This is a genomic window from Gilliamella sp. B14384G12 (genome assembly GCF_016101825.1).
Classification (GTDB): Bacteria; Pseudomonadota; Gammaproteobacteria; order Enterobacterales; family Orbaceae; genus Gilliamella; species Gilliamella apicola_N.
This window is the reverse complement of the sequence record NZ_JACFPU010000002.1, coordinates 346,029-403,699: the sequence shown is the minus strand read 5'-3', so window position 1 is coordinate 403,699 and position 57,671 is coordinate 346,029. Positions and strand designations below refer to the sequence as shown.

The 57,671-nt window shown below is 34.1% G+C and carries 48 protein-coding genes and 2 tRNA genes (1 of these 50 only partly in view); 37 read left to right on the top strand and 13 right to left on the bottom strand.

The features are described from left to right. Positions 1–36: 36 nt before the first annotated feature. Together znuB and znuC are read right to left on the bottom strand one after the other, a co-directional pair. Positions 37–837, bottom strand: coding sequence for a zinc ABC transporter permease subunit ZnuB (gene znuB / locus H3S73_RS04380; protein ID WP_198235682.1), 801 nt, complete (start codon positions 835–837; stop codon positions 37–39). A gap of 31 nt (positions 838–868) precedes the next feature. Then, complete coding sequence (gene znuC / locus H3S73_RS04375; RefSeq protein ID WP_198235681.1) at positions 869–1,615, bottom strand: zinc ABC transporter ATP-binding protein ZnuC; 747 nt, start codon at positions 1,613–1,615, stop codon at positions 869–871. Positions 1,616–1,708: 93 nt separating this feature from the next. Between znuC and znuA the strand changes: the two genes are divergently transcribed. From znuA to H3S73_RS04330, 9 genes are all read left to right on the top strand, one after another. Then, on the top strand, positions 1,709–2,668 hold the full coding sequence (gene znuA / locus H3S73_RS04370) for a zinc ABC transporter substrate-binding protein ZnuA (protein ID WP_198235680.1): 960 nt from the start codon (positions 1,709–1,711) through the stop codon (positions 2,666–2,668). Positions 2,669–2,696: 28 nt separating this feature from the next. Beyond that, the gene (gene mepM, locus H3S73_RS04365) at positions 2,697–4,058 is read left to right on the top strand and encodes a murein DD-endopeptidase MepM (RefSeq protein WP_198235679.1); all 1,362 of its coding nucleotides are present in this window, start codon (positions 2,697–2,699) and stop codon (positions 4,056–4,058) included. A gap of 135 nt (positions 4,059–4,193) precedes the next feature. Beyond that, on the top strand, positions 4,194–6,527 hold the full coding sequence (gene mrcB / locus H3S73_RS04360; protein WP_198228901.1) for a bifunctional glycosyl transferase/transpeptidase: 2,334 nt from the start codon (positions 4,194–4,196) through the stop codon (positions 6,525–6,527). Positions 6,528–6,537: 10 nt separating this feature from the next. Beyond that, on the top strand, positions 6,538–7,347 hold the full coding sequence (gene mutM / locus H3S73_RS04355) for a bifunctional DNA-formamidopyrimidine glycosylase/DNA-(apurinic or apyrimidinic site) lyase (protein WP_198235678.1): 810 nt from the start codon (positions 6,538–6,540) through the stop codon (positions 7,345–7,347). Positions 7,348–7,774: 427 nt separating this feature from the next. Continuing rightward, complete coding sequence (gene tolB, locus H3S73_RS04350; RefSeq protein ID WP_370528607.1) at positions 7,775–9,070, top strand: Tol-Pal system beta propeller repeat protein TolB; 1,296 nt, start codon at positions 7,775–7,777, stop codon at positions 9,068–9,070. Between the two features lie 170 nt (positions 9,071–9,240). Continuing rightward, positions 9,241–9,726 carry a peptidoglycan-associated lipoprotein Pal gene (gene pal, locus H3S73_RS04345; RefSeq protein WP_198228898.1) on the top strand — a complete coding sequence of 162 codons (486 nt, stop codon included), beginning with the start codon at positions 9,241–9,243 and terminating at the stop codon, positions 9,724–9,726. A gap of 22 nt (positions 9,727–9,748) precedes the next feature. Beyond that, positions 9,749–10,522: a tol-pal system protein YbgF gene (gene ybgF, locus H3S73_RS04340; RefSeq protein ID WP_198228897.1), complete on the top strand. Its 774-nt coding sequence runs from the start codon at positions 9,749–9,751 to the stop codon at positions 10,520–10,522. A 131-nt stretch (positions 10,523–10,653) separates the two neighbouring features. Further along, positions 10,654–10,729 (top strand) — tRNA-Lys (locus H3S73_RS04335). A 380-nt stretch (positions 10,730–11,109) separates the two neighbouring features. Then, a complete protein-coding gene (locus H3S73_RS04330) occupies positions 11,110–13,227 on the top strand; it encodes a TonB-dependent siderophore receptor (RefSeq protein ID WP_198235677.1) in 2,118 nt (705 codons plus the stop codon). A gap of 126 nt (positions 13,228–13,353) precedes the next feature. Here H3S73_RS04330 and pepT read toward each other — a convergent pair whose 3' ends face one another. After that, positions 13,354–14,583 carry a peptidase T gene (pepT, locus tag H3S73_RS04325; protein ID WP_198235676.1) on the bottom strand — a complete coding sequence of 410 codons (1,230 nt, stop codon included), beginning with the start codon at positions 14,581–14,583 and terminating at the stop codon, positions 13,354–13,356. 24 nt (positions 14,584–14,607) lie between these two features. Further along, the gene (locus H3S73_RS04320) at positions 14,608–16,167 is read right to left on the bottom strand and encodes an AbgT family transporter (protein ID WP_198235675.1); all 1,560 of its coding nucleotides are present in this window, start codon (positions 16,165–16,167) and stop codon (positions 14,608–14,610) included. A gap of 377 nt (positions 16,168–16,544) precedes the next feature. Here H3S73_RS04320 and H3S73_RS04315 point away from each other — a divergent pair, with 377 nt between their 5' ends. From H3S73_RS04315 to murJ, 4 genes are all read left to right on the top strand, one after another. After that, entirely contained in the window at positions 16,545–18,821 is a 2,277-nt protein-coding gene (locus H3S73_RS04315; protein ID WP_198235674.1) for an aconitate hydratase, read from the top strand. Between the two features lie 12 nt (positions 18,822–18,833). Continuing rightward, the gene (gene icd / locus H3S73_RS04310) at positions 18,834–20,096 is read left to right on the top strand and encodes an NADP-dependent isocitrate dehydrogenase (protein ID WP_198235673.1); all 1,263 of its coding nucleotides are present in this window, start codon (positions 18,834–18,836) and stop codon (positions 20,094–20,096) included. Positions 20,097–20,115: 19 nt separating this feature from the next. Beyond that, positions 20,116–21,471, top strand: coding sequence for a citrate/2-methylcitrate synthase (locus H3S73_RS04305; protein ID WP_198235672.1), 1,356 nt, complete (start codon positions 20,116–20,118; stop codon positions 21,469–21,471). A gap of 129 nt (positions 21,472–21,600) precedes the next feature. Beyond that, a complete protein-coding gene (gene murJ / locus H3S73_RS04300) occupies positions 21,601–23,139 on the top strand; it encodes a murein biosynthesis integral membrane protein MurJ (RefSeq protein WP_039128069.1) in 1,539 nt (512 codons plus the stop codon). A 296-nt stretch (positions 23,140–23,435) separates the two neighbouring features. Here murJ and ulaG read toward each other — a convergent pair whose 3' ends face one another. After that, positions 23,436–24,503: an L-ascorbate 6-phosphate lactonase gene (gene ulaG / locus H3S73_RS04295; RefSeq protein WP_039128071.1), complete on the bottom strand. Its 1,068-nt coding sequence runs from the start codon at positions 24,501–24,503 to the stop codon at positions 23,436–23,438. Positions 24,504–24,529: 26 nt separating this feature from the next. Further along, complete coding sequence (gene ulaR, locus H3S73_RS04290; RefSeq protein ID WP_198228889.1) at positions 24,530–25,291, bottom strand: HTH-type transcriptional regulator UlaR; 762 nt, start codon at positions 25,289–25,291, stop codon at positions 24,530–24,532. A gap of 444 nt (positions 25,292–25,735) precedes the next feature. Here ulaR and H3S73_RS04285 point away from each other — a divergent pair, with 444 nt between their 5' ends. The 6 genes from H3S73_RS04285 to H3S73_RS04260 all read left to right on the top strand — a co-directional run bounded on the left by H3S73_RS04285 (position 25,736) and on the right by H3S73_RS04260 (position 31,622). Next, a complete protein-coding gene (locus H3S73_RS04285; protein ID WP_198235671.1) occupies positions 25,736–27,502 on the top strand; it encodes a PTS ascorbate-specific subunit IIBC in 1,767 nt (588 codons plus the stop codon). 27 nt (positions 27,503–27,529) lie between these two features. Continuing rightward, the gene (locus tag H3S73_RS04280) at positions 27,530–28,003 is read left to right on the top strand and encodes a PTS sugar transporter subunit IIA (RefSeq protein WP_039128080.1); all 474 of its coding nucleotides are present in this window, start codon (positions 27,530–27,532) and stop codon (positions 28,001–28,003) included. A gap of 4 nt (positions 28,004–28,007) precedes the next feature. Then, entirely contained in the window at positions 28,008–28,700 is a 693-nt protein-coding gene (locus tag H3S73_RS04275) for an L-ribulose-5-phosphate 4-epimerase (protein ID WP_086308816.1), read from the top strand. A 21-nt stretch (positions 28,701–28,721) separates the two neighbouring features. Next, entirely contained in the window at positions 28,722–29,366 is a 645-nt protein-coding gene (locus H3S73_RS04270; protein WP_198235670.1) for a 3-keto-L-gulonate-6-phosphate decarboxylase UlaD, read from the top strand. Positions 29,367–29,433: 67 nt separating this feature from the next. Continuing rightward, positions 29,434–30,327: an L-ribulose-5-phosphate 3-epimerase gene (locus H3S73_RS04265; protein WP_198235669.1), complete on the top strand. Its 894-nt coding sequence runs from the start codon at positions 29,434–29,436 to the stop codon at positions 30,325–30,327. Between the two features lie 332 nt (positions 30,328–30,659). Then, positions 30,660–31,622: a hypothetical protein gene (locus H3S73_RS04260; protein WP_198235668.1), complete on the top strand. Its 963-nt coding sequence runs from the start codon at positions 30,660–30,662 to the stop codon at positions 31,620–31,622. Here the strand turns inward: H3S73_RS04260 and dusC are convergent. The 6 genes from dusC to H3S73_RS04230 form a co-directional block, all read right to left on the bottom strand. After that, the gene (gene dusC / locus H3S73_RS04255) at positions 31,617–32,582 is read right to left on the bottom strand and encodes a tRNA dihydrouridine(16) synthase DusC (protein WP_086308819.1); all 966 of its coding nucleotides are present in this window, start codon (positions 32,580–32,582) and stop codon (positions 31,617–31,619) included. The genes H3S73_RS04260 and dusC overlap by 6 nt on opposite strands. Before the next feature lie 5 nt (positions 32,583–32,587). Next, positions 32,588–33,352: a molybdopterin-synthase adenylyltransferase MoeB gene (locus H3S73_RS04250; RefSeq protein WP_039128088.1), complete on the bottom strand. Its 765-nt coding sequence runs from the start codon at positions 33,350–33,352 to the stop codon at positions 32,588–32,590. A gap of 79 nt (positions 33,353–33,431) precedes the next feature. Then, complete coding sequence (locus H3S73_RS04245; RefSeq protein ID WP_198235667.1) at positions 33,432–34,751, bottom strand: amidohydrolase; 1,320 nt, start codon at positions 34,749–34,751, stop codon at positions 33,432–33,434. Positions 34,752–34,771: 20 nt separating this feature from the next. After that, complete coding sequence (locus H3S73_RS04240) at positions 34,772–35,221, bottom strand: hypothetical protein (protein WP_198228883.1); 450 nt, start codon at positions 35,219–35,221, stop codon at positions 34,772–34,774. Positions 35,222–35,231: 10 nt separating this feature from the next. Further along, on the bottom strand, positions 35,232–36,008 hold the full coding sequence (locus tag H3S73_RS04235) for a DUF3100 domain-containing protein (RefSeq protein ID WP_198235666.1): 777 nt from the start codon (positions 36,006–36,008) through the stop codon (positions 35,232–35,234). A gap of 29 nt (positions 36,009–36,037) precedes the next feature. Then, entirely contained in the window at positions 36,038–36,583 is a 546-nt protein-coding gene (locus tag H3S73_RS04230) for a cysteine hydrolase family protein (protein ID WP_198235665.1), read from the bottom strand. Positions 36,584–36,868: 285 nt separating this feature from the next. On the opposite strand from H3S73_RS04230, the gene aspS reads away from it, so the two are divergent. The 5 genes from aspS (at position 36,869) to H3S73_RS04205 (ending at position 42,264) form a co-directional block, all read left to right on the top strand. Then, positions 36,869–38,626 (top strand): aspartate--tRNA ligase, encoded by a 1,758-nt coding sequence (gene aspS / locus H3S73_RS04225; protein WP_198235664.1) that lies wholly within the window; start codon positions 36,869–36,871, stop codon positions 38,624–38,626. A 10-nt stretch (positions 38,627–38,636) separates the two neighbouring features. After that, positions 38,637–39,089 (top strand): dihydroneopterin triphosphate diphosphatase, encoded by a 453-nt coding sequence (nudB, locus tag H3S73_RS04220; protein ID WP_198235663.1) that lies wholly within the window; start codon positions 38,637–38,639, stop codon positions 39,087–39,089. Positions 39,090–39,099: 10 nt separating this feature from the next. Further along, positions 39,100–39,516, top strand: a complete 417-nt coding sequence (locus H3S73_RS04215) for a hypothetical protein (protein ID WP_144091733.1) — start codon at positions 39,100–39,102, stop codon at positions 39,514–39,516. 90 nt (positions 39,517–39,606) lie between these two features. Further along, positions 39,607–41,073: a 4-hydroxy-3-polyprenylbenzoate decarboxylase gene (ubiD, locus tag H3S73_RS04210; protein WP_232352925.1), complete on the top strand. Its 1,467-nt coding sequence runs from the start codon at positions 39,607–39,609 to the stop codon at positions 41,071–41,073. Between the two features lie 132 nt (positions 41,074–41,205). Then, positions 41,206–42,264: an SEL1-like repeat protein gene (locus H3S73_RS04205; protein WP_198228876.1), complete on the top strand. Its 1,059-nt coding sequence runs from the start codon at positions 41,206–41,208 to the stop codon at positions 42,262–42,264. Positions 42,265–42,302: 38 nt separating this feature from the next. On the opposite strand, the gene ppc is transcribed toward H3S73_RS04205, so the two are convergent. After that, positions 42,303–44,948, bottom strand: a complete 2,646-nt coding sequence (gene ppc / locus H3S73_RS04200; RefSeq protein WP_198235661.1) for a phosphoenolpyruvate carboxylase — start codon at positions 44,946–44,948, stop codon at positions 42,303–42,305. A 351-nt stretch (positions 44,949–45,299) separates the two neighbouring features. On the opposite strand from ppc, the gene H3S73_RS04195 reads away from it, so the two are divergent. From H3S73_RS04195 to H3S73_RS04135, 13 genes are all read left to right on the top strand, one after another. Then, a complete protein-coding gene (locus H3S73_RS04195; protein WP_065737829.1) occupies positions 45,300–45,791 on the top strand; it encodes an NADH-quinone oxidoreductase subunit J in 492 nt (163 codons plus the stop codon). A 1-nt stretch (position 45,792) separates the two neighbouring features. Then, a complete protein-coding gene (gene nuoK / locus H3S73_RS04190; RefSeq protein ID WP_065737828.1) occupies positions 45,793–46,095 on the top strand; it encodes an NADH-quinone oxidoreductase subunit NuoK in 303 nt (100 codons plus the stop codon). Positions 46,096–46,268: 173 nt separating this feature from the next. Next, positions 46,269–47,939 (top strand): NADH-quinone oxidoreductase subunit L, encoded by a 1,671-nt coding sequence (locus H3S73_RS04185; RefSeq protein WP_198235660.1) that lies wholly within the window; start codon positions 46,269–46,271, stop codon positions 47,937–47,939. A gap of 17 nt (positions 47,940–47,956) precedes the next feature. Then, the gene (locus H3S73_RS04180; RefSeq protein WP_198228872.1) at positions 47,957–49,501 is read left to right on the top strand and encodes a NuoM family protein; all 1,545 of its coding nucleotides are present in this window, start codon (positions 47,957–47,959) and stop codon (positions 49,499–49,501) included. A gap of 6 nt (positions 49,502–49,507) precedes the next feature. Beyond that, positions 49,508–51,499, top strand: a complete 1,992-nt coding sequence (gene nuoN, locus H3S73_RS04175; protein WP_198235659.1) for an NADH-quinone oxidoreductase subunit N — start codon at positions 49,508–49,510, stop codon at positions 51,497–51,499. 189 nt (positions 51,500–51,688) lie between these two features. Continuing rightward, positions 51,689–52,021, top strand: a complete 333-nt coding sequence (gene yajC, locus H3S73_RS04170) for a preprotein translocase subunit YajC (RefSeq protein ID WP_065737824.1) — start codon at positions 51,689–51,691, stop codon at positions 52,019–52,021. A 60-nt stretch (positions 52,022–52,081) separates the two neighbouring features. Then, a complete protein-coding gene (secD, locus tag H3S73_RS04165; protein ID WP_198228870.1) occupies positions 52,082–53,938 on the top strand; it encodes a protein translocase subunit SecD in 1,857 nt (618 codons plus the stop codon). Between the two features lie 12 nt (positions 53,939–53,950). Then, a complete protein-coding gene (gene secF, locus H3S73_RS04160; RefSeq protein ID WP_198228906.1) occupies positions 53,951–54,949 on the top strand; it encodes a protein translocase subunit SecF in 999 nt (332 codons plus the stop codon). Positions 54,950–55,074: 125 nt separating this feature from the next. Beyond that, positions 55,075–55,150 (top strand) — tRNA-Ala (locus H3S73_RS04155). A 547-nt stretch (positions 55,151–55,697) separates the two neighbouring features. Further along, on the top strand, positions 55,698–56,012 hold the full coding sequence (locus tag H3S73_RS04150) for a chorismate mutase (protein ID WP_198235658.1): 315 nt from the start codon (positions 55,698–55,700) through the stop codon (positions 56,010–56,012). A 13-nt stretch (positions 56,013–56,025) separates the two neighbouring features. After that, complete coding sequence (locus H3S73_RS04145; RefSeq protein WP_198235657.1) at positions 56,026–56,541, top strand: ClbS/DfsB family four-helix bundle protein; 516 nt, start codon at positions 56,026–56,028, stop codon at positions 56,539–56,541. A gap of 46 nt (positions 56,542–56,587) precedes the next feature. Further along, positions 56,588–56,824: a hypothetical protein gene (locus H3S73_RS04140; RefSeq protein WP_198235656.1), complete on the top strand. Its 237-nt coding sequence runs from the start codon at positions 56,588–56,590 to the stop codon at positions 56,822–56,824. Positions 56,825–56,883: 59 nt separating this feature from the next. After that, positions 56,884–57,671 carry the 5' portion of a hypothetical protein gene (locus H3S73_RS04135; RefSeq protein WP_198235655.1) on the top strand. It continues 289 nt past the right edge of the window, so 788 of the gene's 1,077 nt are visible here — the first part of the coding sequence; it begins with the start codon at positions 56,884–56,886; its stop codon lies beyond the right edge, outside the window.

Genomic DNA, 57,671 nt, shown 5'->3' with positions numbered 1-57,671 from the left:
TTTTGTTCGCAATAAATATGATATTTTTTCTGTTATTTACTCTTTTTCACTAATCAAGTATCTCGAAATAAATAATGATATAAAAAATAGACACGTGTTACTTAATACAACGGATGGACCTGTCGGGGTATCGTAAATGAATGAAAATAATAATCCTCCAATAATAGATAACATACCGATAATTATTGCTATTAATGCCATAGATTCAGGTGTTTTTGAATAATATTTGGCTGTTGCAGCAGGAATAATAAGTAGCGATGTGATAATCAGTGCGCCTACAAATTTCATTGCTATTCCTATTGTAAACGCTAATAATAGAGTTAAAAGCAATTTTGTGAATTGTATATTAATACCGTTACTAAATGCTAATTCTTCACTAACAGTAATGAATAAAAAATTATTCCATTGCCAAAGTAGTAAAGTGCCAATAAGCATTACACAAATAATAATTTGAAAAAGATCAGAATATGTTACAGATAGAAGATCGCCAAATAAGTATCCCATCAAGTCAATACGTATATTCTTCATTAAGCTAATAACTACTAGGCCTAGTGATAATGCACTGTGAGCCAAAATACCAAGTAAGGTATCAATTGGCAATTGCTTTTGAGATTCCAGCCAAAGTAATCCTATAGCAAGTAAAAGTGTTATAAAAATAACAGCATAAAACAAATTTATGTTGAGTAGAAAACCAAATGCAATACCGAGTAAAGCTGCATGTGATAAAGTATCACCAAAATATGACATCCTTCTCCATACAACAAATGTACCTAACGGACCTGTTACTGTAGTTAAAAATAAACCCGCTAATAAAGATGGTAATAGTAACTCAATCATTATCTTTTTTTCCAATTTTAGGTAAGATTATTTAATTATTTTTCTGTTCATTAGTGTGTTTACATAAATCATGTTGATGATTGTGATGATGTTTATAAACAGCGATTTGAGATGCACCTTGTTGACCAAAAAGAGAAATAAATTCTGGATCATTTGAGACACTAGCTGGCGTTCCTGAACAACAAATATGATGATTTAAGCAGATGACTTCATCTGTTTTAGCCATTACCAAATGTAGATCATGTGAAACCATTAAAACACCACAATTAAACTGTGTTTTCGCATTACTAATTAAATCATATAATAAAACCTGTCCATTAACATCTACCCCCTGCGTCGGTTCATCTAGGATTAATAATTGGGGGCGTTTAGCTAAAGCCTGAGCAAGTAGCACTCTTTGCAGTTCACCGCCAGATAGTTGATGCATTGATTTGTCAATTAAATATTCTGCTTTTACCAAAGATAGGATGTTTAGAACATTTTTACTATTTAATTGTTTATTCAAACACATAAAACGCTTTACAGTAATGGGTAAGGTCGGATTAAGTTTGATGGATTGTGGAACATAACCAATTGTTAAGTTAGCTAAACGAGTGATCTTTCCTGATGTATAAGTCATTAATCCCAAAATAACTTTAACTAATGTTGATTTACCAGCACCATTTGGACCAAGTAACGTTACAATTTGATTTGTGCTAATTGATAACGAAACATTATGTATTATTTTTTGATGTTTTATTTCAACCGAAACATTATTTAGCGAAATTAGCTGAGTCATATTAACGTAAGTCCTTGCTCACCTATATGTTATGTTATACTATAACAATAATGTGATCTATTCTACCATATTTTATAAACATAGGATAATAATGTGAAAAAAAATGCACGAATTAAATCTAATCGATTATTGCGATTCTTAAAAATGCTAAGTCCATTGCTCATTATTAGTGGGTTTATTTTAGATGCTAATGCAAACATTATTTCCTCTGTAAAACCTATTGCTTTTATAACTCAAGCGATTTCTGATGGTGTAACAAATACTGATATTTTATTGCCTGATGGAACTTCTCCGCACACATATTCTTTAAAACCATCGGATTTAGCTAAAATAAAAACCGCAGAATTGATTATTTGGGTTGGTGAGGACTTGGAAACATTCATGCCTACCATTTTAAAAAATATTGATAAGGACAAACAAATAGAATTAATGGATATACCTACCATTAAAAGTTTACTACGAACCAGTACAAATAATCATGATCAACATGAAACCCATACTCATAATAATGATTCTGATCATGATCATCATGGTGAATTCGATGAGCATATTTGGCTTTCCCCAAAAATAGCCAAAGAGATTGCTCAAGCAGTACATGATAAACTTATTAGTATATATCCCAACAAAAAAGATATTATTGATGAAAATTTAAACGAATTCACCGTTAAACTAGCTGAAACAGAACAAAACATTGCAAAAAAACTGATTAACGTACAAAATAGCGGATATTTTGTTTTTCATGATGCCTATGGGTATTTTGAATCACAGTTCGGATTAAAAAATCTAGGTAGTTTTACCATAAATCCAGCAGTACAGCCAGGTGTTCAAACTGTTTATGCTATCAAACGAGAATTAAAAGAACATCAAGCAGTATGTGTATTTAGAGAGCCACAGTTTAGCCCTGCAGTTATTGAAAAAATAGTGAATGGAACAGATGTTCGTATTGGCGAATTGAATCCCTTGGGTACAGATATCACTTTATCCAAAAATGCCTATTCACAATTTTTATTAAGATTAACACAGCAACTGTTGGATTGTTTAGATAAAAAGTAATGTAGATAATAAATAGTTAAGGTTAATTTTGGCAAGTAAGATTAAATCCCCTAATATTGAAAAGAATAAATCTAATTTTCCCTATTTTTCACTATTAGGTGTTCTTCTTGTGGTTATCTCATTTACCGTATTATGGCGACCACTTAATTTGGATCGCACGGTATATGTTCCTTTGACTCCTCAAGTTGAAACGACAGTAATAGATAATATTAATTCTCCAGTTATTGTTGGAGATGGTCGAATTGAAGTTGTTGGCGGTAAGTCAAAAACAGATCAAGTTACTGAATCATCAGATGTTCCTGAGGATGAAATAGTTAAAGATGAGCTAGATGACATTATTGAAGATAAGGGTAATACTGTGCAATATACTGTTGCACGTGGTGATACTCTACATGATATTTTACTAAGGTATAACGTCAATAGAAGGGATGTTTACCAATTAACAACTAACTTTAAACAGCTAGCCAATTTAAGAATTGGTCAACAAGTTAGTTGGACGACTGATGATTCCAATAATTTACAAAGTTTTAGTTGGATAATATCCAGTAACAATATCAGAATTTACGAAAAATCAGGCAATAAATTTATCGAAAGCTCTGAAACTGTAGAAGTGATACCACAGGAAGTAGTTATAAAGGGGGATATAAAAAACAGTTTCATTGCTGATGCGCGTAAAAGTGGATTAACGAGTAGTGAAATTGGTGTTATCACTCGAGCCTTACAATGGCGCTTAGATTTTCGTCGTTTAAAAGTTGGTGACAAATTCTCGGTAATTTTATCGCGTGAAGTACATGGTAAGCGCTTGTCTAATAGTCAATTAATCGGTGTTCGCATTAGAAATGGTAGCAAAGATTATTATGCTATTTTAGCTGATGATGGTCAATACTATGATATTAACGGCGGCAGCTTATCACAAAGTTTTTTTCGATATCCTCTTGAAAAACAGGCTCGTGTATCGTCAGGATTTAACCCACGTCGTTTAAATCCTGTTACTGGTGTTGTTACACCTCATAATGGAGTTGACTTTGCCGTATCCCGAGGAACACCTGTTTTATCAGTAGGTAATGGTGAAGTGGTTATTGCCAAGTATAGTGGTTCTGCGGGTAACTATATTGCTATTCGTCATGGTCGTCAGTATATGACAACATATATGCATCTGGATAAAATATTGGTAAAACCTGGTCAGCAAGTTAAGCAAGGTGATAAGATTGGCCTATCAGGCAATACAGGGCGATCGACAGGCCCTCATCTACACTTTGAGTTACATATTAATAATAAACCTGTTAATCCTTTAACGGCAAGTTTACCTATTTCAGAAGGGTTAACTGGTAAATCAAAAAAAGCATTTTTGTCAAAAGTTAAAGATATTCGCCCGCAGCTAAATTTTTAAAAAATTAAAGGTTAATTTTATACTAAAACGTACCCATTTCCTGAAACTTTTTAACGAAAAGAAGGTTAAGGTATCCTTAAGAAATTATGTTATTATAAGGTTAATTTTGATTGAATAATAAATGTTAGGTGTAGCTTGAATAAATCAACAAAAACAACCAAAACAAATAAAAAACGATCCGCTAAAAAGGTTAAGAAAAAGACTTTATGGCGACGGCTTTGGTCGTTTCTGTTTAAAGTCTTTCTAGTTTTTGCTGCTGTAGCTATAATTTATGGTATCTATCTTGACCAGCAAATCAAAGAACGTATTGATGGTAATGTTTGGGAACTGCCAGCTGCAGTTTATGGTCAAATTATTGATCTTGAACCAGATAGTGAATACAGTTTAAGTGATGTAGTCACTATGTTAGTTGGGGCTCAATATCGACAGCAAGACACCAAAGCAACGCGCCCTGGCGAATTTATTGTTACTAACGATACAGTACAAATTTATCGTCGACCTTTTACTTTCCCTGATGGTGAAGAAAAAGCGTTTCGTGTCAAAATTTCATTTTATGAAAATCATATTGATCGTATCACTAATTTAGATACCGGTCGTGATTTTGGATTACTACGCATTGATCCTAAATTAATTACTATGCTGCATTCTCCTAATGGCGAGCAGCGATTATTTGTGCCGTTAAAAGAATTTCCTGATTCACTCATACAAACATTAATAGCCACCGAAGATAAACGTTTTTATAATCATTATGGAGTGAGTTTATACTCTATTGGACGTGCGATTTTTGTTAATTTAACGACTGGTCGTACGGAAGGTGGTAGTACCTTAACGCAACAAACAGTAAAAAATCTTTTTTTGACTAATGAACGTAGCTTAAGTAGAAAGATCCGCGAAGCTTATATGGCATTGATTTTAGATGCCCGATATAGCAAAGAAAGAATCTTAGAATTATATCTAAATGAAGTCTATTTTGGACAAGCAGGTAGTGAAGAGATTCATGGTTTTCCGCTGGCTAGCCTGTATTATTTTGGACGTCCTGTTAATGAGCTTACATTAGATCAGCAAGCTGTTTTAGTTGGAATGGTAAAAGGCGCATCACTTTATAATCCTTGGACACAACCAAAACAAGTTCTTGAGCGTCGTAATATTGTTTTAAAACTTACTCAACAACAAGGTATTATTGATGAAGAGTTATATAACTTATTAAGTCAGCGCCCACTCTCTGTATTACCTAAAGGAGGCGTCATTTCTCCTCAACCTGCATTTATGCAAGTTGTACGCAGTGAACTGAGAAAGCAGTTAGGAGATAAAGCTGATCATCTGTCAGGAATGAAGATCTTCACTACTTTTGATCCAGTTGCTCAGGCAGCTGCCGAACAAGCAGTAACCAATCAAATAGAATCATTACGTAAATCTACGAACAAAGATTTACAAACTGCAATGGTCATTGTTAGTCGGGAAACGGGTGAAATACGGTCAATTATAGGTAGTGCTGAACCACGTTATCCTGGTTACAATCGAGCATGGTTAACAAGACGATCAATTGGGTCTTTAGCTAAACCTTCAACCTATTTGACTGCGTTAGGGCAACCAGATAATTATCAACTAAATAGTTGGCTTAATGATAATCCACTGTCAATTAAAGTCGATAATGGAAGCTATTGGCAACCGAAAAATTTTGATCGGAAATATCGTGATCGTGTTATGTTGGTGGATGCTTTAGCGCTCTCACTTAATGTACCGACTGTTAATCTAGGAATGGAATTAGGACTTGATGCGAGTAAAAATACTTTAGAAGCATTAGGTGTACCAGCAGATCGCATACCTAATTTACCATCAAGATTACTTGGAGCTTTAGAATTAACGCCATTAGAAACAGCACAAATGTTTCAAACTATTACTAATAATGGCCAACGTTCGCCATTAACTATTCTCCGATATGTATTAACGGATAAAGGAAAGTTGGTTTATCAAAGTTATCCACAGCAACTACAAGCTGTGTCAGCACAGTCCGCTTATTTAACAACTTATGCAATGCAGCAGGTTGTTGAATCAGGTACATCGCGTTCATTAAAATCCAAATATGGACCATTTAAACTCGCTGCTAAAACTGGGACAAGTAACGATTCACGAGATAGTTGGTTTACAGGAATTGATGGTAAAAATGTTGCTGTCATCTGGATTGGGCTTGATGACCATTCTCCTATGAAATTAACAGGAGCAACGGGAGCGCTAAAAATTTATAGTGAATATTTACAGAATAATCCACCTAAGAAATTAGTACTGCCTATGCCACAAAATATTTTTATGATGCCAATTGATAGCAATGGTCAGTGGCAATGTGGTGGAAGTGGTGTTCGTACTTTGCCTGTATGGACCGCTAATCCCCAAGGTTTGTGTTCTGGCGGTAACCAATCGGTGTCAGATAAATCGGCACCGTCTTGGGTATCTGAAATGTTAAATAACTAAGTAGGACTCTATGCCTGAATTACCAGAAGTCGAAACAAGTCGTCGTGGTATTTTACCTTATTTAAAAGGTCAGACTATTAAACAAATAATTGTTCGACAGCCTAAATTGCGTTGGCCAGTTGATGATGCAATTAAGAATGCTCAAGGACAAGTTATTTTAGATATTCAAAGACGTGCGAAATATCTGTTGTTACAATTGTCTTATAACTGGATAGTAATTCATTTAGGAATGTCAGGTAGTTTACGCATTTTAAAAAATCATCAAGAAGCTGAAAAACATGACCATATTGATTTGGTTTTAGAAAATGGTGTGATATTACGTTACACAGACCCAAGACGTTTTGGATCTTGGCTTTGGGCTAATTCACTCGATGATGTATTCCAATTGCAACATTTGGGACCAGAACCTTTGAGTGATGAGTTTTCAGCAAACTATTTATTTGAAAAAGCAAAAAATCGACAAATACCCATTAAAAGTTGGATTATGGATAATCATATTGTGGTTGGCGTTGGCAATATTTATGCTTCAGAATCATTGTTCATGGCAAAAATTAATCCCAATCGAAAAGTCAATTCTATACAATTAGTGGAATTTGAGAGATTAGTTAATGCTATTAAGCAAGTACTTACTAAATCAATTACACAAGGTGGTACCACGCTTAAAGATTTTCTGCAATCAGATGGAAAACCAGGCTATTTCGCTCAAGAACTTCAAGTTTATGGTAGAGGCGGTGAAAAATGCTATATTTGTAATGCAGAAATAAAATCACAAAGAATAGGACAACGTAATACGTTTTATTGTGAACAATGTCAAAAATAATGAATTGTTTATTTTTATGTGAGTAATTACCTAAAATAGTCGATGTAAGTTAACATAATATTGAAAGCTCAATTAAGTTAAAATTTGTATAAATAACATCTATTTTCTTTCTTTAAACCATCATCAACTCAGATAAATGTACATACCAATTTTTCAATTAATTAGTGTTTACCAACTGAAAAGCTAATTATTGGAATGTAGCAAAAAGTAAATTGAAATATTTTGCTTTGAAGTGACTAGACTTGTTACGCGATATCGGATATCTTTTTGGGGGGGATAAAAGTATTTATCTTTTATAAAGTTTAATATGTGGCGCTAATTAATTAGTGATAAAATATTAAACTCCAAAGATATTTCAATCGCGTTGTTTGTAATTTGCATTGATTTTAATGTAATTTATTTCGCTTTTATTAAGGAATTTAAGATGATCAAATTTGCTTGTCGCTTTTTGATAACTTTATCTGTTTTATTTCATACAATGATTGCTAATGCAGATGTTCGCATTATTATCACCGATGGCGTTAGTTCTGCCAAACCGATAGCAGTTGTACCTTTTAAGTGGACAGGATCGGGTGAGCCTCCACAAAATATTGAGGATATAGTTGCTTCAGATTTACGCAATAGTGGTAAATTTAATCCTATTGATGTTAATAATATGCCACAAAAGCCAACCACTGCTTCAGAAGTTACTCCTGCTGTTTGGGATCAACTTGGTGTTTCAGCTGTGGTTGTTGGTTCCATTCAACCTGATGCTTCCGGGAAATATTTAATTAATTATCAATTAATTGATACCGTTACTCGTCCAGGTGCAGTTTTAGCACAAAATCAATATTCGATTGATAAACGTTGGATTCGTTATGCAGCGCATACTGCAAGTGATGAAATTTTTGAGTCACTAACAGGCATAAAAGGTGCTTTTAGAACACGTATTGCTTATGTGGTTAAAACTACTAGGGGACCTTTTACACACGAATTAAGGGTGTCTGATTACGATGGGTATGATCAAATGACTGTCCACCGTTCTAAAGAACCATTAATGTCGCCTACATGGTCACCGGATGGCAAAAAACTTGCTTATGTAACTTTTGAAGGTGGTCGTTCATCATTAGTTGTAAAATCATTAGAAACCGGCGCTGTTCAAACAATTGCTGCTTTCCCAAAACATAATGGTGCCCCTGCTTTTTCTCCTGATGGCAGTAAATTAGCTTTTGCATTATCCAAAGATGGAAGTTTAAATTTATATATGATGGATTTAAACTCAAAGAAATTAACTCAAATTACATCAGGTCGTAGCAATGATACTGAGCCATCATGGATGCCAGATAGCCAAACAATTGTTTATACTTCTGACCAAGCTGGTCGCCCTCAACTTTATACTATTAATATAAATGATGGAAGCACCCAACGTTTAACATGGGATAATACACAAAATCAAAATGCCCGTGTTGCTCCTGATGGTTCTTTTATTGCAATGATTTCGACAAATAACGGTGAACAGCATATTACACGTTATGATACAGAAACAAATACTTATCAACGATTGACGGATTCATTTTTGGATGAAACACCAAGCATAGCACCTAATGGAACTATGATTATTTATAGTTCAACACAAGGATTAGGCACAATTTTGAATCTTGTTTCAACCGATGGTAATTTTAAAGCTAGACTACCTGCTACTGATGGGCAAGTAAAATTTCCTGCTTGGTCACCATATTTATAAATAAAGGATTGAAATTTATTCTATATTCTGAATATTAAAATTGTACAAAAGGTAATAGCGTTATAATATATAACGCTATAATTTCTAATTGATAAATTGTGTTATTTTTATAATTAGTAAGAGATATAATATATAAGTAATATTTTTTAAAACACAAAGGAGTTAATACAATGCAATTTTCTAATTTTCTTAAAGTAGCTGCGGTTGCTTTACCACTAATGGCAGTTACTGCATGTTCATCAAACAATACCACTACTGACCAAGGTGGGACTACAACCGTTAATGCATCCCAAAGAGTTTTAGAGCAAATTCGTAAATTACAACAAATCAACATCGTATATTTTGATTTTGATAGATATAATGTTAAACAAGAGTTTGCAACATTATTAGATGATCATGCAGTTTTCATGCGTGCAAATCCAGATATTAAAGTCGTAATTGAAGGTCATGCTGATGAACGTGGTACGCCAGAATACAATATTGCATTAGGTGAACGTCGTGCGAGCGCAGTTAAATCATATCTACAAGGTAATGGTGTTCCTGGCGGACAAATGGACATCGTATCTTATGGTAAAGAAAAACCAGCTGTATTAGGACATGACGAAGAAGCTTATTCTAGAAACCGTCGTGCAGTAATAACATACTCTGGTTTCTAATTAGTTTATTTAACGGCTGTTTATGCAGCCGTTTATTTATCAAGTTCACGCTGAGTATAATAATATGTATAAAAAAGCACTGATATTGTTCTTATTTCTTCTATTTAACAGTTATGGTTGTGCTGCAAGAAGTTCAGATTTAGAAAGAACGATTCAAGCACAAGGTCAATTATTAGTTGAAAGTCAACAGAAAATTACTGAATTACAAGCTGATGTCGATACACTTCGTGGTCAACTAGAAGAAACTCAATACCAGCTTAATCAGACCATAGAACGTCAAAAAATGATTCTTCAGCAATTGGTTAATGGTTCAGGACTCTCTTCTAATACTAATTCATCCAGAGAGGGTATATCTTTACCACCTTCTGCTACTGATGACCAACCACCATCAGATTTACAAAGTTGGACAAATTCTGGTAATGATAAAATTGATTATGATTTCATTGTACAATTTATTAATGATGATAAACAAAATGCTGATACAATAGCTGCCTTTCAAAAGTTTATAAAGAATTACCCAAAATCATCTTATTTAGCCAATGCTAATTATTGGTTGGGTCAACTTTATTATAAGGAAGGAAAGAACGATGAGGCTTCATTTTATTATGCTACTGTTGTAAAAAATTATCCATCTTCTTCCAAAGCAGCAGATAGCCTTTATAAAGTAGGAGCTATCTTATTGGATAAAGGTGATAAAAAGAATGCTAAAACTGTTTTTCAACAAGTTATAAGTAAATATGCTAAAGATAAACAGGTTGTTGATCTTGCGAAGCAAAAATTAGCATCGCTTAAATAAAATGTATAAATAACCAGCTATTGAATTAAAATACTAATAAAAGGGTTGCGCTGCTTAGCAATTATAAGTATTATAGCAACCCGAAATCGCTTGTAGCGCTAGTTATTAAGCATAAAGATTTCGTTCAATATGGGTTGTTAGCTCAGTCGGTAGAGCAGCGGACTTTTAATCCGTTTGTCGAGCGTTCGAATCGCTCACGACCCACCACCTTCTCTCTTCATTTTGAAATCATAAAAGCTGTCTCAACTTAATACACTTAACTTGATAAAAAACATTAATGTTAGTCAAAATTTATTTTTAATAAATTTGAATAACACATATTTTTAATTCCACAGAGATTAATTAAGTACAAAAAGTATCGAATAATCAAAATTAGTTCCTATCATCTTCATTCATCCTTTCTTAATTTAACAAAATAGCCTTACTTATATTTAATAATATTAATATATTTCAAAAAAATATAATTAAAAACCTATTTTACAGAGCTGAAAAACATAAAATAAGTTGTGTGTGCGAATAATAATCATTATCATTATTGATGTTGTTTTAGCATTTATCAAATAACACAACAAATAATAGGAAAAATAATGAAATTAGTTAATCAAGTATTCTTACCTTGCTTATTAAGCTCTACCGCTTTTATCGCTTATGCTCAAGAAAAAGTTAATGATGATCATGATATTGAAACTATGAAAGTTGTCGCAACAATTAAGGATAATAATGATCAGCGAATAAAAAAATCATCAACAGCAACTAAATCATCCTTTTATATAAAGGATATTCCTCAAACTATTAATTCGGTTGATCTTCAACAAGAGAAAATTTATGGGCAAAATGATTTTAGTGTCATTGTAAATAAATTACCTGGGGTAGATGCAACTTATGATATGCGAGACGAAGGTATCAAAATCCGAGGTTTTTCCGCCAGCTCTGGTGATATTTATCGTGATGGTGTTCGCGCGAGTGGACAAGTTAGACAAAGCACCGCTAATATTGAGCGAATTGAAGTGTTAAAAGGACCCGCCTCAGTACTTTATGGCAGAGGCTCAGGTGGCGGAATGATAAATATGATTAGTAAACAAGCAAACTTTGATTCACCCACTACGTTAAGTTTGAGAGGGGGATCTTGGGATAAATACGGCGGAATGGTAGATATAAATCATGTTTTACATGATAATATTGCTATACGCATGACAATTGATCATCAATCAGAAAAGAGTTTTCGTAAAGGAATAAAACAACGCGATACAATGGTTTCACCAAGTATATTGTATGATAATTTGGCTGGATTTAATTGGTTAGTACAATATACTCATGATAAATTATGGCGTAAGCCAGATAGGGCGCCAGCCTATTATAACCTACCTAAAGGTGTCTCAATTAAAACAGCTTATGCTCACCCTGATGACTATGTAAAAGATAATTTTAATTCATTACGTTCAGTTATGGGATATGAATTTAATCATGACTGGTCTATCAAGCTAACTAATCTATATCGTAAAGCTGATCAGAATTTCGATCATCTTTATGCAGGTAATTATTGTGATTTAAGTGGTAAACTTAGTAATCGCGCACCTTGCGACTACAAAGGTAAATTAAAATTCCGTCGAGCTTGGCAAGAAACATCGAATAAAACTTATAGTAATACCCTTGATTTAGTGGGTAAGTTTAATACGGCGAGTATTTCTCATGATATGTTAATAGGGTTTGAATATAATATTGAAAAACGAGAACCTAGATTAGCTTTAACTAGCCAATATCCGGAAGCAGTTGATCCATATCATCCTCATTGGAACTCAAAAAAACCTCGATATAACAAATTAAGTACTAAGACTAATCATAAAGCTACATCCAAAGGGGTATATTGGCAAGACCTAATCAGTTTTACAGAGCAGTGGAAATTACTTGCAGGATTACGTTATGATAATTATGAGTTTGCATCGGATAATAAATTGAATCATCAAAATCGGTCATATGATGGACACTCTCTAAGTCCTCGGTTCGGATTAATTTGGCAGCCGATAGAATCCCAAAGTTTTTATGCTTCGTATAGTAAAAATTTTGCGCCATATGGGGGACGTGGTTTAATCACACTTGCGACAGACTCTAAGACTGTTTACGATGACAAACCTCAATATTCTCGTCAATATGAAGTTGGTGTCAAAAGCGATTGGCTTAATGACAAGCTTTCCTCTCAAATCGCGCTTTACGACCTTGAGCTTTATAATATTCGTTATCAACCCGATGCAGTTAACGATCCTTATAATTGGCAAGTTAGAGGCAGTGATAGAAGCCAAGGTATAGAATTAAGCGTAATAGGAAAATTGAGCAATAATTGGTACATCAATAGCGGTATTGGCTATCAGCAAGCAAAAGTTCATAAAGATAAAAAAACACCTGCTAACAAAGGCAAATATTTATCCAATACAGCCAAACATAGTGGTTATTTAAACGTACGTTATTTGCCTTATGAAAATTGGTTTACTGAACTGGAAGTTAATTATAAGGGCTCAATGTATAACGATGATAACAATCAGATTAAACGTCCTGGTTATGCATCATGGAATGCGGCAATTGGTTATCAAACTCAATCCGTTGATGTGACTTTAGCGATAACTAATTTATTCGGTAAAGAGTATTGGCGTTCAAGTAGTATGCCTGGTACACCTCGAGCCTTTTTATTAACTGCAAGTTATAAATTATGATACTTAATTAATGTTTTTAGGATTTAAAGATAATCGGTTAACTACTTATGTATTCGTAAAAAGTAAGCATAAATAATAAGTTGCTACAGTAAAGAGGGAATAGCATTCCCTCTTTTTTTATGATGTTTAAACTTTAGCTGCTAATTCAATAATTTTCATTGTTACTTCAAATGATTTTACAAATGATGATAACGGTAAAAATTCGAAACATGAATGAAAGTTATGTGCACCAGTAAAGTAGTTTGGTGTAGTCAGGCCTCTTGCCGATAGTGCTGAACCATCTGTTCCGCCACGCATAGCAATTGTATTTGCCTTAATATTTAATTGCTCAAATGATTGATAAATTAAATCAATTGAACGCTTATCTTCACCTAAATAATTAGCAATATTACTATAAGTATCGGTTATTTGACATTCGATTTTAGCTCTTGGATATTTACGGCTTATAAAACTTATCACTTCTTGAATATAAGTTTTACGTGCTTCATATTTAGCTAAATCAAAATCTCGGATACTCATTTTTAACGTTGTCGTACTTTGGTTACCAATAATATCGTTAAACCAGAAATAGCCTTCTTTATTTTCAGTATGTTCAGGCGTTTCGAAACTATCAAAACAGTTAATAATATCGTTAGCAATACCAATAGGGTTGATTAAAACATTTTTAGCTGACATTGGGTGTGCAGTTACACCTTCAATTTCAATAATTGCTGAACCTGCATTAAACGTTTCATAAACGACTTCACCTAATTCGCAACAGTCAATTGTGTAAGCAAAATCGGGTTTAAAACGATTCAAGTCAAGTTTTTTCGCGCCGTTTAAACCGACCTCTTCATCAGGTACGAAAGCAACATAAATATCACCATAGGTACAATTTTGCTTTTGTAATTGATCTAACATTGTCATAACAACAGCTATTGCAGCTTTATTATCGGCACCCAGCACACTTGTACCATCAGTAACAATTAATTCTTCATTGATGTATTTATTCAATTCAGGATGCTCAGCAACTTTAAACCAGATATTTTTATCTTTATTTAATAAAATATCTTCACCCGTAAAAGTGACTCGTTGTGGGTTAATTTTATCCGATAAGGCGACATCAACTGTATCAAGATGAGCGACGTAACCAATTTTAGGCGCATTTGGATTATTTCCAGGTAACTTAGCAGTGACAATACTGTGTTCATCAAGATGAACTTCTTGAAGATTAAGATCAATTAACTCTTGTTTGAGTAAATTGGCTAATTGTGTTTGTCCTGATGTAGAGGGAACATGTGCACACCCCATCGCACTTTGACTTGGTATACTAACGTAACGTAAGAAACGTTCAACTAATTGTTCGGTAATATTCATATTATTTTGACTCCTTATTGATGACTAATGATTCACGGGTGGATAAACATAACCACTATCAAAGCCGATAGGCAGTCCTAGGAACCAAAATAGCAGTAAATTAATTGTTAAAGCAATAAGTAAGCCCGCAGTATATGGGATCATCATAGAGCTTAAAGTACCCACTCCAGTATTTTTACAATACTGCTGACAATAGGCAATGATTAAAGGATAGAAAGCAAACATTGGTGTACTAACATTGACTGCTGAGCTAATACGATAGGCCGCTTGTGTTAGTTCTGGTGAAATACCAACAGACATGAGCATAGGAACAAAGATCGGTGCTAAAATAGCCCATTTTGACGAAGCAGAAGTAATTAATACATTTAACATGCTAGTTAAAATGATCACACCAAATATAGTGACAACCGATGGTAAATGTAAGGCTTTTAAAAATTCAGCACCACCAATAGCAATCAATGTCCCTATTTGGGAGTGTGAAAAGACATATAAAAACTGTGCACAAAAGAATGCAAAAACAATAAAAGGAATAAGAGATTGAGTAATCTTTTCCATTGATTTGACAATATCACGTGATGATTTAAATGCGCCAGTGATTACGCCATGGATTAAACCAGGAATAGCAAAAAAAACAAATAATAAAGGTACAATGATTTGCATAATTGGTGCTTGATTGCTGGTTAAACTACCATCAGGTGCACGCAGTAAAGAATTTTCAGGTAACAGTAACAATACTAATCCAATAGCAATAATCAAAAATACACAAGAAGCGATTTTAAAAGCGCGATTTTCTAAAGGTGTAATAGCTGGTGAATTAGCCAAATTATTAAGTTCAAGATCGTTATTTAGTGGCATCGTTGCTTTTAAGCGAGGTTCAACAATTTTATCTGTTATAAACCAACAAGCAATTAACACAAAGAATGTACCGCCAAAACTTAAAAAATAGTTACATAAAACATTAACTTGATAAGATGGATCGATAATTTGTGCCGCACTTTGAGTAAAACCTTGCATGATCGGATCGATGATTGATGGCGTATAACTTGAACTAAAACCACCTGCTAATCCTGCAAATGAGGCCGCTATACCTGCAAGAGGATGACGACCTGTTGCATAAAACATCATTGCCGAAACTGGCATTAAAATAACATAAGCAGAGTCAGCCGCAATATGACAAACCATACTGACAAAGATAACTGACGGAGTAACTAATTTTTGGGGAGTTACAGCCAATAATTTTTTAAGTAATACATGAATATAGCCACTACTTTCGGCAATTCCTATACCTAATGTGGCAACAATAGTAATGCCTAGTGGTGGAAAACTAACAAAATTGGGTACCATTTTAGTAAAAAATGTTACTAAATGATCAGGCGCTAGCATATTAATGACCACCAGTTTTTCTTTAGTTACTGGATTTATAAAATCGAAGCTTACAAAGGAAAGTAATAATGAAGCAACAAAACAGATAATTAAAGCGAAGAAAAAAAGTGTAGTGACATCGGGGATTTTGTTTCCAATTCGTTCTATAGTATTTAAAAAGCCGCCGGTTCTGATCGGTGACGAATTTGTAGTTTGATTCATAAAAAAATAAGTATATATGTTGTTCGGACCGACAATTTAGCACATATCAATACGGTAGGTAAACCAAGTGTTAGTTAAGTTTTATTCTGTTTCATTAAGTTAATTTGAACGCTCTCATCATTACTATAATTTATATAACTTGTTATTTTTAAAATATCTTTGATATGCATCTTAATTCATATTTCGTTAGTATAGCCTATATCAGCGCTCATCTTTCATGCAAATTATGCTCAATTATTATTAACAACAATGTAATTGCATAAAAATTTTTTAGTGATATATTAATTGAATATTTAGTCACTAAAATAGCATAAATATTCAATTGAGTTAAACGTAACACTTTAGGAAATATTATAATACACGCAGTGGGGGTTATCATGGTTTTCGATATTGATTTAATTAAATATATCTATCAGCACTATCCACAAAAAATTGACCTCATTCGGCAAAGAATCGGAAAACCATTAACCTTAACAGAAAAAATTCTTTATGCACATCTAGCACCAGGAGAAGAGCTTAAAAATTATAAACGTGGTGAAGATTATGTTAATTTTGCGCCAGACCGAGTGGCTATGCAAGATGCAACGGCCCAAATGGCGCTCTTACAATTGATGAATTCTGGGAGAAATAGAGTTGCTGTACCATCAACAGTTCATTGCGATCACTTAATTCAAGCGTATAAAAATGCTCATGATGACTTAATTATTGCTGAAAGTAATAATCAAGAGGTCTATCAATTTCTACGAGATGTATCAAACAAGTATGGTATTGGGTTTTGGAAGCCTGATGCCGGCATCATTCACCAAGTTGTTCTTGAAAATTATGCTTTTCCAGGTGGGATGATGATAGGTACGGATTCACATACTCCAAATGCAGGAGGCCTTTCAATGATAGCTATTGGCGTCGGTGGAGCTGATGCTGTAGATGTCATGGCTGGTATGCCATGGGAATTAAAAATGCCTAAAATTATTGGGGTAAAATTGATTGGTAAATTATCTGGTTGGGTCTCACCTAAAGATGTTATTTTAAAACTTGCTGGTATTTTAACGGTTAAAGGTGCAACAAATTCAATTATTGAGTATTTTGGTGAGGGCGCTCAATCTTTATCAGCAACAGGAAAAGCAACAATATGTAATATGGGGGCAGAGGTTGGTGCTACAACATCCATATTTGCATATAGTAAAAAATCTGCCGATTACTTGGCGATAACTGGTCGCCAAGAGGTAGTTGATTTAGCGAATAAATTAGTTGACTGTTTTAATCCAGATTCTGCTGTTTTAGATCAACCAGAAAAATACTATGATCAAGTAATTGAAATTAACCTTTCCGAACTTGAGCCTTATGTAAATGGGCCTTTCACGCCAGATTTGGCTTATCCAATCTCACAACTTGCAACAGCAGTTAAAGAACATAATTACCCAGATAATATGGAAGTTGGATTGATTGGTTCATGTACTAACTCTTCCTATGAAGATATGATGCGTGCTGCATCGGTGATTAATAATGCTAACCAATTAGGGCTCACCGTAAAAGCCAAATTAATTATTAATCCTGGATCCGAGCAAGTAAAATATACTTCCAAGCGAGATGGTATATTAAATCATTTTGAACAAGCTGGCGCGGCCATCATGGCAAATGCTTGTGGACCTTGTATAGGACAATGGCGCCGTGATGAAGTAGCCGATGAACATAAAAATTCGATAGTAACCTCGTTCAATCGTAACTTTGCTAAACGTAATGACGGCAGCCCAAACACTTATGCTTTTGTGTGCTCTCCTGAAATTGTAGTGGCATTATCTATTGCTGGAAAATTAAGCTTTAACCCATTAACCGATAACCTAATTAACGATAAAGGACAAAAAGTCAAACTTCAAAAGCCAAGTGGTGATGAATTACCGAAACGTGGATTTGAGGTAGATGATGCAGGTTATGTTGCTCCAATTGCTGATGGCAGTTTAGTGGAAGTCCATATTGCTACAAATTCTGAACGGTTACAGCAACTTGCACCTTTTTCACCTTGGGATGGAAAAGACATTATATCGCAACCGTTGTTAATTAAAGCGACAGGAAAATGTACCACAGATCATATTTCAATGGCTGGTAAATGGCTAAAATTTCGCGGTCATTTAGATAATATTTCAAATAATATGTTGATCGGCGCTATTAATGCTTTTAATCAAAAAAGTAACTCAGTGTTAGATACTCAAACAGGAAATTACATCGAAGTTCCAGCATTAGCTCGCAAATTGAAAGCACAAGGCGTTGGTTCAATAGTAATTGCCGAAGAAAATTATGGTGAAGGTTCATCGCGAGAACATGCTGCGATGGAGCCACGTTTCTTGAATGTTAAAGCGATAGTTGTTAAATCATTTGCTCGAATTCATGAAACCAATCTTAAAAAACAAGGAATGTTAGCACTGACATTTGTTGATAAGTCTGATTATGACAAAATTCGCGAAGATGATCAGATTAGCATTACTGGTTTAACTGATTTTGTGCCTGAAAAACATCTAACATTAACGCTTCATCATCATGATGGTACAACTGACTCTTTTGCTGTTGCTCATACTTATAATCAATCTCAAATAGATTGGTTTAAAGCGGGTAGTGCCCTAAATAAAATGAAAGAACAATTTAATGAAAACCACAAATAAGAGGAATATAAAATGAATCAGCAAGTTTTGATTGAAAATGGACAACTCATTGTACCAGATAACCCGATAATTCCTTTTATTGAAGGTGATGGTATTGGTAAAGAAATTTGGGCGGCAGCGAATAAGATCTTTGATAAAGCGATAGAAAAAGCCTATCAAGGTAACCGTAAAGTTGAATGGCACGAAGTACTTGCAGGTGAAAAATCATTTAATTTGAATGGTAATTGGCTGCCCGATGAGACTATGAATGCTTTTAAAAAATATTTGATTGGCATAAAAGGGCCATTAACAACCCCCGTTGGTGGGGGCATTCGTTCTCTTAATGTTGCACTTCGCCAAGAGTTAGATCTTTATGTATGCTTACGACCCGTTCGCTGGTTTAAAGGTGTTGAATCACCTGTAAAATATCCAGAAAAAGTTAACATGACTATTTTTCGAGAAAATACTGAAGATATTTATGCTGGCATCGAATGGATGCAAGGAACACCAGAAGCTGAAAAATTTTATCAGTTTTTATCTGAGCAAATGGGGGTAAAAAAAGTGCGTTTCCCTAAAACTTCATCTTTTGGTGTTAAACCTGTTTCAATAGAGGGCTCTGAACGATTAATAAGATCTGCAATAAACTACGCATTACAACATAATCTGCCTTCAGTTACCTTAGTTCATAAAGGGAATATTATGAAGTTTACTGAAGGAGGATTTAAACAATGGGGATATGAACTTGCTGAAAAAGAATTTACTGATGCGGTTTTTACAATGAATCAATATGCGAAGATACAAAAAGCAGATGGAAAGGTCACAGCAGATAAAGCTTTAAATGATGCTATATCAGCATCTAAATTGATTGTAAAAGACGTGATTTGTGACGCATTTTTACAAAATACCTTATTAAATCCGCAAGACTATTCCGTCGTCGCTACATTAAATCTAAACGGTGATTATGTATCAGATCAACTGGCAGCCATGGTTGGTGGTATTGGTATAGCGCCCGGTGCAAACATTAATTATTTCACTGGACATGCCATTTTTGAAGCAACACATGGCACAGCCCCTAATATAGCGGGTCAGAACCAAGCAAATCCCTCATCGCTATTACTTTCTGGTGTTATGATGTTTGATTATCTTGGCTGGCATGAAGTTGGTCAACTGATTACTAAAGCCATGGAAACTTTATTTCAACAAGGAAAAGCTACAAACGATTTAGCTCGTTTTATGCAAAATGGACAATCCTTATCAACCACTCAATTTACTCAAGCAGTAATAGATAACTTATAAAATTAAGGAGTAATTACAAATGAAAGAAAAATTTTTAGTTTATAAGCTATCTGAAACTGTCAAAAATACCAGTAAGATTCAATCACAATTATTTGAAAAATTTAATGTAAAACGTGGATTACGCAATGCTGATCACACTGGCGTCCTAGTCGGCTTAACTAAAATTGGTGATGTATTGGGTTATCAACATTTGGATGATGGCACATTAGAACCAATACCAGGGAAATTATTATATCGAGGCATAGATATTGAAGATCTGGTTCACAATGCTCAAGAAGAACAACGCACAGGTTTTGAAGAAACCATCTATCTACTTTTATCAGGAAGGTTACCGGATACAGAAGAACTCTGTGACTTTTCTAGATTACTTGGTGAATCAATGGCATTGGAAAAACAGACAAAGATAGCCATTATGGAACTCGAAGGCCACGATATAATGAATATTTTGGCCAGAACGGTTCTAGAAATGTACACCTATGATTCACAAGCGGATGATACTTCGCGTGATAATCTTATGCGTCAATCTATCGACCTTATTGCTAAATTCCCTGCAATTATTGCTTATGCTTACAATATGTTGAGCCATAGTGCTAAAGGTAAATCATTGCACATCCGCCATCCTCATGAACATTTTTCAATAGCAGAAAACTTTTTATATATGATGAAAGGCTCGGATGGATATACTGATCTAGATGTGCGTGTTCTTGATTTAGCTATGATTATTCATGCTGAACATGGCGGTGGTAATAATTCAACATTTACCGTTCGTGTCACGAGTTCAACAGGTACTGATACCTATTCATCAATTGCAGCAGGTATTGGCTCATTAAAAGGACCGTTACATGGCGGCGCTAATTTGCAAGTTGGTAAAATGTTAAAACATCTCGCAGAACAAATAAAAAACTGGGCGGATGTAAACGAAATTGACAACTATCTACAGCGGATATTGAATAAAGAAGTATTCGATAAAAAAGGGTTGATTTATGGTATCGGCCACGCAGTTTATACTGTATCGGATCCTCGTGCCGTATTACTTAAAGAGATGGCACATGAACTAGCAAAAGAAAAAGGACGAGAAAAAGAATATAACTTCTTAAATCTGCTTGAAGAAAGGGCAATTAATGCTGTTGTTAATCGAAAAAATGCCAGAACAAAAAAACTAGTATGTGCCAATGTTGATTTTTATTCAGGCTTTGTTTATGACATGATTGGTTTACCTAGAGAAGTTTATACACCACTATTTGCTATGTCTCGAATCGTTGGATGGTGTGCACATCGAATTGAAGAACTTAATTTTGATGATCGACGCATAATTCGACCGGCCTATAAAAATATTGGTGAGCTTATGCCGTTTATTTCATTAAAAGATCGTTAAAATTATCATCCGTCAGTTTGATTCTGACGGTTTGCACAAAAGCTTATTTTATTAAAAAAAGCATGGTGATTTAAAGCAATAGTTTGTAGACTATCCCACATTGTCGGTTTTTGACTCTGTATTATATAAATGAATCTTTTAAAATCTTTAGCTACAGTAAGTTCCATGACCATGGTATCTCGTGTATTAGGTTTTGTGCGTGATGCTATCATTGCTCGCTTTTTTGGTGCCGGTATGGCTACCGATGCCTTTTTTGTTGCCTTTAAACTCCCTAATTTATTGCGGCGTATTTTTGCTGAGGGCGCATTTTCACAAGCCTTTGTACCAATTTTAGCTGAATATAAGAATCAACAAGGAATAGAAGCAACGCGGACTTTTGTTGCTTATGTCGCTGGTTTATTAACTTTAGTATTAGCCATTGTTACCTTAATTGGCGTAGTGTGTGCTCCTTTTATTATTATGATAACCGCGCCTGGATTTATGCAAGAATCGAGTGATAAATTTGATCTTGCCACAACGATGTTGCGTATTACCTTTCCTTATATCTTTTTTATTTCACTTGCATCATTGGTTGGAGCGATATTAAATACTTGGAATCGTTTTTCTGTCCCAGCTTTTGTTCCAACCTTGTTAAATATTAGCATGATTACGTTTACGCTATTTTTGACACCTTACTTTAATCCACCAGTATTAGCACTCGCGGCATCAGTTGGGGTAGGAGGCATTTTACAATTACTTTATCAGCTTCCTTATTTAAAAAAAATTGGAATGTTGGTTTTACCAAGAATTAACTTTAAAGATAGTGGCGTTTGGCGAGTATTAAAACAGATGGCACCTGCTATTTTAGGGGTATCAGTTGGACAAATTTCTTTAATTATTAATACGATTTTTGCTTCATTTCTTATTTCTGGTTCTGTATCGTGGATGTATTATGCCGACCGACTTATGGAATTTCCTGCTGGCGTACTAGGGGTTGCACTGGGCACTATTCTATTACCTTCACTATCCAAAAGCTTTTCTAAAGGTGATTATAAACAATATTCAGAGTTGCTAGATTGGGGATTGCGACTCTGTTTTCTTTTAGCATTACCAAGTACTGTTGCTTTAGGTGTTATATCTCGTCCACTTATATCAACCTTATTTGAATATGGGCAATTTACCTTAAATGACGCCTTGATGACTCAGCGAGCATTGGTTGCTTATTCTGTTGGTTTACTTGGCATGATTTTGATTAAAGTATTAGCCCCTGCTTTTTATTCACGACAAGATATTAAAACTCCCGTCAAAATTGCAATTGTTACCTTAATTTTAACGCAACTGATGAACCTTGTTTTTATTGGGCCATTACAGCATGCAGGACTTTCACTCTCAATTGGTCTTGCAGCTTGTTTTAATGCAGCGTTATTATTCTGGCAATTACGAAGAAAACAACTATATCAACCACAGCCGGGATGGTATAACTTTTTAGCTAAAGTAATTATTGCTGTTATTTTAATGTCTGTTGTTTTATGGTTTGGCGCGCAACTATTACCTGATTGGTCAACTGGATCGATGTTAATGCGTATTGGAAGACTACTGGTGTTAGTCATAGCTGGTATTATTATTTATTTTGCATCATTAATCGCAATGGGCTTTAAGATAAAACATTTTATTAAACGTATTGATTGATAACAATTATTACAGTTAACAAAATTTTGTCAAAAAGTTTCAGGTTAACATAACGTTTCAGTAAAAAATGTAATCAAATTAGAGATTAGGTCTGATATTTCAACATTAATGAATAATTAGACATTTATGATTTTAGAATTAATTTTTATTTTCTTATAAATATCTAATTTAATTATCATGGACCGATACAATTATCGGTCCAGCTATTTATGAAAACAATCGATTAAAATTATTTTTAAATTGATAATATTATATTGTTCAATCAAATAGATAGGTTTAAATAATTCCTATTCTTTTTACAAGAATGAACGATATGGCAATTCTGGTTCATCAGTAAAGATATCTCTAAATCCTCGATAATGCTGATAATGCATTTTATGTTGATCAGTAGGATATGTATATTTACCCCCAACTTGCCAGAAAAATGGTCTAAATTGATATTCAAGACGATCTTTTTTCATTTCCCAAAGAACTTCAATTTCACGAGGATCACTTTGGAAATTTGACCATATATCATGATGGAATGGAATCACCACTTTGGTATTAAGCGATTCAGCCGCACGTAAAATGTCTGACGAAGTCATTTTATCGGTAACGCCACGAGGATTTTCGCCATAAGAAAGTAAAGCCACATCAATTTTATAATCATTACCATGTTTGGCGTAGTAGTTAGAGTAATGGGAATCTCCTGAATGGTAAAGTGATCCTCCTGAAGTTTCAAATAAATAGTTAACCGCACGATCATTCATACCATCTAGAATCGATTTATCGGTAGAAGATACACCTTTTGGTAACGTAACCAGTGATGTTCTATCAAAAGAATCTAAAACGCGAATTGTAATATCACCTACTTCAATTGTTTCGCCAACTTTAGCAACGATACAACGATCTTCTGGAACTCCCCAACTTTTCCACAATTCAACACAAGCTTTTGGACCAATAAATTTAACTTTTGGAGAGCAATTTTGAATTACAGCAGCAGCGACATTGACATCAATATGATCGGCATGATCATGGGTTGCCATTACTGCATCAATTTCCTTAATCGCGAATGGATCTAATACAAATGGACTGGTTCTTAAATTAGGTTGCAATTCACGAACACCACCCATGCGCATCATTTGATGCTGTTTGTTCATTAATGGATTAGCATGTGTTTTTTTTCCTGTACCGCACCAAAAATCGACAGAGATATTAGTATTACCTGCTGATTTTAACCAAATCCCGGTACAAGCTAACCACCACATGGTGAAAGTATTTGGTTTCACAACGGTGTTTTCAATCTCTTCATTTAACCAAGTTCCCCATTCAGGAAAAGTGTTCAAAATCCAAGAATCTCGGGTAATTTCATTTACTTTACTCATACTATGTTCCTTTTTTTATTTAATAGTTAGACTAATATCACTTCAACTCCTTGCTTTTTAATGCATTCAATTACTTCCTTATTTGCTTGCGCCCCAGTAATCAAAATATCAATTTTATTTACTGGGCAAAAAAGCATGCCAGAGTTTGCTTTGGTATCGATCTTTGAGCTATCAACCACTACGACTAATTTTTCTGCTTTTTCTAATATCTGTTGTTCAGCAACAGCACTTAAAATTTCACTTTTATAAAGACCTGTTGATGTTAATGTTTTTCCACTGGTAAACATCCATTTTGCGGCATAAGAATCGGTGATACTTGCAATAGGATTGAGTATGATATTTTGTGTTTTATTATATAATCCACCCATAATGATCACATTTTCATGATCATGTTCAATTAAATAACACGCTAAAGGAAAATAATTAGTGATGATTGATACCTTTTTCCCACAAAGTTCTCGCCCTAATAAAAATGCCGTTGAACCACAATTAATCACTATATTTTCATCGCTACCGCATAACTTAGCTGCTCGAATCGCAATCCGTGCCTTTTCGTGATAGTGATCAGTATTGTTATTACCTATTGGAACCCAAATTGGTTTCTGTTCTTCAAGACGTATAATGCCATTGCGTACTTTTTTGACACGACCATCTTGATCTAATTTTGTGATATCTCTTCGAGCAGTAGCGGGTGATATTGAAAAATGACTGATTAATTCGGTCACTTTTAATTCACCTTTCTCGTTAACCAAAGCGACGATCTCGTTATGTCGCGTTAATTCATTCATTAAAATCCCTTATTTCAATTTGAGCATTTTTGATTATTTTGATAATAATTTTCATTATTGAAATTGTCAATTATCTTATTGTTTTTATTTGTCAATATTAATTTAATTTATTGATAATTATAAATATAGGTTTAAATTGATGTAGTTTTTTTTCATTATTATGTGAAGTTGATCACAGATATGGTTTCTGATTTTAAAGAAAAGTGATCTTCATCAAAATAATCACAAATAATCATTGTGTGATTTATTTTGATTATAGAATATAACAAGCGTTAATCAAGCAATCTTAATTTGATTAACAAAGTATAGGGTTAATTTAGCTCAAAGATTCACTCGACAGTGAACAACTATATAAAAAGGGCATTAGGATAAGTTTTATTATCGCTTTGTAAGCACGATATAAACTTCAAATTTAAAAAAGCCCATAACCAATGAGAGGGGCATATGGAAGTAATCTATAACGTATTTTATATTTTTTATAGTCAAGTCATGACTAAAGCACCATTGTTACTCGGCTTAGTAACAATGTTAGGTTATTGTCTTTTACGCAAAGATATCACTACAATTTTGAAAGGAACAATCAAAACCATTGTTGGTTTTATGTTGTTACAAGTTGGTTCTGGTGTACTGGTTTCAACATTTAGGCCAGTGATTGCCAAATTGGCTGAGTATCACGGTATTAATGGATCGATTATTGATGTTTATGCTTCTATGATGACTGTAGAACATAATATGGGTGATAAATATTCTTGGGTAGGCTATGCCGTATTACTCGCATTGGCTATCAATATCCTTTTGGTCATTTTTCGCCGTATCACAGGTATTCGCACCATTATGCTAACAGGTCATATTATGTTCCAACAAGTGGGATTAATTGCCCTGTTTTATTTTCTGTTTGGTTACAGTATGTGGGAAACAATAATCTACTCCGCCATTATTACTGCATTATATTGGGGAATATTTTCTAATATGATGTTTAAATCTACAGAATCTGTTACTGGAGGAGCGGGTTTTTCAATTGGTCATCAACAACAATTGGGGTCTTGGATCGCTGTTAAATTAGCACCTAAATTGGGCGATAAAAATGACTCAGTTGATAATCTTAAATTACCTAAATGGTTACATATTTTTCACGATAGTATCGCTGCAACAGCGATTGTGATGACATTCTTTTTTGGCATCATCCTTCTTTCATTTGGTTTGGATAATTTGCAAACCATGGCAGGGTCAACCCATTGGACAATTTACATTTTAGAAACAGGTCTTAAATTCGCTGTCGCAATACAAGTCATCGTCGGTGGGGTCAGAATGTTTGTGGCTGAATTGTCTGAAGCGTTTAAAGGTATTTCTGAAAAATTAATTCCTAATGCCGTATTAGCCATTGATTGTGCTGCAATTTATGCTTTTTCACCAAATGCAATGGTATTTGGTTTTATTTGGGGGGCATTAGGACAATTTTTAGCAATTGCCTTGTTACTTATATTTAAATCACCAATTATGATCATTCCTGGTTTTATACCAATGTTTTTCTCTAACGCAACAATTGGGGTATTTGCTAATCACTTTGGTGGTTGGAAAGCCGTTATGAAAATCTGTTTTGTTATGGGAATGATTGAGGTATTTGGTTCAGCTTGGGTCATTCATATCTTTGCAAAAAATGGCACTCCAATTGACTCTTGGATGGGGATGGCTGACTGGGCGATATTATTCCCACCTATTATACAAGGTTTATCTTACTCCCACTTATTTATCTATCTGATTATTGCATTGGCTTTAGTGTATATGTTCTTTGCCGCTAAACAATTACGCCAAGAGGAAGCAAACGCAAAAATTGAACCAAAACAAAATAATATTCATCAAGATGTTAATGAAAATGTTGTTGAAAAATTGGATGAAGTGGCAATAAGCGAAGGGCGAGCAGTGCGAATCTTAGCTGTATGTGGTAGCGGACAAGGCTCTTCTATGATGATGAAAATGAAAATAGCTAATTATTTAGATAAGAAAGGCATTGCTAATGTCATGGATTCTTGCGCGGTGACAGATTACAAATCACGGTTACCTAATATTGACATTATTGTGGCGTCTAAACATTTAATTAACGAGATTGAAGTTAATGAAGGACAACATGCTTTAGGTGTCCAAAACATGTTAAATCCAAATACATTTGGTGAAGAACTTATTGAACTTATTAAAAAAGTGCTTGCTCAATAACGAATTGATTAAAAAAGGAGTACAACAATGGCATTGAAAGAATCATTAATTGAAAATAACTCTATTTTACTAAAAGCGGATGCATCAACTTGGCAAGAGGCGATCAAATTAGGTACAGATATGCTTGTTGCTTCCAAAGCGATTAACCCTTCTTATTATGATGCGATTATTAACTGTGTAAAAACAATGGGACCTTACATTATTATTGCACCAAATTTTGCGATGCCTCATGCCAGACCGGAAGATGGTGTAAATCGCACTGCTTTTGCTTTAGTGACATTAAATTCTCCAGTCTATTTTGAAGGTGAAGAGCAACCTGTTGATGTGTTAGTTACCTTAGCGGGCAGTACCTCAGATGAGCATATGCAAGGCTTAATGGAAGTCACGCAAATATTAGATGACGAAGACAGCCCAACAGGTATCGATCTTGATAAGTTGAGAGCATGTAATAGCAAAGAAGATGTTTATGCTGTTATTGATAAGGCTTTATTAGGAGACTAATTTTATGTATCAAGCATTAAAAGAAAGAGTATTACAGGCTAACTTAACCTTACCTAAATACCATTTAGTCACTTTTACTTGGGGTAATGTTTCTGAAATCGACCGCGCTAAAGGTGTTATTGCTATCAAACCTTCAGGTGTTGAATACAATAACATGAAAATTGACGATATTGTGGTCGTGTCATTAACGGGTGAAATTATTGAGGGTAAATTAAATCCGTCTAGTGATACTGCAACCCATATAGAACTTTATAAAGCCTTTGAAAATATTGGTGGTATTGTTCATACACATTCTCGCTACGCAACAGTTTGGGCGCAAGCTGAATTAGATGTTCCAGCTTTGGGTACGACTCATGCCGACTATTTTTATGGTGATGTACCTTGTACTCGTCGTTTAACTGATAGCGAAATCAATACTGATTACGAAAAAAACACTGGTTTGGTCATCATTGAAGAGTTTAAACGAAGAGGTATTGATCCTACAGCGATGCCGGCAGCTGTTATTTCTGGACACGCTCCATTTTGTTGGGGAAAAAACGCTTCGGATGCTGTACATAATGCTGTGGTTCTTGAAGAAGTAGCCATGATGGCCATATCAACCAGACAACTTAATAAAACAATTAAAATTCAACAAACTTTATCTGATAAACACTATTTTCGTAAGCATGGAGCAAATGCTTATTACGGACAAAAATAGTATTTATAAGGGAGAAATAAAATGACAAAACCAAAATTACAAATTGCATTAGATCAAACAGAATTAGATCCAGCTTTAGCAGTAGCCAAGAACGTAGCTGGATTTGTAGATATTATTGAAGTTGGAACCATTCTTGCCTTTGGCGCAGGTATTAATGGCGTAAAAACTTTAAGAGAAAAGTATCCAAATCATATTTTAGTTTGTGATTTAAAAACCACTGATGGAGGTGCTATTTTAGCAAAAATGGCTTTTTCGGCAGGTGCTGATTGGTTAACTGTTTCAGCTGCCGCTCACATTGCAACAATTGAAGCTTGTAAAAAAGTGGCTGATGAATTTGGGCGTGAAATTCAAATCGAACTTTATGGACATTGGACTTTTGATGATGCAAAAGCATGGCGAAAACTGGGTATCAAACAGGCAATTTATCATCGATCTCGTGATGCTGAATTAGCTGGTGTTGGTTGGGGTGAAGAAGATTTAAATAAAATGCGACAACTTTCTGATTTAGGTTTGGAACTATCAATAACAGGCGGTATTGTCCCTGAAGATATTCATCTGTTTGCGGGTATTAAAACGAAAGCTTTTATTGCTGGACGAGCTTTAGCCAATGAAAATGGTCAAAAAACTGCTCAAGACTTAAGAGAGCAGATTGCTAAATATTGGTAGGGGTGCGCACTAACAGTCGGGAAATCGGCTGTTAGTTTTTTTACCTTAATATTATCGGATCTAAATTATGACAAATAATACAATCAATATAACCAGACAAACTCCATGTATGGGTATTTATGAAAAGGCACTACCTAATACACTTTCTTGGCAACAAAAAATGCTAGAGGCAAAATCTTTAGGATTTGATTTTATCGAACTTTCTATTGATGAGTCTGATGAACGTCAAGCTAGGCTTGATTGGTCTGATGAAGAAATCTATTCATTGCGTCATCTATGTGAAGAAAATGGCGTTTTTTTTCACTCAATATGTCTTAGTGCACATCGCAAATACCCGTTTGGTTCTGCTGATGCAACGATCAGAGAACACGCTAAAAGTATTATGTGTAAGGCTATTACCCTTGCTTATAAACTTGGTGTTAGAGTGGTTCAACTTGCTGGGTATGATGTTTATTATGAGCCAGCTAACTTACAAACCCATCAACGCTTTATTGCCGGTATGCAATGGTGTGCAAAACAGGCAGAAAAAGTAGGTGTTATGTTAGCTGTTGAAATTATGGATACTAATTATCTAAATTCACTGAGTAAGTTTGAAATTTTAAAAGCCGAGATAAATTCACCTTATTTTATGGCATATCCTGATGTGGGAAACATATCCGGTTGGAATTATGATGTTAGTACTGAGCTATTATTAAGTCGTAACCATATTGTTCAAATTCATTTGAAAGATACCTATAAAGTAAAACCCAATTATGCAGGACAGTTTAGAGATTTGGTGATTGGTGAGGGTGAAGTTGATTTTTCAGCAGTATTTAGAACACTTAAATCTATTGATTATTGTGCGCCATTAGTGATTGAAATGTGGGCGAAAGATAATCAGTGGAGAGAAAATATTATTACTGCCCAACAACGTTTAAAATCCATTGCTGGTCAAGCCGATTTTCCACTCTTTAACGCTTAGATTGAAGCATACAAATAAATTCTTATCTTATAATTTGCTTCATCATACTTTAAATGATGAAGCATTAATCCTGTTTTACATAATAATTCGTCGAAAAATTGCGCTACTTATTAAGGTAATCATCTAAAAAATATAATGTATTATACTAATTATCAATAATATAAGTTCTGATGATCATTGTTGATTAAAAAAGTCTTTGGTATTATTGTGAACATATTTTAGCTCAATATGACCTTTTAATGACTCAATAGGACATTACCGTTGAGTTTAATTTTTGTTGTTATCAAATTGTTTTTTTAAAAAGAGAGAATTGACTGATTTTGAGTATCAAAATGGAAAAATTAGCTTTTTTTAAGCTACCTTTTATTTTTATTGTACTATTTTTTTTCTGTAGTGCTTTTATTTCTATTATTAAATTTGGTATTACCTTTATATCAACTTTTCATGATTATAAATTCTTATGGGGTATATTATATAAACTTGCTCCATATCAATTACTACGTTCAATCCCTGAATGTTTATTGTTATTCGGTATCTCAGCGATCAGTTTATATCGAGTTAATGTTCATCGAGTGACATTTAAAAATATTACATTGTTAATTTTTAATGTCATTATTGTTTGTACAATTAGCTATTTTATCAATGCGATAGCTGAAGCTATTTTTGATAATGTATTAATAAACATGATTAATGTGGCTTCATGGTTATTTATTTTAGTCTTATGTATTATCCCCAGCTGTCTATTTTACTTATTTGCAGGATTATTTACCTATTTTTATATCAAAGTATTAAATAATCATTTTGATAAAAATAAACAGATTTTCGAACTGACTATAATCAACAGTACTAAAATTCATTTTATTTTGTTTTTAGTATTTTTCTTTTTTATTTTAATTGCTTTTCCTTCTTTTATTTTAGATGTTTTAGTACACAACAATTACTATTTTATTTCAGTTGGGAAGCATATTTTCTTACCAATTTTTTGTTATTTATTTAGTTTATTAGTTGTTATTTTGGTTAGTAAAAATATGTTTACCCAAATGTTTGTTGTATTACAAACGGATAGAATAATTAAGTGTGCCGTCTCCTTAAATATCATTATTTTTATTTTAAATATTATTTTATGGAGAGTAGTCAATTGGTTAATTAATCATGCGTTATTACAAAATACAGCTCTAACATCCATAGTGATCATATTGTTAGGCTCTACATCATTTATTCTATCATGCTTAATGATTCGAAAATTGACTAAGTATTATTTTTATCCATCAATTAAATATCAGATTAATTTATAGTATTGGTTTTAACATTTGTTGTTGTTTTAAGAATGTATATATCTCTTGTTGCGATTTTAGTGTTCTAATATTTTGTAACATCTCAGATGCTTCTACATAATAGTGCCTTAAATAAGCAAGCCATTGTTTAATGCGAGCAGAATGATAAAGCGGTTTTACATCATCAATAGAAGAACTTGCATAGCGGATTAAAATTTCCAACACTTGCGACCAACTTAAGGCTGGTTGTTTGTTGCGGATCATATTGGCTAGATTGGGGATAGTTAAAATCCCACGTCCTAACATAATGTCTTGCGTTTGACTTTGAGCAATGCATGTTTGTGCATCTTCAATAGAGAAAATTTCACCATTGGCAATTACAGGAATTGTTAGGTTTTGTTTGATTTTAGCTATTGTTTGCCAATCAATTTTATCCGCTTTATAGCCATCCTCTTTGGTTCTGCCATGAATTGCAATTTCATTAGCTCCAGCACATTCAATTGCATTGGCGATTTCATAGCAATGTGATTTATCTGACCAACCTAAGCGAATCTTAACGGATAATATTTCTGAGCGACCAATAGCTTGTCGAACTTGACTAACGATATTAAAAATTTGTTCAGGATATTGTAATAAATAAGCTCCTCCTTGACTGCCAACTACGGTTTTAGCGGGGCAACCAAAATTAATATCAATACCAAATGAACCAAGTTCAATCGCTTTTACTGCATTTTCTGCCATCCATTGTGGTGATTGACCAAGAATTTGCACTCGAATAGGGGTACCTGAAGCAGTTTTGCCACCATTATGGAGTTCAGGACAAAGGCGATAAAAGGTACGGTTGGATAATTGATGATGCGTGACTCGCACAAATTCTGTTACACAATAATCAAATTGATTAATCTCAGTTAAAATTTGTCTCACTTGATAATCAAGAACCCCCTCCATTGGAGCTAAAATAATTCGGTTATTTTGTTTCATACTGTTTATTGGTCAGTTTGGTGATTACCACAGACAGGGCAATTTGCCTGCTTAGATATAGTAAATTGATTAAATTGCATGTTCATTGTATCAATCATCAATAATCGACCTGATAACGGGCGACCATAATGAGTAAGGATTTTTATTGCTTCTATGGCTTGCATTGAGCCAAACATACCAACTAAAGGCGCCATAACACCGGTTTCAACACAAGTAAGCTGATCATTCCCAAATAGACGACTTAAACAGTGATAACATGGTTCGTTAGGTTGGTAAGTAAATACACTTAGCAAACCTTCCATTCGTATTGCAGCGCCTGAAACTAAAGGTTTCTTTTCTTGAAAACAACAGCGATTAATCTGTTCACGGGTAACTAAGTTATCTGTACAGTCAATAACAATATTATGTTGCTTAATAAGTGAAATAAGATCGCTGTCCTTTAGTTGCTGATTAACCGTTTCAATCACTATATTGGGATTTATATTGGTTAAAGCGTGTTTAGCCACATCAACTTTATTTTGATTAATTGATTTATGGGTATATAAAATCTGACGATTTAAATTTGAAGCCGATATGGTATCAAAATCATTTAAAGTTAACTTACCAATGCCAGATGCAGCTAAATATAGAGAAACAGAACAACCTAATCCCCCTAATCCAATAATTAATACTGCACTATTTTTTAAAATTTGCTGCTTTTCAATGTCGAAACCCTGCAAAGTTATTTGCCTGTCATAACGAAATAATTCTTGATCGGTAAGCGTTAACATATGAAGTGATTATTGTTGTTGATAATGAAGTGGGTAGTATAACAAAAACTTGGCACAAGGTTGTGCCAAGTTTTAAATTTTATTTGTCAAAACCAGATAGGAATTTTAAATATTCCTCTTTTGTCATAAGAGGTTTGTAATTTGTCATGAGTGTTTGAGCGGTTTGAGCGTCATCATATAGTAGATCAATAATTGTACAAGCCATCATTTGAGCAGGGCGTATATAAGCCATCTCTTCATCAAATACGGTGTAATCTTTACCATGTAAAATCCCTCTAACCGAACCAATCCAAGGATGACTTACTGGCATAATATGTGATAGATCACCCGTATCTGTACTTCCAGTCATATGCGGTGCGATTGAAACGTTTTCTTCACCAATTAAATTTTCAGCGTTTTGCTTTAAAAGATCATTAAGGGTTGAATTATTATGTAACGGTAAATAACCTGGTAAATCTTTAATTTCACAATTTGCACCAACAGCCATTGCGCCAGCTTTTAATGCTTGATTAATTCTTTCATTGGCATCAATCATGGCTGGAACATTGCCCGCTCGTACATAGCTTTCCATTCTTACATCGCTTGGTACAACATTCACCAAATCACCGCCTTGGGTAATAATTGGATGGAATCGAATGTAATCTTTTTCTTGAAATGTTTCACGAATAGCATGAACGCCCATCATTCCCATCATTGCTGCGTTTAAAGCATTTACTCCTGCATGAGGGGCTGCAGCAGCATGGGCTGCTTCACCTTTATATTTAATTAACTTACCGATAAAGCCATTACTTGTTGTTGAAATTTCTATAAAACCGTCTTGGCGTTCATTTGGTACACTCGTTAAATGTATCTGTAACGCCATATCAACATCATCAAAATCACCACGTGAAATTAATTCTGGTTTACCGCCAATGTATTTGATTTTACCTTCTTCAATTAATCGATTGCGATAGGTTATTTCAACATATTCTTCTGCTGGGACAGCAAATGGTACCACATCACCGGCTAAAAATTGCATCGCACCTGAGTCAATTAATCCCATAGTAACCGCCATCATATTAGCTATTTGTGCATTATGACCACAACAGTGAGCGGCTCCAGATGTCTCATCCGCAGCAGGGTGGTCGGCACAAATAATTGCATCAAGTTCTCCAATAACTGCGATGCTGTATTTACTTCCTTTACCACCTTTAAGACGACCTTTAACCCCTGTGAGTGCTAATTTATTTTTAAAAGGAACACCCAATTTTTCAAAAGCATCTTCTACTTTTTTAGCCGTTTTGTGTTCTTTATAGCCAAGCTCTGGTTCGGACCAAATCGCTTCAGCAATCGACTTGATGTCTGCTTTTCGGTTTGCAATCGCATCACAAACTTTTTTCTTTAGTTCTTCTTTAGTCATAAATTAAATCCTTATCTAAATTAGATCACGCCTTCCCAATGTAAAGTGACTTGAGCAATTAAGGCTGCAAAAATAAACGTACCCGAAAACACAGCCAAAGATACGGGAATAATGCGCCAAGAGATATTTTTAAATAGTGCAAGATCTTTACCTATGGCGAGTCCTGCATAAGCAAGTACTGGTGTACAGACTGCAAGTAGAGAAACTTGATCTGTAATTGCAACCAATTCTGTATGGTATGGAAATATTGGTGAGGAAACTACGGCTGCAACAACCGATACCCATAAAATCACTGGAAATTTTTTAAGTCCGGGTAACTTACTTAGTAAAAATCCTACAATAGAGATAACAGCTAGCACAGCTAATGCTTCAAACGATGAAATAATATCAATTTTATAACCCACACTGTTTCCAGCAGCCATAATAATGGCGACTAAAATAAGCACAAAAATTGTTTCTAAAATCTTCATTATTGGATCCTTATTTATTGCGTCGAAGACGGGCTAACGTGTTATACATAAAAGAAGCAAAAGGTAAAGAAAAGAGCGTATAAATATATATACCAACCATACTAGACATTAAATTTGCTGTTGATGCATAAGCGTTAATATTTTCTGATAAATCTGGATATAAATCACTTATCGGGGCAAGTGATGCCGCCATCATACTTCCACTTCCTACGCCTGCCCCCATAGCTAAAGCATAAGGATGAAGAATATTCAAATGAGCCATTATACTAGCAAGAATACTCATCCAAATTGCACCATAGAGTGTGCCACATATATACATAGCCATTACACCACGACCTTCTGGTGAATCTAAACCATATTTATCTGCTACAATGGCTATATTGGGTTCGCGAGCAACGGAATAGGTAGCCCCAACAGCCTCTCGTTTCATACCTAATAGCATTGCTAATGGTAACCCGAGTAAAATTGTTCCAGCAAAATGACCTAATTCTTGAAAAATTAGAGCTAATTTAGCATCTTCTAAAATCATATCAATTTGGGGACCTACCGCTACACCAAGTTTTGCAACAAGTAACATTAATGTAACCATCATAACGATACTTGCATTTTGCATATTTTTATTGGTAAGTATTTTAAGCTTTGGCAAACTAATGATTCCGCCAAAAACCATCGCATATAACATTGGGTAAACGGCAATAATCCATATCGATTGCTTGCCGATAAGTTCACAACTAACTACTACTAAAAGTGCAATTATATGCAATTTAAAGTCTCGTAAAACTTCCATTCCTGCTCCTTTTTTTAATTGTTATCTTTTTATATTAACGTTGCCCCTAAGGTATTTTTAAAGTGTTTTAAAGCCCATTGATGGCCAATAGGATCAAAACTTGCAACTGCATTTTGATGAATCACTATTTTATAACCTAAGTTATAGGCATCTACGGCTGTATGCAAAATGCAAATATCCGTACAAACACCAATTAAATGGATTTCCGTAATATGCCTTTCGCGTAAACGTAGATCGAGATCTGTACCACAAAATGCTGAATAGTGGCGTTTGTTGATCCAGTATATATTGGTTGAATTTTGATGCCTTTGATAAAGTTGATGTAAGTCACCGAATAATTGTTGTCCAACAGTTCCAACAATATTATGAGATGGAAAAAGTGAATTTTCAGGGTGATATTTATCCGTCGGATCGTGGGCATCAATTGCAAAAACGATAAATTGATTATTTTTAATAAATGAGTTAGTTATGTTTAACATTTCTGATTCAATTTGTTGACCGGCTGAGCCTGTAGTTAAAGCGCCATCATCCGCAATAAAATCATTCGTGTAGTCAATTGAAATTAAAGCTTTCATATCAAGTTAATAATATTTAAATAATACTTAAGCTTATTAATAAATATTTGATATTACAAGTTAATAAAACAAACATTTTTCAAGTACAACTAAATAATCCGAGTTTATGTTAATTATCTTATTGAATTTCAATGAAATTATAAAAAGACATATAAAGTAAAATTATTATCATTAACTTAGTATAAATAAAATAAATAGCGATTATTTTAAAACATAGTCTTTATACCCTGATAAATTGCTCTATAATAATTATTATTTTCGACAATTGTACACAGGATATATTTAATGAGAACAATTTATTGCGGACAATTAAACGCAAGTTATGTTAATCAAGAAGTTACACTATGTGGATGGGTTAATAAACGCCGAGACTTAGGCGGAATGATTTTTATTGATATGCGTGATCGTGAAGGAATTGTGCAAGTTTTTTTTGATCCTGATTATCCGCAAGCATATCAATTAGCTGGCGATTTACGTAATGAATTTTGTATTCAAATTAAAGGAAAGGTAAGAGCCAGACCTGAAGGTCAAATTAATAAAGATATGGCAACCGGTGAGGTTGAAATTTTAGCGACCGAACTTACTATTTTCAATCGTAGTGATGTATTACCTCTGGATTTTAATCAAAATAATAGTGAAGAACAGCGGTTAAAATATCGATATATAGATTTACGCCGTCCAGAAATGACCTCAATCTTTAAAACTCGTGCACAAATTACCGCATTTGTTCGTTCATTTATGAATGAGAATGGTTTTTTAGATATTGAAACTCCTATGTTGACCAAGGCTACGCCAGAGGGTGCTCGCGACTATTTGGTACCGAGTAGAATCCATAAAGGTGAATTTTATGCATTGCCACAATCACCACAATTATTTAAGCAATTGCTTATGATGTCTGGGTTTGATCGTTATTATCAAATTGTTAAATGTTTTCGTGATGAAGATTTAAGAGCCGATCGTCAGCCAGAATTTACACAGATAGATGTTGAAACTTCATTTATGACAGCTGAGCAAGTGCGTGAAATCATGGAAAAAATGATACGCGAACTTTGGTTGCATGTTAAAAATGTTGATTTAGGCAAATTCCCGATTATGTCTTTTAGCGAGGCAATGCGTCGTTATGGTAGTGATAAGCCTGATCTACGTAATCCACTTGAAATTATTGATGTGGCTGATTTGGTTAAAGATGTCGATTTTAAAGTATTTTCAACTCCAGCAAATGATCCTAAAGGCCGGGTAGCGTTGCTTTGCGTGCCAAATGGTACTCAATTAACACGTAAACAGTTAGACGAATATACGCAGTTTATTTCTGTTTATGGTGCAAAAGGCATGGCTTGGATCAAAGTCAATGAACGCAGCAAAGGTTTAGAGGGTGTACAAAGCCCAATCTCTAAATTCTTTAATGAGTCACAAATGAAAGCATTGCTAAACCGTGCTAATGCAAAAGACGGTGATATTTTGTTATTTGGTGCTGATAGTTATAAAGTTGTTAGCGATGCATTAGGTGCATTACGTTTGAAAGTTGGCAAGGATTTAGGCCTTACCGATGAAAACAAATGGGCGGTACTTTGGGTTGTTGATTTTCCAATGTTTGAAGAAACAGATGAAGGTTTAAGTGCTATGCATCATCCGTTCACATCACCAAAAGATTACACACCTGAAGAGTTAATTAACAATCCTCAAAATGCTGTGGCGAATGCTTATGATATGGTAATCAATGGCTATGAAGTCGGTGGAGGATCGGTACGTATTCATCGCAGTGAAATGCAACAAGCGGTATTTTCAATATTAGGAATTGGTGAACAAGATCAACGTGAAAAATTTGGTTTCTTACTCGATGCATTAAAATATGGTACACCACCTCATGCAGGTTTAGCTTTTGGGTTAGATAGATTAAGTATGTTGCTCACAGGAACAGATAATATTCGCGATGTGATTGCATTTCCTAAAACAACAGCGGCGACGTGTTTGCTTACTGATGCGCCAAGTCCAGCAAATTCTGCTGCATTAGTAGAACTTGGTATTGAAGTAGCTAGAAAATAACGATATTTTGATGCGAGAATATAAAAAACCTGAGTCGGTACTGGTGGTGATTTACTGCCAGACAACCAATCGTTACCTTATGTTACAACGCAAAGATGATCCATTATTTTGGCAATCAGTAACAGGTAGCATGGAGGCAGATGAATTGCCACGTCAAACCGCAATTCGTGAAGTTTTGGAAGAAACAGGCATTGATATTATAAAGGAAAATCTTGAACTAATTGATGCTAACTACACGGTTGAATTTGAGATTTTCCCACAGTTTCGACATAGATATTCGCCAGAAGTTAAGATAAATAAAGAACATTGGTTTTATTTGCCTCTTGCTAAAGAAGTAATTCCAGTTCTAACCGAGCACTTAGCTTATCAATGGCTGACTATGGGCGATGCAGTTAACCTAACTGCGTCGCCTAATAATAGTCAGGCTATTTGTAAAATTAACAACTTTCTTAAATTGAGTTAAGAGGTAAAAAATGAAATTAAGCCAGTATATCATTGTATTTTTTTGTTTATTTTTTTCAATAACGTGTAGTTATGCCGAAGTTAAAATTGAAAAATGTAAAACAAATGATAGTGATTATATTATTTTTGATGAATATGATTCTCAAATTGCTGAAAAAATAATTGATTATAAACTACATAACCAACCAGAAAAGCGAGAAAGTAGTATTATTAAAATATTTGCGAATGAAAATAGTGATGATCGTAATTATTGGTTAGCTTCTTTCCAATTTGATGATCAAACTCAACAATATCTTTTTTACCAAGTTGAACCCGACACATTTATCGAAATTGATAAAAACCAATTTGAAGCTTTACTACCTAAAATTGTAGAGTGTAATCAAAATCAACAAACACCCATTTACAGTGAAAATTTTGATGAAGACTAATTGCGATTAAAAAGATAACCACTTTAAGGATTAAAAGGTACCTTTGGATATGATCTACAAAAGATCAATAAGTAATAGAGAGTGATAATAATGAACTTTCCTGATTTTCGTGAATTTTTAGATTATCTTGAACAACAAGGCGAATTAAAAAGAATTACTTATCCTGTTAATCCTTATCTTGAAATGACAGAAATTGCCGATCGGGTATTACGTAATGAAGGGCCAGCCTTATTGTTTGAAAATCCGATTGGTTATGATATGCCAGTCTTGTGTAATTTATTCGGTACGGCTAAACGCGTAGCTATGGGGATGGGACGCGAAGACATTTCGGCTTTGCGTGAAATTGGGGAATTGTTAGCGTTTTTACGCGAGCCAGAACCACCTAAAGGCATTCGCCAATTTTTTAATGTATTACCTAAATATAAACAAGTCTTAAATATGCCAGTTAAACAACGATCGTCAGCGCCCTGTCAAGAGGTGGTCTTTGAAAATGATGAAGTTGATTTAACGCGTTTACCCATTATGCACTGTTGGCCCGAAGATGTCGCACCTTTATTATCTTGGGGATTGACTATTACCAAAGGTCCTTATAAAGATCGACAAAATGTCGGTATTTATCGCTTACAGCTCTTAGGTAATAATAAATTAATTATGCGCTGGTTATCACATCGTGGCGGTGCGCTGGATTTTGCCGAGTGGCAACAATCACATCCTAATGAAAAATTTCCAGTTAGCGTTGCCATTGGCGCTGATCCTGCGACCATTTTAGCAGCAGTTACACCCGTACCTGATACTTTACCTGAATATGCTTTTGCAGGATTGTTACGGGGTAAACGAACAGAAGTAGTTAAATCATTATCCAACGATTTGGATGTACCAGCAACGGCTGAAATTATTCTTGAAGGTTACATTGACCCCAATGAGTTAGCACAGGAAGGTCCTTATGGTGATCATACTGGTTATTATAATGAAATTGAACAATTTCCCGTCTTTACTGTAACTCATATAACACATCGTAAAGATGCGATTTATCATTCAACTTATACTGGGCGACCACCTGATGAACCTGCAGTCATGGGACTTGCATTAAATGAAGTGTTTATTCCAATTTTGCAAAAACAATTTCCTGAAATTGTAGATTTCTATTTGCCACCGGAAGGATGCTCATATCGTATTGCTATTGTCACTATAAGAAAGCAATATCCAGGGCATGCCAAGCGTGTCATGATGGGGGTATGGTCTTATTTGCGTCAATTTATGTACACTAAATTTGTGATTGTCTGTGATGATGATATTAATGCACGAGATTGGAAAGATGTCATGTGGGCGATTTCAACACGTATGGATCCACATCGTGATACGACTTTTATCGACAATACTCCCATTGATTATTTAGATTTTGCTTCACCTATTTCTGGGTTGGGTTCTAAAATGGGGTTAGATGCAACCAATAAATGGGTAGGTGAAACCAGTCGAGAATGGGGGAAAATAATAAAAAAAGATCCCAAAATTGTTGCTCGTATTGATGAAATTTGGGACAAACTTGGAATATTATGAATTAAATATTGCAAGTGAAAAATAATTATAGTTAAAATTAGGTACTGTAGATAAATGAATCAATAAAATAAAAACTATTTTTTTTAAGATGGTTATGTATAATTATCGACCATGGTATGGTAATAAAAAATTATGAAAAAATTTCAAATCTTATTAGTACTAGTTTTATCCATCTCTTATGGTGCTTTGGCAAATGAAACTAAAGTGCAATCAGATATGGATTTGCAAGTTGCCGAACCAGGGGCATTGATTCCTTCTTTGCGTGTATCTGCTGAAAACGGGAATGCTGAGGCACAATATTCTCTGGGTACAATTTATAAACAAGGATTAGGTGTTGAAATTAGCGATATTAGAGCACTATTCTGGTATAAAAAAGCCGCAGAGCAAGGTTTAGCGAAAGCACAAAATAATTTGGCATATATGTATCAAAAAGGTTTGGGGATCGTTGCTGATCCCTATGAAGCGTTCAAATATTACAAACTTGCTGCAGATCAAGATTATGCATTGGCCAAATATAATTTAGCCTTAATGTATAAAAATGGTGAAGGTGCCGACAAAAATCCATCAAGTGCGGTTAACTACTTTGTTGAGGCGGGTAACCAAGGTGTTTTAGATGCTTATCTAAATCTAGGTATTATGTATTTTTTTGGTGATGGTGTCGAACAAGATCGTATGTTGGCTGCAGATTGGTTCAGTAAAGCTGCGACAGAAAGCAATCCAGAGGCCCAATACTATTTGGGATTGATGTCAGAGCATGGTGATGGGTTGACTAAAGATTATGTCGCGGCTATCTATTTTTATACTCAAGCAGCTACACAAGGTCATGTGCTTGCTATGTATAATTTAGGTATTATGTACGCAACGGGGACGGGTACTAAACCTGATAATGTACAGGCTGCAAATTGGTTTACTAAAGCTGCTGAAGCAGGTAACGCTGATGCTCAATATAATATTGGGGTTATGTATGATGTAGGTGGAGGCGTTTCAAAAGATATTACAAAAGCCATTGAATGGTATATCAAAGCGGCTGAACAGGGTAGTGTTGATGCTCAATATAATCTCGCTATTAAATATTTAGATGGCGAAGGAACAGAAAAAAATATTAATAAAGCGATATATTGGTTTACTAAAGCGAGTGAGCAAGGTGACCAAGATGCTAAAGCTTATTTAGATGAATTATTAGAAAAATAAAAAGAGCAATTGCTCTTTTTATTTTTTCCTGCTTTTAACTATCCTGAGTTACGCATACCTGCAGCAATACCAGAAATAGTGATCATTAATCCTTGTTCAACGTTACTATTTTCATCTTCATTTCGATTACGCGAACGACTTAATAATTCAGCCTGTAATAGATTTAGAGGTTCAATGTAGGTATTACGTAATGCAACAGATTCTGCAATCCATGGTAGATCAGCCATCAAACTGATATCATCGGTTATAGTGAGTACCGTATTGATATCTTGAGTTAATAAGTTTCTTAACTCTTCTCCCAACGGCCACAAGGCTGGATCGACAAGTCTTTGTTCATAATATTCATGGATATTTGGTGCTGCTTTAGCATACACCATTTCGAGCATACCTAAACGTGCATTAAAGAAAGGCCAATTATGATACATATCTTTAAGTAGATTTTTGTTACCTTCTTCGATAATTTGTTTAAGTGCTGTTCCAGCACCAAGCCAAGAGGGAACCATTAAACGATTTTGTGTCCAAGCAAAAATCCATGGAATAGCTCTTAAACTTTCAATACCGCCACCTGTTCGTCTTTTTTGTGGACGAGAACCGAGTGGTAACCTACCCAATTCAGCTTCTGGCGTTACTGCTCTAAAATAATCGACAAATTCAGAACGTTCACGAATGTAACTACGATAACAACGACAAGAGATATCAGACATTTCGTCCATAATATCTCGCCAGTTTTGTTTAGGTTCAGGTGGTGGTAATAAATTTGCTTGCAAAATGGCTGATGCGTATAACATCAAACTACTGAGTGCCACTTCGGGCAAACCGAGTTTAAAACGAATCATTTCACCTTGTTCAGTGACTCGAAGTCCTCCTTTTAATGATCCTGGTGGTTGTGATAGCAATGCAGCATGTGCAGGAGCACCTCCACGACCAATTGAGCCACCACGACCATGAAATAAAACTAAATTAATATTATATTTTTCGAATAATTTGACTAACTCTTCTTGTGAACGATACTGAGCCCATGATGCAGCAAGCGTTCCAGCGTCTTTAGCTGAATCAGAGTAGCCGATCATGACCATCTGCTTACCATGAATCTTTTCGCGATACCATGGAATATCAAGCAGTTTTTGCATAACTGTCTTGGCATTATTTAAATCGTCTAAGGTTTCAAATAATGGTGCTACAGGAATTATTTTTTGGCAGTCAACTATTTTTAATAGTAAGTAAACAGCCAAGATATCTGAAGGCGCTTTGGCCATTGAGATCACATATGAAGCAATGGATTCTTCACCTGCTTTTTTAATAACTCGACAAGTATCCAAAACTTCTTGAACCATTTCATTTGGTTGCCAATGGTAAGGTAACAATGGGCGATTTGATTGAAGTTCAGTTAACAAAAAAGCTTGTTTTTCTTCTTCTGACCACTCGGCATAACTGCCTAAGTTAAGTTCTTTGGTTAATGCATCCAGTGCTTCAGTGTGCACTGAACTATCTTGACGAATGTCTAATCTAACCAGTTGCAGACCGAAACTTTTTATACGCCGTAAAGTATCAAGCAATGGTCCGTGTGCAATCGTTGACATGCCATTTTCGATTAATGATTCATAACACGTATAGAGTGGCATCCACAATTGTTCGTTTTTAATTAAAATATCCGCTGGAGGTAATACTTGTTCGTTATTTAATAATGACACTATAAAACTGTGGGTTTTTACTAAACGTGCGCGCAATTGTTTCATTACCGCGCGATAAGGTTCAGTTGCTGTTTTATTATTTTCATCTAATAGATCAATGACAGATTGACTGCACTCAGTCATGGATAATTCACGAACCAGAATTTGAATGTCTGCTAAAAAAAGCTCAATTGCTTTTAATCTGGCTTGCAACATGACTTTTTCAGTCACTTTTGCTGTTACATTAGGATTGCCATCGCGATCACCACCCATCCACGAAGTAAATTTAATTGGAACGTGCTCAACAGATAATTGTTCATTAAATGCATCGACTAACTGATCATTAAATTCACGCAAGAAAAGCGGTACCCCTTCCCAAAGACTATCTTCAATAACCGAAAAGCCCCATTTAGCTTCATCAAGTGGTGTTGGTCTTTTTTTACGAATCTCATCGGTGTACCATGCTTGACAAACTAACTGTTTTAAACGGCGCATAATGCGCTCTATTTCATAATCAGCTAAATCGTCATGATCAAGTTGCGATAAACAGTTATTAATCGCAGTATAAGTATTTATCATGGTTCGACGATTGATCTCTGTAGGGTGGGCAGTTAACACAAGTTCAATCGAAAGGTCATTAATGGCTTGAGTAATCGTCTGATTTGAGAAGTTAAGATTTTTTAACGTACTAAACAGTTCTGTCATTTTTTTGGGGCTGCTTGATGCTTCACCATGTGGGGATATTCCATAATATTCTGCCGCGGTGTTAACTAAATTCAAGAACTGATTAAATGCACGAGCCACATGTAATAAATCTTCATCGTTAAGATTTTCAATTAGTTTAAGTAATTTATTATGAGCTTGCTTATTACCTTGTTGAGCTGATTTTGATAATTGTCTGATTTGTTCAACTAAATCAAAAGTATCATTGCCTGCTGCCCGTTTAATTGCATCACCTAGTAAAGTACCTAGCATATTGACGTTGCTTCGCATAGAGGAATATTCACTGTTCATTATCTTCTCGTTTTTATCTTTATTAAGTCAAAACAAACTTTAAGCTGCCTAATGAGCATGACAATTTAAAGGTGTTGGGATAAATGTTAGTTAATGTGTTTAACTTATACACTTTATAACAATACTGTATTGAATTTAAATCATAAAATTTTATAATTTTTATTTTTTTTAAGGTTTTAATTATATTTGTTATACTTTATTGATTGATAAAAACAAAATTTTCTATCATTTTTTAACCAAATTTCATTTTTTTATGTTTGTTTTCTGTTAACACAATGTCAGTAAACTGTATCTTGATATGATTTGGGTATATACTAACAAAACTATAAATGCATATTGGATTATTATTTGATGCTTATTGTTTTCTATATTGCGTCGATTATTGCGGTGTTTGCCGGTATAAAAGCAATTAGTTGCTTACGTGTTGATAAGGCTCTTTTGTACTTTATGGTTTCACTTTTTTCTTCGGCCTTAATATTTATTTTGCTTGATGCATATTTTTCTGTTGTTTTATACATTCTATTATTTATTGCTGGCACAGTGACTTTGTTTCTATCTGTTGCCATTGTATTGCGAATTCGTATAGATAATGTTGAAAATAGAAAAAGGGGTATCAGCCCTAAAATTTGGTTAGGGCCTTTAGTTTTAGCATTTATTTTACTCGTTGTTCTTATTTATGGTGTAGTTAGTACTGACTATTCACAGATCAACGAATCGCATGAATTGATGCACGAAATGTCAGTATATGCTTACATTTTGATATCTGAACTCGCTGGCTTTTTATTATTAGGTGCAATTGTGATCTCTTATCATTTTATGCATCGACTCTTGTCGGAGAAGTAATATGATTCCTCTTATGTATAGTCTTATTCTTGCCTCAATTTTATTTGTGATAGGTTTATTAGGGGTAATGATTCGACGTAATCTCTATTTTTTGTTATTAAGCCTTATGATTATGAATAATGGTGCTATTGTTGCATTAGTTTCTGCAGGTAGCTATTGGCAACAATCGGAAGGAGAACTCCTTGCTATTTTAGCGGTGATTACTGTATTAGCTCAAGCTTGTGTAGGACTTGCGTTGCTTACGAAATTAATTTATCGCCGTAAAATCTTTAACATTGATTCACTGAGTGAAATGAAAGGATGAATTTACTTTACTTAACTATTATTATTCCCTTGCTGTCTTTTCTATTGCTAGTTTGCTTGGGTAGGCATCTTCGGCCGATTAATGTCATGATTATCGGTTTTAGTACAATGCTAATAATAAATCTTATTACTATGTTTACCTGTATAGATTTTATAAAAAACACAGTACCGGATATGTTGTTAGTGTATACCAGACCATTATGGACTTGGTTTTCAGTTGGGGATTTTGTCGTACCTTTATCATTAACATTAGACGGTTTATCGTTAACTTTTTTAGTTATAATTGCTTTTTTGGGATTACTAATTTATTTCTTTGCAGCAAGTTATTTAACATCAAAAAAAGATGTTTATACTTTTTATGCCTATAGTAATTTATTAATCGCTAGTATGTTAACCATTATATTGGTTGATAATCTATTAGTTATGTTAATAGGTTGGGAGGGTGTAAGTATAAGTACTTACTTACTTATTGGCATCTATTATAAACAATTGCGCAATGGTTATGCTGCCGTTAAGGCTTTTGTGCTTATGCATTTAACGGATATCTTTTTAATCATTGGTGTATTTTTACTTTATCAAACCTTAGGTACTTTAAATATAGGGAATATTTTAACCCAAGCTCATGATAATTTAGCGATTGATTCCGATATTATCTTTTGGATCACATTAATGCTATTTTTAGGTGCTATTAGTAAGTCTGCTCTTTTTCCAATGCAATCTTGGTTTGTCGAAACAACATTAGCGCCAATGCCTGCGGTAGCTTTAATGCAATCATCTACTGTCATATTATCTGGTGTATACTTGATTTTAAGATTAAGTAACTTGTTTATCATGTCTAATGATACGTTAGACATCATGACTATTTTCGCTTCGCTAACAATCTTATTTGCAAGCTCAATCGCCTTAGTTCAAAGTGATGTTAAACGAATTGTAACTTATATTAATTTAGCTCAAATTAGTTATTTGTTTTATGCTTTTGCAACTCAAAGTTGGTGGTTATCGCTTAATTGCTTAATTAATTATGTTATAACTAGTACTTTATTAATTTTAGCATCGGCAATATTACTCAAAAAATGTCAAGGTGAGCGAAATATTAATAAACTCGGTGGACTTGCAAAATCATTTCCAGTTCTTTATGCCATATTTTTGATTATTATGTTATCGTTAAGTGCGATTCCTTGGATTTCAGCTTCATTTTATATTAAGGGTGATATTATTTGGGGATTAATGATAAAAGATCATTTAATGGCAGGAACGATAGGTTTATTAGGTATTTTGTTATCCAGTTTAAGTATTTGGCGCCTAATTTTTATGGTCTTTTATCATAAACCAAAAATTGCTGAATTTGCGAAAACTAAATGGATTAGTTATTGTCCAATTTTTATCTTACTGATATTTACGACGGCCATTTTTATCTATTTTCCTATACTGTCTCAAAATATTATTCCAATTGCCAAACTGGATACTAATAGTCTGCTATCGTTTCAATTATTGTTAGCAGCAGTAACTATATTAAGCTTTGTTATTGCTTATATTTTTTATGCTCACCCAAATAGTGAAGTACAAGAGGTATTAAATACGCCAATAGTTAAATTTATCGTAAGATTATGTAATTGCGATTGGCGATTTGATTATTTACTGAATATCATTTTTGTTAAACCTTATGTGTATTTAGCTAACATGCTTAAAAAAGATCCATTAGGAATTTGGGACAATTGGATTATGTTGGGCATAAAAAAAATAAACTCATATATTGTCAGCTTAGAAAATGGGCATATTCGATGGTATATGGTATCTATTGTTATAGGTAGCATTATTATATTAATGTTACTGGTTTTTATTTAATAAAGGTGTAATCATTCATGTTGTTATGGCTTGTTTTTTTACCTGTTATAGGTGGATTTATTAGTTGGTTATGCCATGTATTTTTATTGCGGATTGTAAGATCCTCTCGAATGGTATCGCGTTGGTATCAATTACCGATGATTATTGCTTTCATAACTATTTTTATAACTTTATTGTTATCATTTAGTTTATGGCAAGAGGGGATAACGGTTTTACAACAAGGCAATAATTGGAAAAAAGAAGTTAATATTGAGTGGATTCCTTTGCTTAATATTCACTTTCATCTAGTCTTAGATGGCTTATCATTAGTTTTAATTACCTCAACTCTATTTATTGTGTTACTAACGATTGGTTATTCAAGCAAAGAAAGCCCTAATAATTTTGGTTTATTTTATTTATGCATTTTATTTATGACATCTGCCATTATGATGTTATTTGTCATAACCGATCTATTTTTAATGTTCTTTTTTTGGGAAGCAGTGGCAATCCCGATCTATTTCCTAATTTCTTTATGGGGAAGGCGAGACTCAAATTCTCAACTACGTTTTAATGGAGCAAGTAAATTTTTAATTTATACACAAATTAGTAGTTTACTGATGTTAATTTCAATTGTCTCATTAGCTTTAATTAATTGGACTTTATCTGGTCATTGGACATTTGATTACCAAGAACTAACCAAAACACCTATTTCAAGTTACACTGAATTTATGTTAATGTTAGGTTTTTTAGCTGCCTTTATTATACGTATTCCGTTTGTACCTTTTCATAGCTGGTTTATTGATGCGCACATTGAATCATCAACTACAGGTTCAATGATGATAAGCGGATTATTACTCACAACCTCGACATTCGGTTTGTTACGTATTGTTATTCCGCTCTTTCCTAATGCTTCAATTATGATTATGCCGTTAATTATGATAATGGCATTACTCACGGTTATCTACTCAGCATTACTGACGTTTATTCAAACCGACATTAAAAAATTAATTGCTTATGTACATATCGCTTTGATGGGATTTGTAACTGCAATTATCTATAGTGGTTCTGTTATTGCTTATCAAGGCATTGTAATACAAATGATTGCTATTAATTTAGTTATCGTTGGCATGTTCATGATTAGTGGCTTGTTAGTAGAATGTTATTCAACACGCAACATTAATCAATTTACGGGGCTTAAGCAACAAGTACGTTATATCTCTTCTTTTACCTTATTTTTTATGTTAGCAATTTTAGGTATTCCGGGCACAGCTAATTTTGTTGGAAATTATATGATGTTGCTTGGTAGTTATTCATCGTTTTCATCTTATACAATTTTGCTTGTTGTTGGTCTATTACTATTGTCTATTTCTTTTATTATTCGGATGCAACCTATATTTTATGGCATTGTTGAAAAAAGCTGTGTAACAAAACATCAACTTGGTAAAAGAGATCTTTTGCTACTTGCTAGTGTATTTATTGTACTTGTCTTTATTGGCTTATATCCGCAAATAGTTTTAGATATGTCTTATTCTGTGGTGAATCAAACACAGCAAAATATAACTGCAGAACGAGTAGGAGAGTAATAACTTATGATAGCATTATCGCCTATATTTGTAATAAGCTTGACTATCATTGTTTTGCTTATCTTATTAGCTTTCTTAAAAATAAATACAAAAATATGCGCCTTGACAACCATATGTGGTTTAGGATGTGCGTTAGCTTGTGCCGTCATCATTGGATACAATATTTCATCTAGCACCCAAATGATTACTAATATTAGTAATGATAATATGCAAATGTCAGACAATTCTGATGCATCGATTCAAGACGCTGTGCCTTCAAACGAGGAAACTATTGCCGTAGATGCTGTTCCAACTGAAACTGTTGTTTCGCCTAATGAAAATAGTGTTAATACACAAATTGATACCAATACCGAAGGTAATAATAGTGAAATTAATACTAATTCAGAAACCAATACAAATACTGGACCTAGTACTAACATTAATAGCGAAACTAATACTAATTCAGGGACCAACACTAATACTGAAACTAGTACTAATACTAATGGAGAAACTAATACTAATTCAGGGACTGACGCTAATACTGAATCTAGTACTAACACTAATGGAGAAACTGGTACTAATAATGTAACGAACGCTAATACCGAAGCGAGTACTCCTGCTGAAAGTAATGCTAATACTGATGCGACGGCTACGACGGTTGATAGCAATAAAAGTGATATCAATCCAAAAATAGATTCTTCTGTAGAATATTGGAAAGCTCGTCAGATCACTGCGCTTTTTACCTGTGATGGTTATGGATTGTTATATACTAGCTTAATTTTAATTATTGCCATTACCGTATCTTGTTTGGCTTATCGTTGGTTTGTACAAGAGCATTTACCTCATGGTCTTTTTTACGTCATTCTATTGTTCATGACCTTAGGTGGTATAACGCTTGTGTATGCTAGCCATTTAATTGCATTTTTTATTGGTATTGAATTGCTTTCAATACCTTTTGTCGGATTAATAGGATATCAATATATACAAACGCACTCTTTAGAAGCCGCCGTTAAATATATGATTTTATCGGCTGTGGCGAGTGCATTTTTATTAATGGGAATTGCTTTTTATTATGCATCAACAGGAGAGCTTACTTTTAGTGGTTTAAGTTATCAACTCTCAACGATGTCTTATCCAAGTAATTTATTACTAATGGGAGTTTGTTTAATACTCGTTGGCATAGGCTTTAAACTATCATTGGTTCCATTTCAGCTTTGGTTACCTGATGTTTATCAAGGCGCGCCTACTGTTGTGGCTTTACTATTATCAACTGTTGGTAAAGTTGCATTATTCTGTGCTATTGCAAGATTGTTTTTATTGGCACCGATTGTTAATAATGAAACTATTCGTATGATTTTGGTCATGATGGCCTTTTTGTCTATTTTATGGGGTAATTTAGTCGCGTTAATGCAAACTAGTTTGAAACGGTTGCTTGCTTACTCCTCAATTGCACATTTCGGTTATTTATTGATCGCTTTAATCTCTGTTCAATATCAAGTGCTTGCTTTAGAAACCATTGGCGTCTATTTAATCGGTTATATTTTGGCAAACATCTGTATTTTGGGTGTTATTAGTCTAGAGTCTCATTCAAACGAGCTACAAGATCATGAAAACGAAGTTGACCTCTCAGGTCTATTTTGGCGTAGACCAATATTAGCATTAACCATGGGAATTGGCTTATTATCATTAGCGGGGGTTCCGCTTACAGCAGGCTTTATAGGTCGTTTTTTACTGGTATTATTAGGCGTCACTGCGGAATTGTGGTGGTTGATAGCCGCTGTAGTAATAGGTAGTGCATTAGGACTCTATTTCTATGCACGTTTGATAATCAATCTTTATATCAGACCGACTTATCGCGATGATCAATTGCTAAACAATCCAGTAATTAAATTGAAATGGCAAGATATAAAAACAAGTGAACTTATTATTGGTTTATCTGCACTATTAATTTTAATTTGTGGCATTTATCCAAAATGGTTATTCAACTTGGTAAGCATGGCGCAATACTTAACAACCTAATAAATACGTTTCCGCCTTCATTATTATGTTGGCGGAATTATCATAGTATTATCCAATATAGAACGCTATTTTTTATACTTAAATGTATAGTGAACCTGAAACTTCTTGACAAGAAATAGTTAATAACAGATTTGTTTCTTGTGTTATAATTCTGACCTTTAATATTATATTTGAATCAAGAGGACCTGTATGGACTTTTTAATCTCTAATGCTTATGCTGCTGATGGCGCTACAGTTGAAAATAATCCTTATTTCTTACCTATCATGCTAGTTGTATTTGGTTTGTTTTTCTATTTTATGATTATGCGCCCACAACAAAAACGTGCTAAAGCTCATCGTGACTTAATGGCTGCTATTTCTAAAGGTGATGAAGTATTAACTAATGGTGGACTTATTGGTCGAGTAGCAAAAGTTAACGAAAATGGTTATATTGCGTTAGAATTAAATGATTCAACTCAAGTTGTGATCAAACGTGACTTTATCACATCTGTTTTACCAAAAGGGACAATGAAATCACTATAATAGTGTGTTTCCTATTATAGTTCATTGTGTTAATTACCTAATCCCACAAGAGAATACGTCGTGTTAAATCGCTATCCTTTGTGGAAGTACATTATGTTGGTCGTCGTGATTTGCGTCGGCCTTCTTTACGCACTTCCAAATATTTATGGTGAAGATCCTGCTATACAGATTTCTGGTTCAAATACTTCTGACATTGATATTACCACGCAAGATAAAATCAGAAAAATTCTGGCAGATAACCACATTGAAACCAAATCATTTGTTTTTGAAAATAAATCTATCTTAATCCGTGTTGGTGATAATGATACTCAGCTAAAAGCTAAAGAGTTGATTTCCAAAGAGCTAGGTGACGCTTATATTGTTGCTTTGAATTTGGCCCCAGCAACACCAAAATGGCTTACTGTATTAGGTGCAGAGCCGATGAAACTCGGTTTAGACTTACGAGGTGGTGTTCATTTCTTAATGGAAGTTGATATGACCACTGCATTAAGTAAACTCACAGAACAATCCATTGAAAATTTAAGATTTGAATTTAATAATAGTAAATTAAAATATAAAGCTCTTAATAAAGACGGTAACCAACAAATTGTCATGCAATTTGATAATACCGAAGATCGTAACAAAGCTATTACTAAGATCAATGGTATTCCAGATTTTAAACTTATCTCTCAAACTGAAAACAGTATTACCTTAAGCGTTAGTGAACAACGATTACAACAAGCTAAAAATGATGCAGTTCAACAAAATACGACCATTTTACGTAATCGGGTAAATCAATTAGGTGTAGCTGAACCAATTGTCCAACGCCAGGGTGCAGATCGAATTGTCGTCGAATTACCTGGTATTCAAGATACAGCATTAGCTAAAAGTATTTTAGGTGCAACTGCTACCCTTGAATTTAGACAAGTAAATGAAGAAAACACGGCTAATTTACCAGCCATGCTTGCAGGTGAAATGCGTGTACCTTACGGATCTGAAATCAAATATATGGAAAATGGGCGTCCTGTTTTACTCTATAAACGCATCGTTTTAACGGGTGATCATATTACCGACTCGTCGTTTAGAGTTAATGAATATGGTCAACCAGAAGTTTCCATTACGCTTGATAGTTCAGGCGGTAAGGCAATGTTAAACTTCACTCAAAAAAATATTCATAAAGCAATGGCTACATTATTTGTTGAATATAAAGATACCGGCAAACGTGATGAAAATGATAAACCGATTCTTGAAAAACAAGAACGTGTTATTAACGTTGCGACAATTCAAGGTATTTTTAGTGAACGATTCCAAGTAACGGGTATAAGCAGCGTTGATCAAGCTAGAAACTTATCCCTACTATTAAGAGCGGGGGCATTAATTGCACCAATTCAAATTATTGAAGAACGTACAGTTGGACCATCAATGGGACAAGAGAACATTACACAAGGTTTAGAATCTTGTGTATGGGGCTTATTAGTTTCTGTCATCTTTATGTTAATCATGTATCGTTTGTTTGGTGTATTTGCGAGCCTTGCATTAATCGCTAATCTTATTTTAATTGTCGGAATCATGTCTCTATTGCCTGGAGCAACATTAAGTATGCCTGGTATTGCAGGAATAGTGTTAACGGTCGGTATGGCGGTTGATGCCAATGTTCTGATTAATGAGCGAATAAAAGAAGAGCTTAGTAATGGTCGTGGTGTTCAACATGCAATAAATGAAGGATATGCAGGCGCTTGGAGTAGTATTTTTGATGCTAACCTAACTACATTAATTACTGCGGTTATCCTTTATGCCGTCGGCACAGGATCAATCAAAGGTTTTGCTATAACATTGGGTATAGGTATCATTACATCAATGTTTACATCGATTGTAGGTACTCGTGCATTAGCCAATCTTATTTATGGCGGTCGCCGTGTTAATAAGTTATCAATTTAGAGGTTTATTGTGATTGTTAATAAAAATGAAAATCATGATGTAAGAGAATTGAATCATGGCCGCAGAGTCCTCGACTTTTTAAAATTTGGCTTTGTTGCTTTTGTTATCTCAATGTTATTGGTAGTGGCATCGTTTGTTATTATCTTTGTCAAAGGTTTTAATCTTGGACAAGATTTTACAGGCGGTACGACTGTTGAAATAACCGTAACCAAAGACGTTAATCTTGATGATCTACGTAATAGTTTGCGTAATGAGGGTTATCATGAACCGATTGTGCAGTACTATGGTAGCAGTAAAGATATTATCATTCGATTACCTTCCGCTAAACAAGAGGACGGTGGTATATCATCAGTAATTGATAATGAATTGGGTGCAAAAATTTCTAATTTAGTACATAAAGAAATTGATGAAGATGCACAAATTAAACGAATTGAATTTGTTGGACCAACGGTTGGTGCAGAACTTGCTCAAGATGGTATTTTGGCAATTTGTGCAGCATTAGTTTGTATTCTGATTTATATTGCATTTCGTTTTGAATGGCGATTTGGTACTGGTGCGGTAGTTGCATTAGCACATGATGTTGTAATAACTGCTGGGTATTTATCACTGTTTGAACGTGAATTAGATCTAACAATTATTGCGGCGATGCTATCAATAATAGGTTATTCACTTAATGATACGATTGTGGTATTCGATCGAATTCGTGAAAACTTTAGAAAAATACGTCGAGCATCACCTTACGATGTTATTAACATCTCTTTAACTCAGACATTGCATCGAACCTTAATGACATCAGGTACAACGCTTGCTGTGGTTGTTATCCTTTATATTTTTGGTGGTTCTATGTTGAAAGGCTTCTCAGAAACATTAGGCGTTGGTATCGTACTTGGTACGATTTCATCGATTTATGTGGCTGCGTACATGTCACTTAAACTAGGTGTTAAACGTGAGCACTTTATGCCTCCAAAAGTAGAGGCTGAAGGCGCCGATCAACCTTCAATATTACCTTAAACCCATATTCTGCCACATTTATTGTGGCAGAAATTTTTTGATTAATTATCAGACAAATAACATCAAATAGATTGACACTTAATCTTTAGTTGCATATCATTACCCGCAGTTTCTACCTTTCTATTGGGGCCATAGCTCAGCTGGGAGAGCGCAACGCTGGCAGCGTTGAGGTCAGGGGTTCGATCCCCCTTGGCTCCACCAATTCACTATTCAGTAACATTCTTTTAAATCCTTTAAAACCCAACAAACACAAGGCTTGAAGTCTATTTTATTATTCATTAAGCTCCAGTAAGATACATTTACAACCAGAATTTTTAGGTATATGTTGAGTCATACCGACAGTATTCCTTTAAAAAAATATATCATCCTATAAATATTGGTTGTACTTAGATTAAATATAAAATTAAATTAGCGATGCATAAACTGAAAAATTAACACGTAGTGTATTTAACAAACAAAATTTTTCAGCCAATCTTATTAAAATTATGTTATTCGACAAAAAAACTAATAATGTTAGTAATTTTATAATTGAGTTACTTATTTGAAGTAACGGTGTAGTATATTTGTTGCTGTTATTATTATATTGAACAAGCCAAAAATTATATTGTGGATAAAGTAAATGAGCTTTGTTTCCTGAAATCAATTTAATTGAAGATCATGGACTCATTAAACTTTAGTAATAAAGTTTTAGAGATAACATACCATCATTATCGCTACAATATTAATAACTATCTAAAGGTTAACTAACATGGAATATAACTCTACCCGATCACCTAAACAATGTTATGATATGAATGATATTCGTACTGAGATTGATAAAATTGATCATACTGTTATTAAACTATTTGCTACTCGTTTTGAGTATGTCAAAGCGGCCAGTAAATTTAAGAAAAATGCTAATGACGTACAAGCAAAAACCCGTTTTGACAGTATGCTTGAACAACGAAAGCTTTGGGCAAATGAGTTAGGACTAAATGGTGATGTGATTAAAGAGTTATATGCTAATTTGGTTCGTTATTTTATTGATGAAGAATTAAAACAATTTAATAATAAAGAAAAATAAGGATAGTTTCTGTATGGCTTATGCAAGTAAACAACAGTTATTGGATGAAATAAATAAAACCGCCAAGCTATTTATCAATGAATTTACTGATTTATCAGAATCTGAAAAAAATCTTTTAATTGATGGTGTTGATCGTACACCCGCCCAAATGATTGCTTATCAGTTAGGCTGGTTAAAATTAGTTAAATCTTGGGATGATGACGAACTAGCAGGAAAAACGCCCGAGTTACCTGCACCTGGGTATAAATGGAATCGTTTAGGCTGTTTATATCAAACATTCTATGATACCTATCAAGATCTTCCTCTATCAGAATTAATCCAATCATTTAACCAACAAATTACGATTTGGAACAATTGGATTGAGTCTTTAAATGATGATACCTTATTTATTAAAGATGTTCGTAATTGGACTAAACCTTATCCTGAATCTTGGACAGTCGCTCGTTTTATTCACATCAATTCTGTTGCGCCATTTAAATCGTTTAGATCGAAAATCAGAAAGTGGAAAAAACTCAACAATCCAGTTTAAAAGTAACTTAATATTAAATATAACTATATAACCTAATAGGATGAATATGGCTTTTTCAGAAACCGAACGCCAGCAATTATTAGAACTAAAATTTGTTGGCACTAAAATTATTGAAAGACTTGAAGAAATGCAACTTGATTCTTTCGATAAATTACGCAATGCTTCTTTGGATGAAATTCTTAACAAAGGCGCATTATTAACAGGCTCAACTTGTTGGAAAAATAGTCATCAAGCAAAAACTGCAATACTCAATATTTTGCATTTAGTACAAAAAAATAGCTAAAATATTTATAGTTACAAGATAAAATGAAAAAATAATCATTTTAGTTGAGAAGCTCTGATATGAAAAAAATGTTCTTATTACTGTTAGTGATGACAATTAGTATCGTTTGTCACGCCAAGGAGCCTTGTACCAATAAAACCTCTGTTAAAGATTATCAATTTGATATTAACAATCAACCTTATAAATTCACATCTTACTTTTGTGAAGATGAAGATCAAGATAGAGTTTTTCCATATCCCGCTATATTAGAAATACACGGCAAAAATTTTAATAAAACATTTAAAAATGTTATTGGAATGGCAGGTAAGATTGGTGTCATGTTTTCAAACTGGGATGATAAAAATACACCCGTATTCCATTATACTTTCAAATCACCAAAAAATGTTGAGGCTTATATTCCCATAATCATTGATGATAATAATGTAATGGTTGAATGTTCATACATGGATAAGACATTAACAACTGGAATAAAAGTTAAATATTCTTATTGTGGTGATTTGCAAATTGTTCAAGATGGCTTTGGAGAAGTTGAAGAGGGATTTGACAATTTACTTCCTGAGTTTTATTTAGAATTAATATATGATTTTTCAGATTTTACTGAGAATAAGAAGAGTCTGAAATACAAAAATTTTGATGTTTTTATCGGCAAAATCGATGATATCAGTTTTTACCGTCGCTATTCATCCATAAAAGATTATAAGTTGAATAAATATATGGTTGTTATAGCAAACAAAGAAAAAGAATACCAATTTAAACAACAAGATGAAATTTATCAACGTATGGGTAATCCTTTTATTCCAGAACGTTTTATTGGTCTGGATATTGTTGACTCTAAAGGGAATATAAA

Bases quoted from the DNA above. Each gene is read 5' to 3' on its own strand.
- nudB (WP_198235663.1), top strand. From the start codon at position 38,637: ATGCGAGAATATAAAAAACCTGAGTCGGTACTGGTGGTGATTTACTGC.
- H3S73_RS04280 (WP_039128080.1), top strand. From the start codon at position 27,530: ATGGCATTGAAAGAATCATTAATTGAAAATAACTCTATTTTACTAAAA.
- H3S73_RS04245 (WP_198235667.1), bottom strand. From the start codon at position 34,751: ATGACTAAAGAAGAACTAAAGAAAAAAGTTTGTGATGCGATTGCAAAC.
- ybgF (WP_198228897.1), top strand. From the start codon at position 9,749: ATGCAGCCGTTTATTTATCAAGTTCACGCTGAGTATAATAATATGTAT.
- ulaG (WP_039128071.1), bottom strand. From the start codon at position 24,503: ATGAGTAAAGTAAATGAAATTACCCGAGATTCTTGGATTTTGAACACT.
- H3S73_RS04205 (WP_198228876.1), top strand. From the start codon at position 41,206: ATGAAAAAATTTCAAATCTTATTAGTACTAGTTTTATCCATCTCTTAT.
- murJ (WP_039128069.1), top strand. From the start codon at position 21,601: ATGAATCTTTTAAAATCTTTAGCTACAGTAAGTTCCATGACCATGGTA.
- H3S73_RS04270 (WP_198235670.1), top strand. From the start codon at position 28,722: ATGACAAAACCAAAATTACAAATTGCATTAGATCAAACAGAATTAGAT.
- yajC (WP_065737824.1), top strand. From the start codon at position 51,689: ATGGACTTTTTAATCTCTAATGCTTATGCTGCTGATGGCGCTACAGTT.
- H3S73_RS04230 (WP_198235665.1), bottom strand. From the start codon at position 36,583: ATGAAAGCTTTAATTTCAATTGACTACACGAATGATTTTATTGCGGAT.
- H3S73_RS04150 (WP_198235658.1), top strand. From the start codon at position 55,698: ATGGAATATAACTCTACCCGATCACCTAAACAATGTTATGATATGAAT.
- H3S73_RS04185 (WP_198235660.1), top strand. From the start codon at position 46,269: ATGTTGTTAGTGTATACCAGACCATTATGGACTTGGTTTTCAGTTGGG.
- ulaR (WP_198228889.1), bottom strand. From the start codon at position 25,291: ATGAATGAATTAACGCGACATAACGAGATCGTCGCTTTGGTTAACGAG.
- mutM (WP_198235678.1), top strand. From the start codon at position 6,538: ATGCCTGAATTACCAGAAGTCGAAACAAGTCGTCGTGGTATTTTACCT.
- H3S73_RS04265 (WP_198235669.1), top strand. From the start codon at position 29,434: ATGACAAATAATACAATCAATATAACCAGACAAACTCCATGTATGGGT.
- H3S73_RS04250 (WP_039128088.1), bottom strand. From the start codon at position 33,352: ATGTTAACGCTTACCGATCAAGAATTATTTCGTTATGACAGGCAAATA.
- pepT (WP_198235676.1), bottom strand. From the start codon at position 14,583: ATGAATATTACCGAACAATTAGTTGAACGTTTCTTACGTTACGTTAGT.
- H3S73_RS04215 (WP_144091733.1), top strand. From the start codon at position 39,100: ATGAAATTAAGCCAGTATATCATTGTATTTTTTTGTTTATTTTTTTCA.
- H3S73_RS04235 (WP_198235666.1), bottom strand. From the start codon at position 36,008: ATGGAAGTTTTACGAGACTTTAAATTGCATATAATTGCACTTTTAGTA.
- H3S73_RS04180 (WP_198228872.1), top strand. From the start codon at position 47,957: ATGTTGTTATGGCTTGTTTTTTTACCTGTTATAGGTGGATTTATTAGT.
- H3S73_RS04260 (WP_198235668.1), top strand. From the start codon at position 30,660: ATGGAAAAATTAGCTTTTTTTAAGCTACCTTTTATTTTTATTGTACTA.
- aspS (WP_198235664.1), top strand. From the start codon at position 36,869: ATGAGAACAATTTATTGCGGACAATTAAACGCAAGTTATGTTAATCAA.
- znuB (WP_198235682.1), bottom strand. From the start codon at position 837: ATGATTGAGTTACTATTACCATCTTTATTAGCGGGTTTATTTTTAACT.
- H3S73_RS04145 (WP_198235657.1), top strand. From the start codon at position 56,026: ATGGCTTATGCAAGTAAACAACAGTTATTGGATGAAATAAATAAAACC.
- H3S73_RS04315 (WP_198235674.1), top strand. From the start codon at position 16,545: ATGGTTTTCGATATTGATTTAATTAAATATATCTATCAGCACTATCCA.
- znuC (WP_198235681.1), bottom strand. From the start codon at position 1,615: ATGACTCAGCTAATTTCGCTAAATAATGTTTCGGTTGAAATAAAACAT.
- H3S73_RS04140 (WP_198235656.1), top strand. From the start codon at position 56,588: ATGGCTTTTTCAGAAACCGAACGCCAGCAATTATTAGAACTAAAATTT.
- H3S73_RS04305 (WP_198235672.1), top strand. From the start codon at position 20,116: ATGAAAGAAAAATTTTTAGTTTATAAGCTATCTGAAACTGTCAAAAAT.
- icd (WP_198235673.1), top strand. From the start codon at position 18,834: ATGAATCAGCAAGTTTTGATTGAAAATGGACAACTCATTGTACCAGAT.
- pal (WP_198228898.1), top strand. From the start codon at position 9,241: ATGCAATTTTCTAATTTTCTTAAAGTAGCTGCGGTTGCTTTACCACTA.
- H3S73_RS04240 (WP_198228883.1), bottom strand. From the start codon at position 35,221: ATGAAGATTTTAGAAACAATTTTTGTGCTTATTTTAGTCGCCATTATT.
- H3S73_RS04275 (WP_086308816.1), top strand. From the start codon at position 28,008: ATGTATCAAGCATTAAAAGAAAGAGTATTACAGGCTAACTTAACCTTA.
- H3S73_RS04195 (WP_065737829.1), top strand. From the start codon at position 45,300: ATGCTTATTGTTTTCTATATTGCGTCGATTATTGCGGTGTTTGCCGGT.
- ppc (WP_198235661.1), bottom strand. From the start codon at position 44,948: ATGAACAGTGAATATTCCTCTATGCGAAGCAACGTCAATATGCTAGGT.
- ubiD (WP_232352925.1), top strand. From the start codon at position 39,607: ATGAACTTTCCTGATTTTCGTGAATTTTTAGATTATCTTGAACAACAA.
- H3S73_RS04320 (WP_198235675.1), bottom strand. From the start codon at position 16,167: ATGAATCAAACTACAAATTCGTCACCGATCAGAACCGGCGGCTTTTTA.
- dusC (WP_086308819.1), bottom strand. From the start codon at position 32,582: ATGAAACAAAATAACCGAATTATTTTAGCTCCAATGGAGGGGGTTCTT.
- nuoK (WP_065737828.1), top strand. From the start codon at position 45,793: ATGATTCCTCTTATGTATAGTCTTATTCTTGCCTCAATTTTATTTGTG.
- H3S73_RS04330 (WP_198235677.1), top strand. From the start codon at position 11,110: ATGAAATTAGTTAATCAAGTATTCTTACCTTGCTTATTAAGCTCTACC.
- H3S73_RS04285 (WP_198235671.1), top strand. From the start codon at position 25,736: ATGGAAGTAATCTATAACGTATTTTATATTTTTTATAGTCAAGTCATG.
- nuoN (WP_198235659.1), top strand. From the start codon at position 49,508: ATGATAGCATTATCGCCTATATTTGTAATAAGCTTGACTATCATTGTT.